The 56,959-nt window shown below is 69.7% G+C and carries 52 protein-coding genes (2 of these 52 cut by a window edge); 39 read left to right on the top strand and 13 right to left on the bottom strand.

Annotation, left to right across the window (positions count from 1 at the left end; all coding sequences use genetic code 11):
• Positions 1-1,748, top strand: the 3' portion of a protein-coding gene (locus DFO65_RS14425) for a 3-hydroxyacyl-CoA dehydrogenase NAD-binding domain-containing protein (protein WP_113905136.1). Its footprint begins 478 nt before the window's first position; 1,748 of the gene's 2,226 nt are visible here — the last part of the coding sequence; its start codon lies off the left edge, out of view; it ends in the stop codon at positions 1,746-1,748.
• Between the two features lie 81 nt (positions 1,749-1,829).
• Here the strand turns inward: DFO65_RS14425 and DFO65_RS14420 are convergent, their stop codons facing one another.
• Positions 1,830-2,477, bottom strand: a complete 648-nt coding sequence (locus DFO65_RS14420) for a TetR/AcrR family transcriptional regulator (protein WP_113905135.1) — start codon at positions 2,475-2,477, stop codon at positions 1,830-1,832.
• A 146-nt stretch (positions 2,478-2,623) separates the two neighbouring features.
• Between DFO65_RS14420 and DFO65_RS14415 the strand changes: the two genes are divergently transcribed.
• The 4 genes from DFO65_RS14415 to DFO65_RS14400 all read left to right on the top strand — a co-directional run bounded on the left by DFO65_RS14415 (position 2,624) and on the right by DFO65_RS14400 (position 9,014).
• On the top strand, positions 2,624-4,234 hold the full coding sequence (locus tag DFO65_RS14415) for a carboxyl transferase domain-containing protein (protein WP_113905134.1): 1,611 nt from the start codon (positions 2,624-2,626) through the stop codon (positions 4,232-4,234).
• 17 nt (positions 4,235-4,251) lie between these two features.
• Positions 4,252-6,273 carry an acetyl/propionyl/methylcrotonyl-CoA carboxylase subunit alpha gene (locus tag DFO65_RS14410; RefSeq protein WP_113905133.1) on the top strand — a complete coding sequence of 674 codons (2,022 nt, stop codon included), beginning with the start codon at positions 4,252-4,254 and terminating at the stop codon, positions 6,271-6,273.
• Complete coding sequence (locus DFO65_RS14405) at positions 6,270-7,442, top strand: acyl-CoA dehydrogenase family protein (protein WP_113905132.1); 1,173 nt, start codon at positions 6,270-6,272, stop codon at positions 7,440-7,442. The genes DFO65_RS14410 and DFO65_RS14405 overlap by 4 nt, the downstream gene beginning before the upstream one ends.
• Positions 7,443-7,532: 90 nt before the next feature.
• Positions 7,533-9,014, top strand: a complete 1,482-nt coding sequence (locus DFO65_RS14400) for a phospholipase D-like domain-containing protein (RefSeq protein ID WP_113905131.1) — start codon at positions 7,533-7,535, stop codon at positions 9,012-9,014.
• Between the two features lie 72 nt (positions 9,015-9,086).
• On the opposite strand, the gene DFO65_RS14395 is transcribed toward DFO65_RS14400, so the two are convergent.
• Positions 9,087-9,908, bottom strand: coding sequence for an HAD-IIA family hydrolase (locus DFO65_RS14395; RefSeq protein ID WP_113905130.1), 822 nt, complete (start codon positions 9,906-9,908; stop codon positions 9,087-9,089).
• A gap of 82 nt (positions 9,909-9,990) precedes the next feature.
• Here DFO65_RS14395 and DFO65_RS14390 point away from each other — a divergent pair, with 82 nt between their 5' ends.
• From DFO65_RS14390 to DFO65_RS14380, 3 genes are read left to right on the top strand one after another with little or no spacing between them, the layout of a single operon-like run.
• Positions 9,991-10,482, top strand: a complete 492-nt coding sequence (locus DFO65_RS14390) for a MaoC family dehydratase (RefSeq protein WP_113905129.1) — start codon at positions 9,991-9,993, stop codon at positions 10,480-10,482.
• Positions 10,483-10,490: 8 nt separating this feature from the next.
• A complete protein-coding gene (locus tag DFO65_RS14385; RefSeq protein WP_113905128.1) occupies positions 10,491-11,294 on the top strand; it encodes an HpcH/HpaI aldolase/citrate lyase family protein in 804 nt (267 codons plus the stop codon).
• A gap of 10 nt (positions 11,295-11,304) precedes the next feature.
• The gene (locus tag DFO65_RS14380; protein WP_113905127.1) at positions 11,305-11,970 is read left to right on the top strand and encodes a peptide deformylase; all 666 of its coding nucleotides are present in this window, start codon (positions 11,305-11,307) and stop codon (positions 11,968-11,970) included.
• Here DFO65_RS14380 and ggt read toward each other — a convergent pair whose 3' ends face one another.
• Entirely contained in the window at positions 11,971-13,788 is a 1,818-nt protein-coding gene (gene ggt / locus DFO65_RS14375) for a gamma-glutamyltransferase (protein WP_245940800.1), read from the bottom strand.
• 162 nt (positions 13,789-13,950) lie between these two features.
• On the opposite strand from ggt, the gene msrA reads away from it, so the two are divergent.
• The 6 genes from msrA (at position 13,951) to DFO65_RS14345 (ending at position 22,932) form a co-directional block, all read left to right on the top strand.
• Positions 13,951-14,481 (top strand): peptide-methionine (S)-S-oxide reductase MsrA, encoded by a 531-nt coding sequence (msrA, locus tag DFO65_RS14370; protein ID WP_113905125.1) that lies wholly within the window; start codon positions 13,951-13,953, stop codon positions 14,479-14,481.
• Positions 14,482-15,285: a nitroreductase family protein gene (locus DFO65_RS14365; RefSeq protein ID WP_113905124.1), complete on the top strand. Its 804-nt coding sequence runs from the start codon at positions 14,482-14,484 to the stop codon at positions 15,283-15,285.
• Positions 15,286-15,302: 17 nt separating this feature from the next.
• Complete coding sequence (locus DFO65_RS14360; RefSeq protein WP_428844230.1) at positions 15,303-16,589, top strand: MFS transporter; 1,287 nt, start codon at positions 15,303-15,305, stop codon at positions 16,587-16,589.
• A 9-nt stretch (positions 16,590-16,598) separates the two neighbouring features.
• Positions 16,599-19,991, top strand: a complete 3,393-nt coding sequence (locus DFO65_RS14355; protein WP_113905123.1) for an efflux RND transporter permease subunit — start codon at positions 16,599-16,601, stop codon at positions 19,989-19,991.
• The gene (locus DFO65_RS14350; RefSeq protein WP_113905122.1) at positions 19,988-20,761 is read left to right on the top strand and encodes a CPBP family intramembrane glutamic endopeptidase; all 774 of its coding nucleotides are present in this window, start codon (positions 19,988-19,990) and stop codon (positions 20,759-20,761) included. The genes DFO65_RS14355 and DFO65_RS14350 overlap by 4 nt, the downstream gene beginning before the upstream one ends.
• A 143-nt stretch (positions 20,762-20,904) precedes the next feature.
• The gene (locus tag DFO65_RS14345) at positions 20,905-22,932 is read left to right on the top strand and encodes a PhoX family protein (RefSeq protein ID WP_113905121.1); all 2,028 of its coding nucleotides are present in this window, start codon (positions 20,905-20,907) and stop codon (positions 22,930-22,932) included.
• 70 nt (positions 22,933-23,002) lie between these two features.
• Here DFO65_RS14345 and DFO65_RS14340 read toward each other — a convergent pair whose 3' ends face one another.
• Both DFO65_RS14340 and DFO65_RS14335 read right to left on the bottom strand, forming a co-directional pair.
• Positions 23,003-23,647, bottom strand: a complete 645-nt coding sequence (locus tag DFO65_RS14340; RefSeq protein WP_113905120.1) for a VOC family protein — start codon at positions 23,645-23,647, stop codon at positions 23,003-23,005.
• A 158-nt stretch (positions 23,648-23,805) separates the two neighbouring features.
• Complete coding sequence (locus DFO65_RS14335; RefSeq protein ID WP_113905119.1) at positions 23,806-24,291, bottom strand: inorganic diphosphatase; 486 nt, start codon at positions 24,289-24,291, stop codon at positions 23,806-23,808.
• Between the two features lie 114 nt (positions 24,292-24,405).
• On the opposite strand from DFO65_RS14335, the gene DFO65_RS14330 reads away from it, so the two are divergent.
• The 3 genes from DFO65_RS14330 to tilS are packed head-to-tail and all read left to right on the top strand — an operon-like array spanning position 24,406 to position 27,921.
• Entirely contained in the window at positions 24,406-25,854 is a 1,449-nt protein-coding gene (locus DFO65_RS14330) for a D-alanyl-D-alanine carboxypeptidase/D-alanyl-D-alanine-endopeptidase (protein WP_113905118.1), read from the top strand.
• Positions 25,851-26,864, top strand: coding sequence for a zinc-dependent metalloprotease (locus DFO65_RS14325; RefSeq protein WP_113905117.1), 1,014 nt, complete (start codon positions 25,851-25,853; stop codon positions 26,862-26,864). Before DFO65_RS14330 ends, DFO65_RS14325 begins: the two co-directional genes overlap by 4 nt.
• Positions 26,851-27,921 carry a tRNA lysidine(34) synthetase TilS gene (tilS, locus tag DFO65_RS14320; RefSeq protein WP_113905116.1) on the top strand — a complete coding sequence of 357 codons (1,071 nt, stop codon included), beginning with the start codon at positions 26,851-26,853 and terminating at the stop codon, positions 27,919-27,921. The genes DFO65_RS14325 and tilS overlap by 14 nt, the downstream gene beginning before the upstream one ends.
• A gap of 23 nt (positions 27,922-27,944) precedes the next feature.
• On the opposite strand, the gene DFO65_RS14315 is transcribed toward tilS, so the two are convergent.
• On the bottom strand, positions 27,945-29,207 hold the full coding sequence (locus DFO65_RS14315) for an amidohydrolase family protein (protein WP_113905151.1): 1,263 nt from the start codon (positions 29,205-29,207) through the stop codon (positions 27,945-27,947).
• Positions 29,208-29,283: 76 nt separating this feature from the next.
• Here DFO65_RS14315 and DFO65_RS14310 point away from each other — a divergent pair, with 76 nt between their 5' ends.
• From DFO65_RS14310 to DFO65_RS14240, 16 genes are all read left to right on the top strand, one after another.
• Positions 29,284-30,504 carry an MFS transporter gene (locus DFO65_RS14310; protein ID WP_245940799.1) on the top strand — a complete coding sequence of 407 codons (1,221 nt, stop codon included), beginning with the start codon at positions 29,284-29,286 and terminating at the stop codon, positions 30,502-30,504.
• A 56-nt stretch (positions 30,505-30,560) separates the two neighbouring features.
• Positions 30,561-31,112 carry a hypoxanthine phosphoribosyltransferase gene (gene hpt, locus DFO65_RS14305; RefSeq protein ID WP_113905114.1) on the top strand — a complete coding sequence of 184 codons (552 nt, stop codon included), beginning with the start codon at positions 30,561-30,563 and terminating at the stop codon, positions 31,110-31,112.
• 117 nt (positions 31,113-31,229) lie between these two features.
• On the top strand, positions 31,230-33,317 hold the full coding sequence (gene ftsH, locus DFO65_RS14300) for an ATP-dependent zinc metalloprotease FtsH (protein ID WP_113905113.1): 2,088 nt from the start codon (positions 31,230-31,232) through the stop codon (positions 33,315-33,317).
• Positions 33,317-33,934: a GTP cyclohydrolase I FolE gene (gene folE / locus DFO65_RS14295; RefSeq protein WP_113905112.1), complete on the top strand. Its 618-nt coding sequence runs from the start codon at positions 33,317-33,319 to the stop codon at positions 33,932-33,934. Before ftsH ends, folE begins: the two co-directional genes overlap by 1 nt.
• Positions 33,935-33,945: 11 nt before the next feature.
• The gene (folP, locus tag DFO65_RS14290) at positions 33,946-34,815 is read left to right on the top strand and encodes a dihydropteroate synthase (RefSeq protein WP_220151301.1); all 870 of its coding nucleotides are present in this window, start codon (positions 33,946-33,948) and stop codon (positions 34,813-34,815) included.
• The gene (gene folK / locus DFO65_RS14285; RefSeq protein ID WP_113905111.1) at positions 34,812-35,741 is read left to right on the top strand and encodes a 2-amino-4-hydroxy-6-hydroxymethyldihydropteridine diphosphokinase; all 930 of its coding nucleotides are present in this window, start codon (positions 34,812-34,814) and stop codon (positions 35,739-35,741) included. The genes folP and folK overlap by 4 nt, the downstream gene beginning before the upstream one ends.
• Before the next feature lie 28 nt (positions 35,742-35,769).
• A complete protein-coding gene (locus DFO65_RS14280) occupies positions 35,770-36,231 on the top strand; it encodes a DUF3180 domain-containing protein (protein ID WP_113905110.1) in 462 nt (153 codons plus the stop codon).
• The gene (locus tag DFO65_RS14275; RefSeq protein WP_113905109.1) at positions 36,228-36,713 is read left to right on the top strand and encodes a PH domain-containing protein; all 486 of its coding nucleotides are present in this window, start codon (positions 36,228-36,230) and stop codon (positions 36,711-36,713) included. Before DFO65_RS14280 ends, DFO65_RS14275 begins: the two co-directional genes overlap by 4 nt.
• Position 36,714: 1 nt before the next feature.
• Positions 36,715-38,457, top strand: coding sequence for a PH domain-containing protein (locus DFO65_RS14270; protein WP_113905108.1), 1,743 nt, complete (start codon positions 36,715-36,717; stop codon positions 38,455-38,457).
• Positions 38,454-39,341, top strand: a complete 888-nt coding sequence (locus tag DFO65_RS14265; protein ID WP_113905107.1) for a Rossmann-like and DUF2520 domain-containing protein — start codon at positions 38,454-38,456, stop codon at positions 39,339-39,341. Before DFO65_RS14270 ends, DFO65_RS14265 begins: the two co-directional genes overlap by 4 nt.
• 54 nt (positions 39,342-39,395) lie before the next feature.
• Positions 39,396-40,949 (top strand): lysine--tRNA ligase, encoded by a 1,554-nt coding sequence (gene lysS / locus DFO65_RS14260; protein WP_113905106.1) that lies wholly within the window; start codon positions 39,396-39,398, stop codon positions 40,947-40,949.
• A gap of 7 nt (positions 40,950-40,956) precedes the next feature.
• Positions 40,957-41,199 carry a hypothetical protein gene (locus DFO65_RS14255; protein ID WP_113905105.1) on the top strand — a complete coding sequence of 81 codons (243 nt, stop codon included), beginning with the start codon at positions 40,957-40,959 and terminating at the stop codon, positions 41,197-41,199.
• Positions 41,177-41,506 (top strand): histone-like nucleoid-structuring protein Lsr2, encoded by a 330-nt coding sequence (locus DFO65_RS14250; RefSeq protein ID WP_342766930.1) that lies wholly within the window; start codon positions 41,177-41,179, stop codon positions 41,504-41,506. Before DFO65_RS14255 ends, DFO65_RS14250 begins: the two co-directional genes overlap by 23 nt.
• Positions 41,507-41,641: 135 nt before the next feature.
• Positions 41,642-42,067, top strand: a complete 426-nt coding sequence (locus DFO65_RS16970; RefSeq protein WP_147233364.1) for a hypothetical protein — start codon at positions 41,642-41,644, stop codon at positions 42,065-42,067.
• 180 nt (positions 42,068-42,247) lie between these two features.
• Positions 42,248-44,800, top strand: coding sequence for an ATP-dependent Clp protease ATP-binding subunit (locus DFO65_RS14245; protein WP_113905103.1), 2,553 nt, complete (start codon positions 42,248-42,250; stop codon positions 44,798-44,800).
• 280 nt (positions 44,801-45,080) lie between these two features.
• The gene (locus tag DFO65_RS14240) at positions 45,081-45,599 is read left to right on the top strand and encodes an amino-acid N-acetyltransferase (RefSeq protein ID WP_428844231.1); all 519 of its coding nucleotides are present in this window, start codon (positions 45,081-45,083) and stop codon (positions 45,597-45,599) included.
• Here the strand turns inward: DFO65_RS14240 and DFO65_RS14235 are convergent.
• Positions 45,586-46,464, bottom strand: coding sequence for an alpha/beta fold hydrolase (locus DFO65_RS14235; RefSeq protein WP_113905101.1), 879 nt, complete (start codon positions 46,462-46,464; stop codon positions 45,586-45,588). The two genes, DFO65_RS14240 and DFO65_RS14235, sit on opposite strands and share 14 nt — an antisense overlap.
• 61 nt (positions 46,465-46,525) lie before the next feature.
• Between DFO65_RS14235 and DFO65_RS17325 the strand changes: the two genes are divergently transcribed.
• Positions 46,526-47,116, top strand: a complete 591-nt coding sequence (locus DFO65_RS17325; protein ID WP_181778736.1) for a CGNR zinc finger domain-containing protein — start codon at positions 46,526-46,528, stop codon at positions 47,114-47,116.
• Here the strand turns inward: DFO65_RS17325 and DFO65_RS14225 are convergent.
• Positions 47,100-48,119 (bottom strand): A/G-specific adenine glycosylase, encoded by a 1,020-nt coding sequence (locus DFO65_RS14225; RefSeq protein ID WP_181778735.1) that lies wholly within the window; start codon positions 48,117-48,119, stop codon positions 47,100-47,102. The genes DFO65_RS17325 and DFO65_RS14225 overlap by 17 nt on opposite strands.
• Positions 48,120-48,155: 36 nt before the next feature.
• Here DFO65_RS14225 and DFO65_RS14220 point away from each other — a divergent pair, with 36 nt between their 5' ends.
• A complete protein-coding gene (locus DFO65_RS14220; RefSeq protein WP_245940798.1) occupies positions 48,156-48,902 on the top strand; it encodes a hypothetical protein in 747 nt (248 codons plus the stop codon).
• A gap of 38 nt (positions 48,903-48,940) precedes the next feature.
• Here the strand turns inward: DFO65_RS14220 and DFO65_RS14215 are convergent, their stop codons facing one another.
• The 5 genes from DFO65_RS14215 to DFO65_RS14195 all read right to left on the bottom strand — a co-directional run bounded on the left by DFO65_RS14215 (position 48,941) and on the right by DFO65_RS14195 (position 54,534).
• Positions 48,941-49,333, bottom strand: coding sequence for a VOC family protein (locus tag DFO65_RS14215; RefSeq protein WP_113905099.1), 393 nt, complete (start codon positions 49,331-49,333; stop codon positions 48,941-48,943).
• 67 nt (positions 49,334-49,400) lie between these two features.
• Positions 49,401-50,744, bottom strand: coding sequence for a DNA repair protein RadA (gene radA / locus DFO65_RS14210; protein ID WP_113905098.1), 1,344 nt, complete (start codon positions 50,742-50,744; stop codon positions 49,401-49,403).
• A 136-nt stretch (positions 50,745-50,880) separates the two neighbouring features.
• Complete coding sequence (map, locus tag DFO65_RS14205; RefSeq protein WP_113905097.1) at positions 50,881-51,648, bottom strand: type I methionyl aminopeptidase; 768 nt, start codon at positions 51,646-51,648, stop codon at positions 50,881-50,883.
• Between the two features lie 83 nt (positions 51,649-51,731).
• Positions 51,732-53,279, bottom strand: a complete 1,548-nt coding sequence (gene amaB, locus DFO65_RS14200; RefSeq protein ID WP_113905096.1) for an L-piperidine-6-carboxylate dehydrogenase — start codon at positions 53,277-53,279, stop codon at positions 51,732-51,734.
• A gap of 85 nt (positions 53,280-53,364) precedes the next feature.
• Complete coding sequence (locus DFO65_RS14195) at positions 53,365-54,534, bottom strand: NAD(P)/FAD-dependent oxidoreductase (RefSeq protein ID WP_245940797.1); 1,170 nt, start codon at positions 54,532-54,534, stop codon at positions 53,365-53,367.
• 134 nt (positions 54,535-54,668) lie between these two features.
• Between DFO65_RS14195 and DFO65_RS14190 the strand changes: the two genes are divergently transcribed.
• From DFO65_RS14190 to DFO65_RS14175, 4 genes are all read left to right on the top strand, one after another.
• Complete coding sequence (locus DFO65_RS14190) at positions 54,669-55,571, top strand: LysR family transcriptional regulator (protein WP_113905095.1); 903 nt, start codon at positions 54,669-54,671, stop codon at positions 55,569-55,571.
• On the top strand, positions 55,568-56,170 hold the full coding sequence (locus DFO65_RS14185; protein ID WP_113905094.1) for a class I SAM-dependent methyltransferase: 603 nt from the start codon (positions 55,568-55,570) through the stop codon (positions 56,168-56,170). Before DFO65_RS14190 ends, DFO65_RS14185 begins: the two co-directional genes overlap by 4 nt.
• Before the next feature lie 46 nt (positions 56,171-56,216).
• Positions 56,217-56,537 carry a putative quinol monooxygenase gene (locus DFO65_RS14180; protein ID WP_113905093.1) on the top strand — a complete coding sequence of 107 codons (321 nt, stop codon included), beginning with the start codon at positions 56,217-56,219 and terminating at the stop codon, positions 56,535-56,537.
• 64 nt (positions 56,538-56,601) lie between these two features.
• On the top strand, positions 56,602-56,959 hold the 5' portion of the coding sequence (locus DFO65_RS14175; RefSeq protein ID WP_113905092.1) for a hypothetical protein. Its footprint extends 188 nt past the window's final position; the window shows 358 of its 546 coding nt (coding positions 1-358); the start codon lies at positions 56,602-56,604; the stop codon falls past the right edge of the window.

The following is a 56,959-nucleotide window of genomic DNA, read 5'->3' as shown; positions in this document are numbered from 1 at the left end:
TCTCCCTCGGACTGCTGCCCGGGGGCGGAGGCATCGCCCGGACCGTGCGGATGATCGGCCTTCAGGACGCCCTGCAGAAGGCGATCCTGCCCGCGACGAAGTTCCGAGCCGCCGAGGCGCGCGAGCTGGGCCTCATCGACGAGCTCGCACCCCTGAGCGAACTCGAGGACCGGGCCAGGATCTGGATTCGGGACAACCCCGACGCAGTGCAGCCCTGGGACGCCCCCGGATTCCGGATCCCCGGCGGCTCACCGTCGTCTCCGGCACTGGCCTCCATGCTCCCGGCGCTGCCCGCACTCCTGCGCCGCCAGCTCAAGGGCGCACCGATGCCCGCCCCGCGGGCGGCCCTGGCCGCCGCCGTCGAGGGCGCCGGGGTCGACATCGACACCGCGCTGAGCATCGAGACCCGCTACTTCGTCCACCTCACCCACACCGCCGTGGCGAAGAACATGATCAAGGCGTTCTTCTTCGACCTCGGGCACATCGACTCCGGCGGCTCCCGGCCCGCGGACCATGAGCCCCGGCAGGTGACGAGGCTCGGGGTGCTCGGGGCGGGAATGATGGGCGCGGCGATCGCCTACACGGCGGCCAAGGCCGGCATCGAGGTCGTCCTCAAGGACGTCGACCTCGCGACGGCCGAACGCGGCAGGGACTACGCACGCAAGCGGGAGGAGTCGGCGCTCGCCAAGGGCCGGACCACCTCGGCGACGAGCGAGGCCGTCCTCGGCAGGATCACCCCGACGGACAAGGCCGCGGACTTCGCCGGAGTCGACTTCGTCGTCGAGGCGGTCGTCGAGTCCGTGCCCGTCAAGCAGCAGGTGTTCGCCGAGATCGAGGACATCGTCGCCCCCGATGCGATCCTCGGGTCGAACACCTCGACGCTGCCGATCACCGAACTCGCGACCGGGACCGCGCGTGCCGCCGACTTCATCGGCGTGCACTTCTTCTCACCCGCGGACAAGATGCCGCTCGTCGAGATCATCCGTGGTGAGGAGACCTCGGACGAGACCCTGGCGCGGACCTTCGACTTCGTCCGGCAGATCAGGAAGACCCCGATCGTCGTGGGCGACTCCCGCGGATTCTTCACCTCGCGTGTCATCGGGACGTTCATCGCCGAGGCGGTCGCCGCGGTGGGCGAGGGCGTGGAGCCGGCGAGCGTCGAGCAGGCGGCCCTCCAGGCCGGATACCCGGCCGGAGCCCTGCAGCTGCTCGACGAACTCACCCTGACCCTGTCCCAGAGGATCCGGAAGGAGACGAGGACGTCGACCGAGGCCGCCGGGGGCACGTGGGACGAGCACCCCTCGGAGGCCGTCATCGACTGGATGATCGAGCAGGGGAGGACCGGTCGCAGGGACGGCGCCGGATTCTACGACTACGACGAGACCGGCAGGCGCGGACGCCTGTGGCCCGGACTGCGGGAGAGGTACGGTGCGGACTCCGCCCGTCCCATGGCCCGGCAGGAGTTCGTCGACCTGCAGGAGCGGATGCTCTTCGCCGAGGCGCTCGAGACGATCAGGTGCCTCGACGAGGGCGTGCTCACCTCGGTGCCGGATGCGAACATCGGCTCGATCTACGGGATCGGGTTCCCCGCCTGGACGGGAGGCGTCCTCCAGTACGTCAACCAGTACGAGGGCGGTCTGAGCGGCTTCGTCGGCCGTGCGAATGAACTCGCCGCCGCCTACGGGGACCGGTTCGCCCCGCCGGAATCGCTCATCGAGCGGGCCAGGACCGGCGCGACTTTCGACTAGGGCTCACCCGGGGTGCAGTGATCCGGCGAGAGGGCAATCCACGGAGTGCTCCCTCGCTGGATCACTGCACTCTCGGCGGCCTCAGTTTCCCGCCGAGGTGGGTGAACCCGACTCGAGAGCTGCGCGCGCCGCAGCGCGCAGCTCTCGGCTGACGTTCTCGCGGGCCAGCCCCCGGGCCAGGTACGGGGTCGAGTTCATCATCCCGAAGACCGCGTGGACGCGGATCGTCGCGCTCTCGACCTCCCAGTCCGGGTGCCGATCCGCGACGACCGCTGCCCAGTCGCTGACGTAGGCGCGCTGCAGGCGCCGGATCGTCCGGCGCGAGGCCTCGGGCAGGGCCGCGAAGTCACGGTCCTGGATCCGGATGAGCTCGGGCTCGCTCATCGCGAAGTCGACGTGGAAGTCGATGAGCCGGGCGAGCACCTCGGCGGGGGGCGCCGCGGTGCTCGCCGGGCCCGTGGTCGCGGGGGCGTCGTCGCGCCCGGCGATCACCGCCCGGCCCCCGTCGTGGAGGTACCGGGAGATGCCGACGAGGAGCTCCTCGAGGACCGCCTCCTTCGAGGCGAAGTGCCGGTAGACGGCAGGGGTGGAGATCCCCACCCCCGTCGCCAGGTCCTCGAGGCGCACGCCGTGGAAGCCGTGACGGGCGAAGAGGGTCTTCGCGACCGTCAGCAGCTGCTCACGCCGGGCTGCCTTGGCCGCGGCCCGGGGAGTCGTCCCAGTTCCCATGTCGTCGCCTTCATCAGTGCCCGAGGGCATCGGTCTGTGCGCGTTGTCACAATCGCTCTCGGGCAGTATCATAGCAGTTGAGTTAATTCCGTTTAACTGAACTATCGGAGGTCGGGCCGAATGGGCACAGCAGGCAGGAAGCGCCGATGAGGGTAGTGGGCACAGCGCCGGGACCGGCTGGTGAGGAGAACGCCCGCGCGCACGCCGAACTCATCGCCGAGCTCCGCGAGCGCATCGAGGCGACCGCGCGGGGCGGATCCGAGAAGGCGCGACAACGGCACCTCGACCGCGGCAAGCTCCTGCCGCGCGATCGGGTCGAACGCCTCCTCGACCCGGGCACCCCGTTCCTCGAGCTGTCCCCGCTGGCCGCGAACGGGATGTACGACGACGCCAGCCCGGGCGCCGGGATCATCACCAGCATCGGCCGGGTCAGCGGACGCGAATGCGTCATCGTCGCCAACGACGCGACTGTCAAGGGCGGCACCTACTACCCGGTCACGGTGAAGAAGCACCTGCGCGCCCAGGAGGTCGCGAAGGACAACCACCTGCCCTGCATCTACCTCGTCGACTCCGGCGGCGCCAACCTGCCCAATCAGGACGAGGTGTTCCCCGACCGTGAGCACTTCGGGCGCATCTTCTACAACCAGGCCACCCTCTCGGCCGCGGGCATCCCGCAGCTGGCCGCGGTGCTCGGATCCTGCACCGCCGGCGGCGCCTACGTCCCCGCGATGGCCGATGAGTCGATCATCGTGTCCGAGCAGGGCACGATCTTCCTCGGCGGTCCGCCCCTGGTCAAGGCCGCCACCGGCGAGGAGGTCAGCGCCGAGGACCTCGGGGGAGGAGCGCTTCACTCCCGGACCTCCGGAGTCACCGACCACCTCGCCGCCAGCGACTCCCACGCCCTGGAGATCATGCGCGACATCGTCTCCACCCTCGGCCCCAGGCCGGCACCGAACTGGGACGTCGCCGAGCCCCGCGAACCCCTGCACGCCACCTCCGAGCTCACATCGGTGGTGCCCGTCGACTCCCGGACGCCCTACGACGTCCGCGAGGTCATCGCCCGCCTCGTCGACGGCTCGCTCTTCCATGAGTTCAAGGCCGAGTACGGGACGACGCTGGTCACCGGGTTCGCCCACCTCGACGGCCACCCGGTGGGGATCGTCGCGAACAACGGCATCCTGTTCGGCGAATCCGCCGTCAAGGGAGCCCACTTCATCGAGCTCTGCGACCAGCGCAGCACACCGCTGATCTTCCTCCAGAACATCTCCGGCTTCATGGTCGGGCGCGACTACGAGGCCGGCGGAATCGCCAAGCACGGCGCGAAGATGGTCAACGCCGTCGCCTGCGCCCGCGTACCGAAGTTCACCGTCGTCATCGGCGGCTCGTTCGGGGCCGGCAACTACTCGATGTGCGGTCGCGCCTACAGCCCTCGGTTCCTGTGGATGTGGCCCAATGCCCGCATCTCCGTCATGGGCGGGGAGCAGGCCGCCAGCGTGCTCTCGACGGTCAGGCGCGACCAGATCGAGGGCCGCGGAGAGACCTGGAGCGCCGAGGACGAGGATGCGTTCAAGCAGCCCATCCGCGACCAGTACGAAGCCCAGGGAAACCCCTACCACTCGACAGCCCGGCTGTGGGACGACGGGATCATCGAACCCGCCGACACCCGCCAGGTCCTGTCTCTGGCCCTCGACCTCGCCCGCTTCGCCCCGATGGAACGCCCGTTGGCGGCCGGCGGCTACGGCGTCTTCAGGATGTGAGTCGACACATGAGCAGAATGTTCCGCACAGTCCTCATCGCCAACCGCGGAGAGATCGCGCTGAGGGTCATCCGCACCTGCCGGCGCCTGGGCATCAGGACCGTCGCCGTCCACTCCGACGCCGACGCCGGTGCCGCCCACGTCAACCTCGCCGACACCGCGGTGCGACTGGGACCGGCCGCCGCGGCCGAGTCCTACCTGAGCATCGAACGGGTCATCGCCGCCGCCCGCGCCACCGGCGCCGAGGCCATCCACCCCGGATACGGGTTCCTGTCCGAGAACGCCGAGTTCGCGGCCGCGTGCGAGGCCGCCGGCATCGTCTTCCTCGGCCCCGGGGCGGACGCGATCCGGACCATGGGCGACAAGATCACGGCCAAGCAGGCCGTGTCCGCCCGCGGGGTGCCGCTGGTGCCGGGCACCACCGACGCGGCGATGACGAACGACGATCTCATCGCGGCCGCCGATGGGATCGGGTTCCCCGTCCTCATCAAGCCCTCGGCCGGAGGCGGCGGCAAGGGCATGCATGCCGTCCACGATCCGGCCGCGCTGCCCGCCGCCCTCGAGGCCGCCCGACGCGAGGCCGCCGGTTCGTTCGGCGACGACACGCTGTTCCTCGAACGCCTCGTCGCCACCCCCCGGCACATCGAGGTGCAGATCGTCGCCGACTCGCACGGAAACGTCATCCACCTCGGCGAACGCGAATGCTCCCTGCAGCGGCGCCATCAGAAGGTCATCGAGGAGGCCCCCTCGGCGCTGCTCGACGAGGCGACCCGCGCGCGGATCGGCGAAGCCGCCTGCGAGACCGCGAGGTCCGTGGGCTACCGCGGCGCGGGCACCGTCGAGTTCATCGTCGGCGCCGAGCATCCGGATGAGTTCTTCTTCATGGAGATGAACACCCGCCTGCAGGTCGAGCACCCCGTCACCGAGGAGGTCACCGGGATCGACCTCGTCGAGCTCCAGCTGCGGATCGGGGCGGGGGAGGAGCTGCCGCTGACCCAGGACGACATCACGCTGACCGGTCATGCGATCGAGGCGCGCATCTACGCCGAGGACCCCTCCCGCGGGTTCCTGCCCACCGGCGGGCGGGCGCTCGACGTCGTGTTCCCGGACGGGGAGGGCATCCGCCTCGACGCCGGACTCGCCCCCGGGCAGACGATCGCCTCCGACTACGACCCGATGATCGCCAAGCTCATCGTCCGCGCCGACGACCGCGCCACCGCGATCGCCCGCCTCGACGCGGCGCTCGCCGCCTCCGCGGTGCCGGGGATCGTGACGAACATCGACTTCCTGCGCACCCTGCTCTCCCTCGACGCGGTGGTCGCCGGGGCCCTCGACACCTCGCTCATCGACGCGATGGACGCCGACCTGCTCGCCCATGCCCCGACCGAGATCGACCGGCAGTTCGCCGCCGCGTCCGTGATCGCCACCGGCGGACGCGCGGGAACCGAGATCACCGGGCCCGTGCGCACGACCGACCTCGCCCCGACCGCCTCGGCGTGGACACGGGCGAATACGTGGCGGACCTCACGACCGGACTTCCGGCCCCTCGTCGCGCTGGCCGCCGGGACGGAGAGCGCCGACGTCGAGGTCAGGGCCGACGACGTCCGCGTCGACGAGACCGGGCGCTGGCACCTGAGCGTCGACGGCATCCGACACACCGCCCGGGTGTTCTCCGACGCCGGAGCCCGGAGCATCTGGATCTGCGGGGAGCGCGGCATCCACGTCTTCACCCGGCCCATCGCCGACACCGCTCTGCACCCCGGCGAGAGCGGCTCCCAGGTTCTCGCCCCGATGCCCGGGGCCGTGGTGCGGGTGCTCGCCGCGCCGGGCGCGCACGTCGAGCAGGGCGATCCCCTCCTCATCGTCGAGGCGATGAAGATGGAGCACGTGCTCACGGCCCCGGCCTCCGGCACCGTCGGCCTCGCGGTGACCGAAGGGGCGCAGGTCGCCGTCGACGAGGTGCTCGCCACCGTCGTCGACGACACAGGGGAACAGCCCGCAGCCACAGAGACCGAGACCACGATGGAGGCACGAGCATGACAGCTTTCGTTCCGGGCATGCTGCCCGACGAGTACGAGGACCTGCGACGGTCGGTCGCGAAGTTCGCCGACGAGGAGGTCGCGCCCGTCAGCGCCGAACTCGACGCCAAGCACGAGTTCCCCTACGCCCTCGTGGCGAAGATGGGGAGGATGGGACTGTTCGGCCTGCCCTTCGACGAGGAGTACGGCGGGATGGGCGGGGACTACTTCGCGCTGACCCTCGCCATCGAGGAGATCGGGCGGGTCAACCAGTCCCTGGCGATCACCCTCGAGGCCGGTGTCTCGCTCGGAGCGATGCCGATCCACCGGTTCGGCACCGAGGAGCAGAAGCGCGAATGGCTGCCCCGACTCACCGACGGCTCCGGACTGGCGGCCTTCGGGCTGACCGAGCCAGAAGCCGGATCCGACGCCGGCGGCACGAAGACGCGGGCCACCCTGGCCGACGGCACGTGGACGATCAACGGCGGCAAGTGCTTCATCACCAACTCCGGCACCGACATCACCCGCCTCGTCACGGCCACCGCGGTGACAGGCACCAGGACCTCGAAGAGCGGGCGCGAGGTCCCCGAGATCTCGACGATCATGATCCCGGCGGGCACCCCCGGCTTCACGGTGGAGCCCGCGTACGACAAGGTCGGCTGGAACTCCTCCGACACCCACCCGCTGACCTTCGAGAACGTGCAGGTGCCCGAGGGCAACCTCCTCGGCGAACGCGGCCGCGGCTACGCGAACTTCCTCCGCATCCTCGACGAGGGCCGCATCGCCGTGGCCGCGCTGTCCGTGGGCGCCGCCCAGGGGTGCGTCGACGAATCCGTGAGGTACGCCAAGGAGCGTCGGGCCTTCGGGCACGCGATCGCGGACTTCCAGGCGATCTCGTTCAAGATCGCCCGCATGGAGGCCCGGACGGTCGCCGCCCGCGCCGCCTACTACCTCGCCGCCTCGCGGATGATCGCGGGCCTGCCGTTCAAGAAGGAGGCCGCGATCGCGAAGACGATCGCCGGGGAGGCCGCGATGGACAACGCCCGCGACGCCACCCAGATCCACGGCGGCTACGGCTTCATGAACGAGTACCTCGTCGCCCGCCACTACCGCGATTCGAAGATCCTCGAGGTCGGTGAGGGCACCACCGAGGTCCAGCTCATGCTCATCGCCCGCGAACTCGGCCTCTAGGCCCCGCGTCCGCGCCGTTCGGCCCGCGGACCGTTCGGCCCGCGGTCCGTTCGGTCCGCGGGCTGCCGGACCCCTTAGACTCCTGATGGTATGAACCTCATCGACCTCAGCGGCCTGCCCACCTATCTCACGGTGACGTGGCTCGTCATCGAGTACGCGCTGAAGATCATCGCCATCGGGGTCGTGCCCGAGGGCAGACGGCCCTCGTCGTCGTCGGCGTGGCTGCTCCTCATCCTCTTCCTGCCGATCGTCGGGATCCCGCTGTTCCTCATGCTCGGCAGCCCCTATGTCAACGGCCGTCGGCAGCGGATCCAGGCCGAGGCCAACGAGCTCATGCACGAGGGCGCCGACGAGCTGCCCGACGCCCCACCCGGCCTGGACGTGCCCCGCGACTTCACCTCGATCGTCCACCTCGGTCGCGAGCTCACCGCGCTGCCCATGGTGGCCGGCATCAACCATGGCCTGATCTCCGACTACGATGCGAGCATCCGGCGCATGGCCGAGCTCGTCGACGAGGCCGAGGACTATGTCTCGGTCGAGATCTACATCATGGCCTGGGACGACACGACCGATGTGTTCTTCCGGGCACTCGAGCGGGCGAGCGGGAGAGGAGTCGCGGTGCGGGTCATGTTCGACCACATCGGTTCCCGCAAGTACCCGGGCTTCCACCGGCTCGGCAAGCGGCTCAGCGCCGCGGGGATCGAATGGCAGCTCATGCTCCCCTTCATCCCCTGGCGGGGCAAGGCCCGCCGGATCGACCTGCGCAACCACCGCAAGCTCCTCGTCGTCGACGGGAGGAAGGCGATGATGGGCTCGCAGAACCTCATCGACTCGACCTACCTCAAGCGGAAGAACATCAAGGCCGGCAGGCACTGGCACGACATCATGGTCGAGCTCAGCGGACCGATCGTCGCGACCGTCGAGGCCGTCTTCGCCACCGACTGGTACTCCGAATGCGGAGAGCGCCTCGACATCCGGCCCTACGACGGCGGGGAGATCGGCACCGAGATCGGCGGGCCGGTCAACGGCATGCAGCTCGTCCCGTCCGGCCCCGGATTCACCACCGAACCGAACCTCAAGGTGTTCACCTCGCTCATGTACCTCGCGCAGGAGCGCCTGGCGATCGTCAGCCCCTACTTCGTCCCCGACGAATCCCTGCTCGCGGCCGTGACCACCACCGCCCGACGCGGCGTGGCCGTCGAACTCTACGTCAGCGAGGAGGCCGACCAGTACATGGTCGACCGCGCCCAATCGTCCTACTACCGCACCCTGCTCGAGTCGGGGGTGCGGATCTTCCAGTTCCCCAAGCCGCAGGTTCTCCACACGAAGTGCTTCGTCGTCGACGACAGGTACGCCGTGATGGGGTCGTCGAACATGGACATGCGCTCCTTCGGCCTCAACTACGAGATCAGCCTGCTCACGGCCGGCGGCGACCTCGTCTCCGGGATCACCGGGGTGATCGCCGGGTACGCCCGGGTCAGCCACGAGCTCAGCCTCGAGGAATGGGAGCGGCGGCCGTGGCCGAGACGGTACATGGAGTCCGTCATGAGGCTCACCTCGGCGCTCCAGTGATCCCTTCCGCCGAGGCGCTCGCGTGACGGTGACGTGCCGGCGCGACCGCCCCGCCGAGGCGGTGAGCCGACCTCAGGCGGACCCGGTGACGTCGGCGCCGAGCTCCTCACGGTCGCCGGGCGGGACCTCGAGGAGCTCGTGGACCCCGGAGATGACCTCGTCGGGGCGGAACGGGAACCCCGCGACGTCCTCGGCCGAGGAGATGCCGGTGAGCACGAGGATCGTGTGCATGCCCGCCTCCATGCCGGCGATGATGTCGGTGTCCATCCGATCGCCGATCATCGCGGTCGACGAGGAATGCGCCCCGATCCGGTTGAGCGCGGAGCGGAACATCATCGGATTCGGCTTGCCCACGACGTAGGGCTCGCGGCCGGTCGCCTTGGTGATGAGGGCCGCGATCGCTCCCGTCGCCGGCAGGATGCCCGTCGGGCTGGGACCGGTGGCGTCGGGGTTGGTGACGATGAAGCGGGAGCCCGCCTGGATGAGGCGGATGGCCTTCGTGATCGCCTCGAACGAGTACGTGTGGGTCTCACCGACGACGACGAAGTCCGGCTGGTGCTCGGTCATGACGAATCCGGCCTCGTGGATGGCGGTGGTCAGCCCCACCTCGCCGACGACGAACGCCGTCCCGTGCTCGACCTGATGGCGGAGGAAGTCGGCGGTGGCCATGGCAGAGGTCCAGATGTGGCTCTCGGGGACGTCGAGTCCGCTGGCGCGCAGCCGGGCGGAGAGGTCCCTGGCCGTGTAGATCGAGTTGTTCGTCAGGACGAGGAACGGGGTGTCGCGGCGCCGCCACTGCTCGAGGAGCTCCTGGGCACCGGGCAGGGCGAAGTTCTCCTTGACCAGGACTCCGTCCATGTCGGTGAGCCAGCAGTCGATCGATTCGCGGTTCATGTCCCTCCTCGCATCGGGGTGCTCCTGCTCCCAGCCTAGTCGTCCGGACGCTAAGCTCGAATCACCGACAGTGAGGAGGATCATGAGCGAGAACAAGGTCATCGAGCAGCGCGGACTGTGGCTCGACGAGATGGAGGTCGGGGCGGTCTACCGTCACGCCCCCGGCCGGACGATCACCGAGGCCGACAACACGTGGTTCACGGCGGTGACGATGAACACCCAGGCCCTCCACCTCGACGCGGCATTCGCGGAGACCGAGCCCTTCGGCCAGCGCCTCGTCAATTCGATGTTCACCCTGGCCACCCTCATCGGGCTGTCCGTCTCCCAGCTCACCCAGGGCACCATCGTCGGCAACCTCGGCTTCTCCGAGGTGTCGTTTCCCGCCCCGCTCTTCCACGGCGACACCCTGTACGCGGAGACGACGATCGTCGACACGCGCGAATCGAGGTCCCGTCCCGGACAGGGCATCGCGACCTTCGAGCACCGCGGCTACAACCAGCACGGCACCCTCGTGGCCAGGGCCGTGCGGCAGACGATGATGTTCAAGTCCGACCACGCCTCCGAGAAGAAGTGAGACCCCCGATGACCCTCGAGTTCCGACCCGCCTGGCTCTTCGTCCCCGGCGATCGCCCCGACCGCTTCACGAAGGCCGCGGAACGCTCCGACATCGTCATCCTCGACCTCGAGGATGCCGTCAACGACGCCGACAAGGCCGCCGCCCGGGAGGCGATCGTCGACTTCCCCCTCGACCCGACCCGCACCGTCGTGCGTGTCAACGCCCGCGACTCCGCCCACCTCGGCGAGGACCTGAGGATGCTCGCGGCGACCGACTACACCGCGGTCATGGTGCCCAAGGCCGAGCGAGCCGGCGACCTCACGGTGTTCGGCGACCGGCAGGTCATCGCGCTCATCGAGACCGCGCTCGGGGCGTTGGGCGCCGCCGAGATCGCGGCCGCACCGAACACCTTCGCGCTCATGTGGGGCTCCGAGGACCTCATCGCCGACCTCGGTGGGGGATCCTCGCGCAGGTCGGACGGCACGTGGCGCGACGTCGTCCGGCACGTGCGCAGCATGACCCTGCTCGCCGCCCGCGCCCACGGCCGGCACGCCCTCGACTCGATCTGGGCCGACATCGACGACCTCGACGGACTGCGGGCAGAGGCCGAGGACGCCGTCGAGTCCGGCTTCAGCGGCAAGGTCTCGATCCACCCCTACCACGTGCCCGTCGTCCGCGAGGCCTTCCGCCCCAGCCCCGAACAGCTCGACTGGGCCACCGGCGTGCTCGAGGCCGCCCGGACCGAGAAGGGCGCGTTCGCCTACCGGGGCAGCATGATCGACGCGCCGCTGCTCAAGCACGCCGAACTCATCGTCGCCCGCGCGCAGTGAGCTCAGATCGATGAACGAAGCCGACGCCGTCATCGTCGAGCAGATCCGGACCGTGCTCGCCGCGGCCGCGGAGAACGACGGAATCGCGCCCATCGTCGAGGCCGGCGATCCCGTGCTGCGCACCGCGACCCGACCCTTCGACGGTCAGGTCGATGACTCGACCGTGGCTGAGCTCGCCGAGGTGATGCACGCGACCATGACCGCCGCTCCCGGGGTGGGACTGGCCGCACCCCAGATCGGCATCGGGCTGTCGCTGTTCGTCGCCGAGGACCCCGCCCGCCTCGACCCCGAGATCGCCGCGGTGCGCGAGCGGACCCCGTTGCCGTTTCGCGTCGTCCTCAACGCCGCGTACGAGCCCGCGACGGGTGAGGAGGTCGCGTTCTACGAAGGCTGCCTCTCGATCCCCGGTTACCAGGCCGTCGTGTCCCGACCGCGCCGGATCCACCTGCGCGGGCACACCCTCGACGGAACCCCCATCGCCGAGGAGGTGTCCGGATGGTCGGCCCGCATCGTCGCGCACGAGACCGATCACCTCGCGGGAATCCTCTACCTCGACCGCGCCGAGATGCGATCGCTGGCGACCAACGCCGCAGTCGCCCGGTTCTGGAACCAGCCATCGACGAGGACCGCGGCGGCGCAGCTCGGGTTCACCCTGCCGAGCTCGATGCTCCTGTGATCAGCGCTCGGGGGTGAGCACCAGCGCCGAGCCCCCACCTCGGCGCCGCGGTTCGGCGGCCGCGGTCATCGTCCCGTCCGGGTTGATCTCGATCGCGGCGACCGCGCCGATCTCGGCGTTCGGAGTGAACGAATCACCCGAGGGGACCAGTGTGTGCCCCAGCGCCTCGAGCTCGTCGGCGTAGGCGTCGATGTACTCGGGCTCGGCGGTGACGGCCGCCGTGTTGCGTTGGGACGCGCGGGGAGCGGCGATGGCCTCCGGGAGGCTCATGCCGAGGTCGACCCGGTTGAGCAGCGTCTGCAGCGTCGTCGTGATGATCGTCGATCCGCCCGGCGAGCCCAGGGCCAGCATCGGCTCCCCGTCCCTGAGCACGATCGTCGGCGCCATCGACGACCGCGGCCGCTTGCCCGGTTCGACCCGATTGGGGTCGGCGGGGTCGTCCGCGTCCGTCGTGAAGTCGGTGAGCTCGTTGTTGAGGAGGAACCCGCGGCCGGGGACCGTGATGCCCGATCCGCCGGTCTGCTCGATCGTCAGGGTGTAGGAGACGACGTTGCCCCACTTGTCCGCCGTGGTCAGGTGCGTCGTCGAGACGTTCTCGGTGTCCTCCCTCTCCTCCCATTCACTCGTCGACGAGGGGCACCGACCGTCGTAGTCGGAGACTTCGCCCGGGTCGAGGGGCTTGCTCGCCGCGGCACCCGGATCGAGCAGGCAGGCCCGCTCGGCCCCGAACACCGGATCGGTGAGCGCCGCGATGGGCACGTCGACGAAGGCGGGATCGCCCACGTACCTGCCGCGATCGGCATAGGCGAGGGCGCTGGCCTCGAGGTAGTGATGCTGGGCATCGGCGGCCGACATGCGCGAGAGCGTGAACTCGTCGAGGATGTTCAGGGCCTCCCCGACCGTGGTCCCGCCGCTGCTCGAGGGCGCCATTCCGTAGACGTCGAGCCCGCGGTAGCTGACCTTCGTCGGCTCCTGCTCGAGGACCTCGTAGGCGGCCAGGTCCTCCATCGTCATCTCGCCGGGCGGAACCGGCAGGTCGGTGTCCGCGGACACCGGTGGCGCCTGGACGGTCTCGGAGATCTCCTCGGCGAGCTCTCCGGAGTAGAACTCCTCGACACCGTCCTCGGCCAGCGTCCGATAGGTGTCGGCGAGGTCGTGGTTCTTCATGGTGTCGCCGACCCGCGGGGCGTCGCCGCCGGGCAGGAAGAGCTGGGCGGAGGAGTCGAAGGCCGCGAAGCGCTCCTTGTTGTCCAGGGTCTGCTCCCGGAACGTCTCGTCGACGACGAAGCCGCGCTTGGCGGTCGTGATCGCCGGCTGCAGCGCCTTCCGCAGGCTCAACGTCCCCCACTCGTCGAGGGCCCGCTGCCACGTCGCGGGCGTGCCGGGGACACCCACAGCCACCCCGCTGGTGACGAGCTCGGGGGAGAAGGGGTAGCGCTCGCCGGTGGCGGGATCGATGAAGTCCTGCTGGGTCAGGGCAAGCGGCGCCGTCTCCCGGCCGTCGAGCGTGCTCACCTCACCGGACTTCGCGTCGTAGTACACGAAGTACCCGCCGCCGCCGATGCCCGCACTAAAGGGCTCGGTCACCCCGAGGGTGGCGGCCGCCGCGACCGCGGCGTCGACGGCGTTGCCTCCCCTGCGCAGCACCGATAGCGCCGCCGCCGAGGCGTCCGGGTCGACGGTGCTCACCGCGCCGCCGGAGCCGGTGGCGGTCGCCTGCTTGCCGCCCGGGCGCCCGTCCGCCGCGGCGGGCGCGAGGCCGAATGCGGACAGGGTCAGCGCCACGCACGCGGCCAGTGCTGCCGATCGTCTCCTCATGGTCGTTCTCCTCATCGAGCTCGTCGCGCCGACGACCGTCGGAACGGGACTGGGGACGCCACCAGACTATGACGCGGATCACGCGAAATCGCGGAGCCCCGACCCCGCGAGTCGGCGGGAACACGTCGGGAATAAGTCGGGCCGGGCGTGGTTGTACCCGGTATGAGTGAACTTCGCACCCTGACCCTGGGGGCCGGCTGCTTCTGGTGCCTCGACGCGGTCTACCAGCGGACGACGGGAGTCACCTCGGTGATCTCCGGCTACACCGGCGGGCACACGCCGAACCCCACGTATCGCGAGGTCTGCTCGGGGACGACCGGCCACGCCGAGGCGCTCCGGGTCACCTTCGACCCGGGGATCGTGCCCACCGAGGTCATCCTCGGCCTCTTCTTCACCGGCCACGATCCCACGAGCCTCAACGCCCAGGGCTACGACGTCGGCACCCAGTACCGGTCGGCGATGTTCTACTCCGATGAGGAGGAGAGGGCGGAGTTCGCCCGCGCCATCGACGACGCGCAGAGGCATTTCGACCGGCCGATCGTCACGACCCTCGAGCCGCTCGGCGTCTTCCACGACGCCGAGGACGTCCACCAGGACTTCTACACGAACTACCGCGACAACGGCTACTGCCGCGTCATCATCGACCCCAAACTGTCCCGGGCGCGCAGGGACTTCGCCGAGTGGGTGAGCTGAATGGGGAAGAAGAAGGCCTGCGCGAAGAAGGACCCGAAGAACAAGGGCGCGAAGCACGATTCGCAGAAGCGCGAGCGCGCCCGCGCCCTCTTCCTCGGCGGAGAGACCGGGCCGTGGGCGAAGAAGCTCGCCGAGGCCCATGACGCCGAGGCATCCGACAGCGCCCACGCGCCCCGCGGGGCGGACCGCGCACCGGCCGTGAGCCCGGGACCCGACTACTCGGCGCCCACGTCGATCGACATCGTCGCCGATCCGGTCCTCCACGCGCTCTCGACCCGGCGGTCGATCTCGAAGGTCGGACCCGAGACCCCCAACGACGCGGACCTGCGCGAGATCATCCGCGCGATCTCCTCGGTCGCCGACCACAAGGGACTGCGGCCCTGGCGCTTCCTCATCATCCGCGGCGACGATCGGCTGCGCCTCGGCGAGGCCCTCGACCAGGCGGCCGGGGAGCGGCGCAGGCCCGGCGAGGTCAACGAGAAGCCGCTGCGGGCCGAGCTCCTCCTCGCCCTCGTCTCCTCCCCGCGCCCCAACCCGAAGGTCCCCGAGTGGGAACAGCACGCCACCGCCGCCGGTGCCGGGCACCTCCTCGAACTCGCCCTGTGGCAGGCCGGCTGGGGCGTGATGTGGCGCTCGGGCACCCTGGCCAACGCCCCCGAGGTCCGCCGTCTCCATCGCCTCGGCAAGGACGAGCTGCTCATGGGCTGGTTCTACATCGGCTCCGTCCCCGAGTCGTACCGGGACCGACTCTCCCGCAGCACCCGGCCGCTGCCCGACCCCGAGCAGTTCCTCGACACCCTCTGAAGGATCCCCGCACCCCAGTGAAGAACCACGACGAGACCGCAGACGAGCCGACCCCCTCCGAGGAGGACCGCAGCACCCCCGCGGACGCGACGACGAAGCTGCCCCGGGAGATCCATGTCCTCGTGGCCGCCGCGTTCATCGTCGCCATCGGCTACGGGATCATCGCCCCGGTGCTGCCGCAGTTCGCGGCGAGCTTCGACTTCGGCGTCACCGCGGCGACGATCGTCGTCTCGTCGTTCGCCTTCTTCCGCTTCGTCTTCTCCCCGACCTCCGGGCGCCTCGTCGACGCCTTCGGCGAACGTCGCATCTACATCGCGGGCCTGCTCATCGTCGCCGCCTCCACCGCGGCCGTCGCCTTCGCCCAGGACTACTGGCAGCTGCTCGTCTTCCGCGGCCTCGGAGGGATCGGGTCGACGATGTTCAGCGTCTCGGCGATGGCGCTCATCATCCGGCTCGCTCCCGTCGACGCCCGCGCCAAGGCCTCGAGCACCTATGCGACCGCGTTCCTCGTCGGCAACATCGCCGGACCCGTCCTCGGCGGGGCCATGGCCGGCTGGGGCATGCGCGTGCCGTTCGTCATCTACGCGATCGGTCTCGTCCTCGCCGCCCTCGTCGTCCGCGTCTTCCTCGCCTCCACCGCCGCAGAGGGATCCGCGACGAAGTCGGGCCGCGCCCGCGTCGACGCCCTCGGGGACGCTCCCGTGCAGGAGGTGATGACCTTCCGGCAGGCCTGGTCCGACTCCGCCTACCGGGCCGCGCTGCTCTCGGCATTCGTCCAGGGGTGGTCGGCGATGGGCATCCGGGTGGCCATCTACCCCCTGTTCGCGATCCAGGCGCTGCGCGCCGACACCGCGGTCGCGGGGCTGGCGCTGACGATGTTCGCGATCGGCAACGCCTCGGCCGTCGCGGTCGTCGGCCGCTTCGCCGACGCCCACGGCCGCAAGCCCTTCATCCAGTGGGGGCTGCTCATCCTCGGCGTGACCACCGCGGCGCTGGGCTTCACCGACTCGATCTGGCTGTTCTTCGTCCTCTCCGTCGTCGCCGGCATCGGGTCCGGGCTGGCCAACCCCGCCCAGCAGGCGGCCGTCGCCGATGTCATCGGCCGGGACCGGAAGGGCGGGCGCGTGCTCGCGAAGTACCAGATGGCCCTCGACGGCGGCGCCATCCTCGGACCCATCATCGCCGGTGCAATTGTCGACCGCTTCGACTACTCGTGGGCGTTCGTGCTCACCGGACTCCTCGGCATCATGGCCGCCGCCTACTGGATCACCGGCCGCGAGACCCGACCGCAGACGAAGCGATAAAGTCGGCATGTGAGCTTCCTGACCCGACTGAGCCTGCAGAACCGAGCGCTCATCGCCCTCATCTCCGTCGTCGCCGTGATCTTCGGGGTCATCGGCGCAGGCGCGCTCAAGCAGGAGCTGTTCCCCTCACTCGAGAACCCCGAGGCGACGATCAGCGCGAACTACGAGGGGGCGACGCCGCAGGCCGTCGAACGCGAGGTCACGATCCCGCTCGAAGGAGCGATCGGCGCCCTGCCCGAGGTCGAGGACATCTCCTCGGTGTCCTCGGCCGGCAGCTCCTCGATCACCGTGAGCACGAAGTACGGGGAGAACTCCGACGACGTCGTCCGCGCCATCCAGAGGGCGATCGCCGAGGTCGAGACCACCCTGCCCGAGGGCGTCGAGCCCTCCGTGTTCACCGCCGGGACGGACGACATCCCGGTCCTCGCGCTGTCAGTGACCTCCGACGCCGACCCCGCGCGGCTCGCCTCCGACCTCGAGGACATCGTCACGCCGGAACTGACGAAGGTCGAGGGCGTCTCCCAGGTCTCGATCGCCGGAACCCGGGGCAGCCAGGTCGAGATCCGCATCCGCCGCGGCGACCTCGAGGACCGGGGCGCGAGCCTCGACGAGATCGCCGGGATCCTCCAGGCCAACGGCGTCCCCGCCTCGGCGGGGGACCTGCGCACCGACGACGGAGCCGCGCCGGTCGAGGTCGGTGAGCGCCTCCGCTCGGTCGAGTCGATCGAGGACCTCGTCGTCACCGGCACCGACGGCCCGATCCGGCTCGCCGAGGTCGCCGACGTCCGCCTCGCCGACGAACCCGCCACGTCGATGTCACGCACGAACGGTCGCCCCTCACTGTCGATCTCGATCATGAAGGAGTCCGACGCCAACACCGTCGACGTCTCCCATGCGGTGGCCGAGGAGCTGCCCGACCTCGAACGGGTGATGGGTGGGAACACCGAATTCGTCCCCGCCTTCGACCAGGCCCCGTTCATCGAGCAGTCGATCCACGACCTCCTCGAGGAGGGGCTGCTCGGCCTGGCCTTCGCGGTCCTCGTCATCCTCGTCTTCCTCCTGTCCGTGCGCGCGACGCTCATCACCGCGATCTCGATCCCGCTGTCCCTGCTCATCGCGCTCATCGGACTGTGGATGGGCGGGGAGACGCTCAACATGCTCACCCTCGGGGCGCTGACGATCTCCGTCGGCCGAGTCGTCGACGACTCGATCGTCGTCATCGAGGCGATCAGGAGACGGCACGCGGCAGGCGGGGAGAAGTCCCGGAACATCCTCGCCGCCGTCGCCGAGGTCGCCGGGGCGATCACCGCCTCGACCCTGACCACGGTGGCCGTGTTCCTGCCCCTGGCCTTCGTGTCCGGGCAGACGGGGGAGATGTTCCGGCCCTTCGCGCTCACCGCCACGATCGCCCTGCTCTCGAGCCTGTTCGTCGCCCTGACGATCGTCCCCGTCCTCGCCCACTGGTTCCTGCGCCGACGCGAATCGCGGGTGCGGCTGACGACGGAGGAGCGCGCCGAGGTGCGCCGGGCCAGGACCCGGATGCTCGCGGCGTGGCGAGCCGAGGCGAAGGCCGCGAAGGCGGCGGCGAAGCGGCACAGCATCCTCGACTCCGCGCGCCACGACGCCCCGGGGCCGGCACCCGAGCCCGCCCGCACCGCCGCCGAGGTCGACGAGCTCGCCGCGCTCAACTCCCCGGTGACCCGACTGCAGAGGAGCTACCTCCCGGTCATCGCCGCCTCGACGAAGCACCCGGTCCTCACGGTTCTCGTCGCGCTCGCCGTCCTCGCCGGGACCTCGCTGATGATCCCGCAGCTGAAGACCGAGCTGTTCGGAGACACCGGCCAGGACAGCCTCCAGGTGTCGCAGACCTTCGCCCCGGGAACCGACCTCGCCGAGGCCGACGTCCAGGCCGGGAAGGTCGAGGAGATCCTCGCCGCCGACGAGCGGATCGAGTCCTACCAGGTGTCCGTGGGGGAGTCGAGCTTCGGCTTCAGCACCGGCGGCGGCATCACCGGCAGCCACATCGTCACCGTCGCCGACGGCAGTCAGGCTCAGGCCGTCTCCGCAGATCTGCAGGAGAGGTTCGACGAGCTCGAGGGAGCCGGACAGGTCGAGGTCGTCAGCGGCAGCTCGGCACCGGGATCGCAGACCATCGACGTCACGCTCACGGCCACCGACCCCCAGCTGCTCGAGGACTCCACCGCGCAGGTCGTCGAGCGGCTCGAGCAGGTCGAGACCATCCAGACGGTGACCAGCGACGTCGCCGCCGTCCAGCCCGTCATCGAGGTCCGCGTCGACCATGAGGCCGCCGCCGAGGAGAACCTCACCGAAGCCGCGATCGGCCGGCACGTCCAGCGGGCGATCGACGGGGAGCACATCGGCGAGGTCGTCATCGACGACATCTCCCACTCCGTCCTCCTCTTCGACCGCAGCGCCGACACCGCCGAGAGCCTGCGCGACCTGCGGATCCCCGGCAGGCCCGAGACCCCCGCCCCGACCGCGGACGCCCCGACCGGGCCGGGAGCCGGCGGTGCGGCGGTCGACGGGACCCCGGCGATCGGCGACGACACCGGGGCGGCGCCGGGCACCCGGCCGCGGACCATCGCGCTGTCCGAGGTCGCCGAGGTCAGGGAGGTGATGACCGCGCCGACCATCCGCCACACGAACAGCCAGCGCTCGACCACGGTGTCGGTGACGCCCGCCTCCGACGACCTCGGTGCCGTCTCCGCCGCCGTCGAGTCCGCCGTGGGCGAGGTCGACCTGCCCGCCGAGGTCTCCGTCGCCACCGGCGGCGCCACCGCCGAGCAGGAGGACGCCTTCTCCCAGCTCGGACTGGCGATGCTCGCGGCGATCCTCATCGTCTTCGTCATCATGGTCGCGACCTTCAAGTCCCTGGCGCAGCCGCTCATCCTCCTCGTCTCGATCCCGTTCGCGGCGACCGGATCGCTCGCCGCCCTCCTGCTCACCGACACGCCGCTGGGGCTGACGTCGATGATCGGCCTGCTCATGCTCATCGGCATCGTGGTGACGAACGCGATCGTGCTCATCGACCTCATCAACCACTTCCGCGCCCGCGGAGCCCCGTTGCGTGCCGCCGTCGTCCACGGGGCCCGGCTGCGCTACCGTCCGATCCTCATGACCGCGGCCGCGACGATCTTCGCCCTCGTCCCCATGGCCCTGGGGATGACCGGCGGCGGGGTCTTCATCTCGAAGCCGCTGGCCGTCGTCGTCATCGGCGGCCTCGTCAGCTCGACCCTGCTCACCCTGATCCTCGTCCCCGTCCTCTACCTGCTCCTCGAGACGGCGAAGGAGCGCCGGGCCGAGAGACGTCGGGTCGCCGACATGGCCCGCGGCGAGGTCCTCGATGCCGCCGAGGCGCGCGCGGAGGACGCGAGCCCATGACCGACGGGACTCTCACCCGCTCCCAGCGCTCCCGGCTGTGGTTCGAGCTCGGCCTCGTCGCAGCCCTGTCGCTGGGACAGTCGGCGGTCTACGCCCTCGTGCGCCTGGCCGACATCGTCTCCCGGGGCCCGATCGGCGACGCCGAGGCGAAGCTCAACACCAGCCAGTCGCCGCGACCCGCCTTCGACCTCGTCTACCAGCTGCTCGGGATCGGGTTCGCCCTCGTCCCGGTCGTCCTCGCCCTCTACCTGCTCAGCCGCGATGACGACGAGACCGGACTGACCGCCCGCCTCGGCGTCGACGGCGACGGCGCCCGCCACCTGCGCGACCTCGGACAGGGGGCCGTGCTCTTCGGGGTCATCGGCGCAGGCACCCTGCTCGTCTACGCCGGCGGCAGGGCGCTCGGGATCACCGCCGAGGTGCAGCCGGCCAACCTCGGCGACCACTGGTGGACGGTCCCGGTGCTGCTGCTCGCCGCCGCGAAGAACGGCCTCCTCGAAGAGGTGCTCATCTTCGGCTTCGGGGCCACGAGACTGCGCAGCCTCGGCTGGGGGCCGTGGGCCATCATCGCCTCCCTCGCGCTCTTCCGCGCCAGCTACCACCTCTACCAGGGCATCGGCCCGTTCCTCGGCAACGTCGCGATGGGCATCGTCTTCGGCTGGTGGTTCCTGCGCCGGGGCAGACTGGCCCCGCTGGTCTGGGCGCACTTCCTCATCGACGCCGTGGGCTTCCTGGCCCCGGGGATCCTCGACCTCGTCGACCCCGGCTGACCTGGTTCACCGCGCGTTCATCTGCCGGTGGGGAGCGGTTGACCTGGCAGTGACACCCTCGCACAGGTGTGCCCGGCGCCCCGGGGGACCGAACGATCCCTGCGGGCGGGCGGGATGAGCGAATCGAGACGAGGAGAGAACCGATGGCACCCCTGCGCGAACTTCTGCCCATGGCCGGTCATGTGCGCGGCAAGCGAAGCCCTGTCACCTGCGCGCTGAAATGCGACAACGCCTGCACCAAGGCGATCTGCAACACCTCCGGCAACGGCTACTTCCGCGACATCGTGGGAGCACAGCTGAGCCGGCGCTCCCTCCTCGGCGCCTCCGCCGCGGGCGCCCTGGCGATCGCCGTGACCACCGCGCCCAGTCCGACCGCCCGGGCCGCGGCCGCCGCGACCGGCACCCTCGACTTCACCGCCATCGACCCGGTCCACTACGAAGTCGACGAGTTCGTCGTCCCCTCGGGGTACTCCTGGCACCCGGTCGTGCGCTGGGGCGACCCGCTGTTCCCCGACTCCCCGAAGTTCGACCCCGAGAACCAGACCGTCGACGCGCAGCGGAGGCAGTTCGGGTACAACAACGACTTCCTCCAGATCCAACTCGACGAGACCGGCGACGAGAACCGGGCGGTCCTGTTCGCCAACCACGAGTACACCAATGACGCCATCATGTTCCCCGAGGACATGGACGAGGCGACGAAGCGGGCGATCAGCCGGGACGCGCACGGCCTGACCGTCGCCGAGCTCGTCCGCGCGGACAGGTCGAGCCCGTGGCGGGTCGACGTCAACGGCCGCCGCAACCGCCGATTCCTCATCGACACCGAATACGCCTTCACCGGTCCCGCCGCCGGATCCGACCTGCTCCGCACCAAGGAGTACCCGCAGGGCGACAGGGCGCAGGGCACGCTGGGCAACTGCTCGGGCGGACTGACCCCGTGGGGGACGCTGGTCTCCGGCGAGGAGAACTTCAACTCCTACTTCACGGCGGCCGGCACCTCGGCGGCGGAGAAGCGCTACGGGCTGACCAGCGAACCCTCCGCCTACGGCTGGGAGGAGGACCTGCCGCGCTTCGACACGACCAACCCCGGGTTCGGCAACGAGGCCAACCGGTTCGGCTGGATCGTCGAGGTCGATCCCTGGGACCCGGAGTCGACCCCGCTCAAGCACACGAGCCTCGGCCGGTTCAAGCACGAGGGCGCGAACATCACGATCTCCACGTCCGGCCATGCCGTGGCCTACATGGGCGACGACGAGAAGTTCGACTACCTCTACAAGTTCGTGTCCAAGGGCAAGTACCGGGAGGGCGATCGCGCCCACAACATGACCCTGCTGTCCGAGGGCGACCTGTACGTCGCGAAGTTCACCGGCAACTCGCCGGCCGCCGAGATCGACGGCAGCGGAGGGGTCCCCGCGGACGGCGCGTTCGACGGCAGCGGGCAGTGGCTGCCGCTGGTCAAGAACGGCAGGTCGCGGGTCGCGGGGATGTCCGTCGCCGAGGTGCTCGTCAACGCCCGCCTCGCCGCCGACAAGCTGGGCCCGACGAAGATGGACAGGTGCGAGGACGTCGAGCCCAACCCCGTCAACGGCCGGGTCTACGTCGCCTGCACGAACAATTCCGACCGCGGGAAGTCCGGCAGGGCCGGGGCCGACGAAGCCAATCCGCGCACCGAGAACCGCGACGGGCACGTCATCGAGATCAGCGAGCGCGGGAACAACCACGCGGGCACGACCTTCGACTGGAACCTGCTGCTCGTGTGCGGCGATCCCCGGCAGGGGGACGCCACCTACTTCTCCGGCTTCCCCGCCGATCAGGTCTCGCCGATCTCCTGCCCGGACAACGTCACCTTCGACTCGGCCGGCAACCTGTGGATCTCCACCGACGGCGCTCCCGACGGCATCGGCTACTGCGACGGGCTGTTCAGGGTCACCCTCGAGGGCCGGTCACGGGGCCGCGTCGAGCAGTTCCTCTCGGTCCCGCGCGACGCCGAGGTGTGCGGCCCGGTCATCCACGACGCCGACTCCTCGGCGTTCGTCGCCGTCCAGCACCCGGGCGAGGACGGGACCTGGACCGAGCAGAACTCGCGCTTCCCCGACTACGTCGACGCCACCGACGTAGAGAAGGGCGTCGCCGCGCTGCCGCGCCCGACGGTCGTCCAGGTGCTCAGGGACTGACGCCGCCGTGACGGAGAAGAGGCGAGAACGGGAGGATCCCGCTCTCGCCTCTTTCCCGAGGTGCTGTCGCTCAGATGACGACGAGCCCGTTCTTCTCCGTCCGGAACGCCACGGACATGATGCCCGGCGTGCCGTGGGGAGCCGACCAGTCGATGCTGATCTCGGGCAGGGGCTTGGGGTCCTGGGTGCCCAGCCAGTCGCGCAGGCGGTCGCGATCGCCCGCGATCTGCAGGGTGTCGATCGCGACGCCGGCGTTCGTCCTGTATGCCGAGGGATGCTCGGACGAGTCCGCCGACCACTTGATGAAGAACGGCAGCTGCGGATCGGCGAGGAGGCCCTTGACGCCGATCTGCAGCCAGCGCAGCTCACGGCCGGACTCCGGGGTCCGGTTCCCGTCGACGGCCTTGCGCTGCAGACGCTGCTCGACCTCGCCGAGGTCGTCGACGGACACGCACCAGCCCATCCAGCCGCCGCCGAGCTCGGAGCGGGCGCGGACGGCCTGGCCGAAGGGGGTGGACAGGGCGGCCGGGTGCTCGAGGGCCTCGACGACCTCGAGGTAGTGACCGCGGGCAAGGGGGAAGATCAGGTTTCTCGTGCCGAACCGAGGATGGACGCCGCCGTCATAGGGCGTGACGCCCAGCTTGTCCGCAATCCTCTCGGCCGTCGCGACGTACCCATCGGGTTCACTGGCGAAGGACACATGATCGAGTTTCATGTCTCGAGAATCGCATAACCAAGCTCACACTTCTTATTAGGCTGACCTAATTCGCGAGGAAAGGGATGTGGCAACGAGTGTTGTCGTCGGCCGGGGCCGGACGCGCGACCGCCCGGATGCGGGCATCCGGGCGGTCGGGCAGTGCGGGGAGATCGGGCTCAGTGGGCGTCCTTGAAGCGCGCGATGGACGCCTCGACCTCGGCCTCGGCCTCCGCGCGGCCGACCCACTTGGAGCCCTTGACGTACTTGCCGGGCTCGAGGTCCTTGTAGCGGGTGAAGAAGTGCTCGATGGAGTCGAGGGTGAACTTGTCGACGTCGGACACGTCCTGGATCGACTCCCACCGGGGGTCGCCGGCGGGCACGGCGAGCACCTTGTCGTCGCCGCCGGCCTCGTCCTCCATCTGGAACATCCCGACCGGCCGGACATCGACGAGGACCCCGGGGAACAGCGGCTCGGGAAGCAGCACGAGGACGTCGAGGGGATCGCCGTCGTTGCCGAGGGTGTCCTCGATGAACCCGTAGTCGGCCGGGTACTGCATCGAGGTGTAGAGGTACCGGTCGAGCTTGACCCGACCCGTCTCGTGGTCGACCTCGTACTTGTTGCGCTGGCCGCGCGGGATCTCGATCGTGGCCAAGAGTTCCATGCTGCTCCTTCAATCGGGGTGCGTGAGAGGACTTTCGGATTGCGTCACTAGAATAGAGCCTACAAGTCCCAGCGACGACCACCGGCAGAGCCACCACAGAACGGGAGCCCGAGAGTGAACGAGAAGCGGTCGCCGAAGAAGCTCGTCCTGGGCGCGGTGGCCGGCGCCCTCGGCCTCGGCCTCGTCGGCTACGCCGCCGCGGACGCCCTCGACGCGACCGGCGACCTCCCCAGCTTCCTCACCCTCGAGGCGCCCATCGAGGTCCAGACGGTGCCCGAACCCCGGGCCCGGGCCGCCGAGGTGCCCGAACCCGCCTCGGCGCTCGACGAATCCGCGCCCCGGCCGACCGCACTCGTCGCCACGGTCGAGGACATCCTCTCCTCCTCCGAGGCCGGTGACCTCGGCATCGAGATCAGGGACGCCCTGAGCAACGAGGTGCTCTACGCCAGGGGAGAGGACAGGGGACGCACCCCCGCCTCGGTGACGAAGGTCCTCACCGGGGCCGCGGCGCTCCTGGAGATCGGCGGTGAGGAGCGGCTGAGCACCTCCACCGAGTTCGACCCCGCCACCGCGACCCTCACGCTCAGGGCCGGAGGTGACCCCCTCCTCGGCGCGGGCGAGTCGCGGCCGAGCGCCGTCAACGGCCGGGCGGGACTGCGCACGCTCGCGGTCGAGACCGCGCAGCGCCTGCAGGAGCAGGGCATCGGGGAGGTCGCGCTGCGCCTCGACACCTCCCGCTACAGCGGACCCGACTTCCACTCCGGCTGGTCGCGCGAGGACATCGGCAAGGGGATCATCACCCCCATCCAGCCGCTGATGATCGACACCGGGTACCTCGGCACGGGGGAGTGGCGTCCGCGCAGCGAGCATCCGGCCGAGGACGCGTTCGCCGTGTTCTCCAAGGAGCTCGGGGCCGCCGGGATCACCGTCACCGACGACCCGACCATCCCCGCCGCCACGGCGGGGACCATCGCGAGCCCGACGGCCGCGCCCGCCCTGGAGGGAACAGTTGCCGCAGTCGAGTCCGCGACGATCTCGGAGCTCGTCGAATACGCTCTCGTCCACAGCGACAACGTCGTCGCCGAGGTGCTCGGGCGGGAGGTCGCGATCGCCTCGGGGCAGCCGGGAACCGCGGAGGCGGCCCCGGCCGCGGTGCTCGCGGCCCTCGAGGAGTCGGCGGACCTCGGGCAGACCCACCTCGAGGACACATCGGGGCTGACGTACGCGAACCGGATCTCCCCGCACGACCTCACCGGCGTCCTGCAGGCCTCCGTCGTCGCCGAGGACTCCCTGTCAGGGCTCCTCGGCCACATGCCGGTGGGCGGGCTGACCGGGACCCTGTCGACCCGGTTCACCGACGACGAGTTCGCCGCCGGACTCGTGCACGCGAAGACCGGGACGCTGTCCACGGTGACCTCCCTGGCCGGCGGGGTCCTCGACCGCGACGGCCGGTACCTGGTATTCACCCTCCAGGTCGACGAAGTGAAGAAGGGCGAGACATTGGACGCACGGAAGACCATCGACGACATCGTCACGGCGCTCGCGAACTGCGGCTGCCGATGATCATCGACGAGAGGATCGCGGCGCGCGCCGCGAAGGAGCTCGTCCCCGCCGCGCGCGTCCCCGACCGCGACGAGCTCAGGGAGCTCGTCACCGGGCTCAAGGACAATGCGCTCACCGCCCAGGACCTCGTCGTCGACTCGTTCCTCCTCGAGCCCGGGCACGCCGACGACGTGCGGGGCCGGCTGGCCGCCGGCTCCGTGCTCGTCCTCGACCAGCTCGGGTGGATCAGGGCCAACGCGCAGTCGCTCAACGGACTCGTCGACGTCACGGCCCTGCCCTCACCGCCGGGGCCCGCGACGAGGGCGGCCGCCGCGCTCGAGCTCGCGTCCGTCATGTCCCTGCTCTCGACCCGGGTCCTCGGCCAGTTCGACCCCTTCGCCGAGGAGACCGGGCGGCTGATGTTCATCGCCCCCGCCGTGCTCGCCGCCGAGGAGGCGATGGACGTCGACCGCCGCGACTTCCGGATGTGGGTCGCACTCCACGAAGCCACCCATCAGGTGCAGTTCGCCGCCGCGCCCTGGCTGCGCGACCACATGCGCGAACTCCTCTCCCGGCTCGTGTCCGCGCCGCTGCGCTCGCCGAGCTTCTCCTCCCTGGCCGAGGTGTTCGCGACCGCGGCGCGGATCGTCAGGGGCGAGGCGAGCATGCTCGACTTCGTCACCGACGAGGACATGCGCTCGGCCCTCGCTGAGGCCTCCGCGGTGCTCAGCCTGCTCGAGGGGCACGCCGACGTCGTCATGGACGAGGTCGGCCGCGACGCCATCGGCAGCGTCGGCACTCTGCGCCGGCGCTTCGAGGCCCGCCGCGACGCGGGACAGGGCTTCCTCTCGAACCTCCTCGGCATGAAGCTCAAACTCGCCCAGTACCGCGACGGCGCGAGGTTCGTCCGCGCAGTCCGCCGAGAGGTCGGGCAGACCGGCTTCTCCGCCATCTACGCAGCTCCCGCGCACCTGCCGACGAGCGCGGAGATCCAGACCCCGCGGCTGTGGCTGGACCGTGTCCACGGGTGAGGGCGCTCGCCGACCGACCCTCGACCCCGCCAGCGCGGCGATCCGCACGGCGGTGCGCGAGGCGCTGACCGCGCACCCGGACGGGGCGGCGTGCCGGGCGTCGCGGGCGGCGCGGGCGGCGAGCCGATCTGCGCCGCAGGTGATCGTCGCGGTCTCCGGGGGAGCGGACTCGATGGCGCTGCTGTCGGCCTGCGCCTTCCTCCACCGCCGGGGCGAGCTGAGGGCCCGTGCCGTGTGCGTCGACCACGGACTCCAACCCGGGTCCGCCGAGGTGGCCGAGCGCGTCCGCGCCACCGCCTCCGAGTGGGGCGTGGACACCGAAGTCGTGGCGGTCGAGGTGACCGGCGGTCTCGAGGGGCTCGAGGCCGCCGCCCGGACCGCGCGCTACCGCGTGCTCGAGGACGCGCGGCGCCGCAGCGGGGCGAGCTGGGTGCTCACCGCCCACACGAGGAACGACCAGGCCGAGACCGTCCTCCTCGGGCTCCTGCGCGGATCCGGGACGCGGTCGCTGGCGGGCATGGCCCCGACCACGGGCCGCATCCTGCGCCCGCTGCTCGGGCTCGACCGCGCCCTCACGGAGGCCTCGTGCCGGGCCCAGGGCATCGCGGTGTGGGACGACCCGATGAACGCCGACGCCGCATTCGCACGCGTGCGGGCCCGGACCCTGCTCGCCCGCCTCGAGGCCGAGCTCGGTCAGCCGATCACCGCGAACCTCGCCCGCACCGCGGACCTGTGCCGGGCCGACGCCGACTGCCTCGACGAGTGGGCCGAATCAGTGCTCGAGCAGCTGACGGGCCGCGCCGAGACGCGTCCGGACGAGATGGGTCTCGCCGGACTGGGCGTCCTCGACGACGCCATCCTCAGCAGGGTGCTGCGGTCCTGGCTCCTGTCCCTCGGAGTCCCGGCCCAGAACCTCGGCGCCGAGAGGATCGCCGATCTGTGCCGACTGGTCCGGACCCGAGTGGGACGGGGGCCGACGCGGCTCTCCCTGCCCGGAGACACCGAGGTCGTCGTCGGCCGCGACCGCCTGAGGTTCCGCACGGTCGACGTGCCCTGACGCCGGGTCAGTGCACTCCCGCCTCAGCGGATTCCGCCGAGGAGCTCACCGCCCGAGGCGACGAGCACCCCGCCGCGGTAGACGTCGCGGTCGGCGGGAGCGTCCATGATCGCCGAGGTGACCGTGTCGGAGTCGACGAGGAGGAAGTCCGCTCGCGCGCCGGTCCCGAGACCGAACTCCGAGTCGGCGGTCAGCGGGGTCCCGTCGGGCCGGGCCCCGGCCATCACCTGCGCACCCCCGCGCGAGGCGATGTCGAGGCAGGCCTCGATGTCCTCGTCACGGCGGAAGCCGTTCGTGAACGCCAGCTGCCACGTCCGCCGGAGCAGGTCCCCGTCGCCGTAGGGGCTCCAGTAGTCGCGCTGGCCGTCCTCGCCGAGGCCCACGGCCACCCGGTGCTCGGCGAGGAGGCGCTGCGGCAGGCACCCCTTGGACGGGGCGACGGTCGTGCACGAGATGCCCGCCTCGGCGATGAGCTCGACGAGGCGGCGGACCTCGGGCTCGGGGTTCGTGTGCAGGGCGAAGGCATGCGAGATCGTCACCCGGCCGGCCAGTCCCAGCGTCCGGGTCCGGTGGGCGATCTCCTCGATCGACCACGCCCCGGCGCTCCCGCCCTCGTGGAGGTGGATGTCGGCGCCCTTTCCATGCTTCTCGGCCAGGGAGAACACGATGTCGAGGTGCCTGACCGGGTCGCGGTCGTACTGCAGCGGATCGAGCCCGCCGATGAGGTCGGCCCCCTCGCTCAGAGCGGTGTCGAGAAGCTCGCGGACCCCGCTCTCCCGGACGATCCCCGCCTGCGGGAAGGCGACGATCTGGGAGTCGAGGACGTCGGCATGGGCGGCGAGCGCCTCCCGCACGCCCTCGAACCGCTCGAGGCGGCAGTCGCCGTCGATCTGGGTGTGCGAGCGGATCCGCACCCCTCCCGAGGCGACGATGGCGGCGATCGCGAAGGAGGCCTGGTCGCGCACGCTGCGCTCGCCGTGCCGCCAGTTCACGCGGTCATTCATGATGTATCCGTGGAGGGTGCCGTCCGCGGTGTGCGGGCGGAACGTCTGGCCCATCCGGTTCGAGTCGAGATGCGCGTGCACATCGCCGAGCCCCGGCAGCAGCAGGCGCCCGCGACCGTCGATCCGCGTGTCGTCAGCCGCGCGCTCGGCGTCCCGGTCGGTGCTCGGACCGCGGTCGGCGCTCGGGGTGATCGCGGCGATCCGCCCGTCGGCGATCTCGACGTCGACGCAGGGGTCGTCGTGGTGGCGGGAGAACAGTCGCACATCGGTGAGCATCGGCATCCTCCCAGGGTAGCGCCTCGGCGGGACAGGGCCGGTGGCGGCGGGCCCGGCCGGATCTGACAGGATGAGGGTCATGATGTCGCAGCCCCCTCATGAACTGAAGACCGGGCGTGGACTCGACGCACTCGCCCTCCTGTGCCTCGTCCTCATCGCCGCCTCCCTGCGGCCCGCGGCGACCTCGCTCGGCCCCGTGCTCGCCGAGGTGCAGTCGGAGTTCGCCCTCCACGAATGGCAGGTCGGGCTGCTCACCGCGCTGCCCGGAGTCTGCTTCGCGGCCTTCGGGCTCGTCGCCATCCCCCTGCTGCGCCGGCTCGGCCTCTTCACGACCCTCGCCCTGTCCTGCGTCCTCATCGGGGCCGGGATCCTCGTGCGCGCCCTCGTCGGCGACTGGACCGGGTTCGCGCTGCTCACGGTGCTCGCGCTCATCGGGATGGCGGTGGGCAACGTCGTCCTGCCCGTCTACGTCAAGGCGCGCTTCCCCGAGCGCGGGCAGCTGGGGTCGACGGTCTTCACGGTGTCCCTGGGGCTCGGGGCGATGTTCCCGTCCCTGTTCACCGCGCCGCTGGCGCAGGACTTCTCCACGTGGCGCGTCGGCCTCGGCGCCTGGGCGCTCATCCCGGTGGCGGGACTCGTCGTCTGGATCGTCCTGCGCGCGGCGCACTCGGTCCCCGTCGTCGGCGCCTCGGCCACCTCGGCGCCGGAGTCGCAGGCCCCCCGCCGGCACATCTTCACCTCCTCCAAGGCACGCTTCATGGCGATGTTCTTCGGGCTGCAGTCGGTCAACGCCTACGTCCAGTTCGGGTGGCTGCCGCAGATCTACCGCGACGCCGGCCTCGACCCGGTGCTCGCGGGAGTGATGATGACGATCGTCACCTTCGGCGGCATCCCCGGCGGCTTCATCGCCCCGCAGATCATCGCCCGCGGCATCCTGCCCAGGACGATCGTCGCGAGCTTCGCCGTCGCCGGGGTCCTCGGCTACCTCGGCCTGCTCGCGATGCCCGCGACCCTTCCGGCCCTGTGGGCGGCCCTGCTATCCTACGCCGGATTCGCCTTCCCCGCCGCCCTGGCGCTCATCACCGCCCGCACCCGGGCGGTGTCCGTGACCGCCCGCACCTCGGCGTTCGTCCAGCCGATCGGCTACGTCCTCGCCGCAGTCTGCCCGCTCGTCGTCGGCGGCCTCCTCGGACTCAGCGGCGGATGGACGGTGCCGCTGCTGTTCATGATCGGCGTCTGCGTCCTCATGGGCATCACCGGGGTCATCGCCGCGGCACCCGGCAGCGTCGACGACGAGCTCTGAGATAATGTAGGAGCGCCGCTTCCGGCACTCGCCCCAGCAAGGAGAATCGAGCAGACGTGGACATCAACGACCTCGGCAACGACATCGAGAAGGTACTTGTCTCCGAAGAGCAGATCGCCGCACGGCTCGTCGAGCTGGCCGCCGCCATCGACGAGGACTACCGGGACAAGGACATCCTGCTCGTCGGCGTCCTCAAGGGCGCCGTCATGGTCATGGCCGACCTCGCCCGCGCCCTGCACTCCCCGGTGAAGATGGACTGGATGGCCGTGTCCTCCTACGGCTCGGGGACGAAGTCGTCGGGCGTCGTGCGCATCCTCAAGGACCTCGACACCGACCTCTCCGACAAGCACGTGCTCATCGTCGAGGACATCATCGACTCCGGGCTGACCCTGTCGTGGCTCGTGCAGAACCTCCGCAGCCGCGGGGCGGCGACGGTCGAGATCTGCACGATGCTGCGCAAGCCCGAAGCGGTCAAGGTCGACATCGACGTCAAGTACGTCGGCTTCGACGTGCCCAACGAGTTCGTCATCGGCTACGGCCTCGACTACGCGGAGAGGTACCGCAACGTGCCGTTCGTCGCGACGCTGGCCCAGCACGTCTACACCTGAGGGTCGCCTGTCAGCGCATTCTGCCGTTCCCAGCGGCAGGGACTAGGCTGTGGGGGATGCTCTCGGGCAGCCGCGGCAGCCTGAGCAGTCAGCCCACATCACTTCCAGAGAGGACCTATGGCCGAGTCGAACAAGCGTCGCCCATTTCTGACCAAGGCGACGAAGGGCCCCTTGATCTGGATCGTCATGGCACTCCTCGTGGTGTCCGTCGGAGCCCTGCTCTTCAGCCGGGTCGGATTCAGCCAGATCGACACCGAGCAGGGTCTGCGGCTGCTCGAGGACAACAAGGTCGAACAGGCGAAGATCGTCGACCGCGATCAGCGCGTCGACCTCACGCTCAAGGACGACCTCGAGATCGAGGGCACCGACTTCGGCAAGAAGGTCCAGTTCTTCTACGTCGAGCAGCGCGGCGATCAGGTGATCGAAGCCGTCGCCGACGCCGAGCCGAGCAAGGGATTCACCGACGAGGTGCCGCAGCAGAGCTGGCTGATGTCGCTGCTGGGCACCCTCATCCCGTTCATCATCATCTTCGTCGTGTTCTGGTTCCTCATCTCGCAGATGAGCGGCGGGAAGATGATGAACTTCGGCAAGTCGAAGGCCAAGCTCGTCAACAAGGAGAACCCCGACGTCACGTTCGCCGACGTCGCCGGCGTCGACGAGGCGCTCGAGGAGCTCGAGGAGATCAAGGAGTTCCTCGCCGAACCCGAGAAGTTCAAGGCCGTCGGCGCCAAGATCCCCAAGGGCGTCCTCCTCTACGGGCAGCCCGGCACCGGCAAGACCCTGCTCGCCAAGGCCGTCGCCGGTGAGGCCGGCGTCCCCTTCTACTCGATCTCCGGATCGGACTTCGTCGAGATGTACGTCGGCGTCGGCGCCTCCCGCGTCCGCGACCTCTTCGAGCAGGCGAAGTCGAACGCCCCCTGCATCATCTTCATCGACGAGATCGACGCCGTGGGCAGGCAGCGCGGCGCCGGGATGGGCGGCGGGCACGACGAGCGCGAGCAGACTCTCAACCAGCTGCTCGTCGAGATGGACGGTTTCGACGTCAAGACGAACGTCATCCTCATCGCCGCGACCAACCGTCCCGACGTCCTCGACCCCGCGCTCCTGCGGCCCGGCCGGTTCGACCGGCAGATCCCCGTCGAGGCCCCCGACATGAAGGGTCGCAAGCACATCCTCGAGGTCCACGCGAAGGGCAAGCCCCTGGCCGACGAGGTCGACCTCGGGCAGGTCGCGAAGCGGACGCCCGGCTTCTCCGGGGCCGACCTCGCCAACGTCCTCAACGAGGCGGCCCTGCTCACGGCGCGCGAGGGCGCCAAGGTCATCGACAACCGGATCCTCGACGAGGCGATCGACCGGGTCATCGCCGGCCCGCAGAAGCGCACTCGCCTGATGAACGACAAGGAGCGCCTCGTCACCGCCTATCACGAGGGCGGGCACGCCCTCGTGGCGGCCGCGATGAATCAGACCGACCCGGTGACCAAGGTGACGATCCTGCCGCGCGGACGGGCGCTGGGCTACACCATGGTCATGCCCGATGAGGACAAGTACTCGACGACCCGCAACGAGCTCCTCGACCAGTTGGCCTACGCCATGGGCGGCCGGGTCGCCGAGGAGGTCGTCTTCCACGATCCCACCACCGGGGCGAGCAACGACATCGAGAAGGCGACGAAAATCGCCCGCAAGATGGTCACCCAGTACGGGATGAGCGAGAAGCTCGGCATGGTGAAGATCGGCGACGACAACTCCGAGCCGTTCGCCGGTCGCGGCATGGGCGGAGGCGACGACCACGGGGACTCGACGCTCTCGGCGATCGACCGGGAGGTCCGGGAGATCATCGACGCCGCCCACGCCGACGCCTACTGGGCGCTCACGCACAACCGCGACGTCCTCGACGACCTCGCCTACCAGCTCCTCGAACGCGAGACGCTCGACCAGGCGCAGCTCGCCGAGATCTTCGCCCCGGTCGTCAAGCGCCCGCAGCGCGACGTGTGGCTGGCCAACGACGAGCGGCCCGTCTCGGAGCGCGGACCCATCGACCCGCCGGTGCGGCTGAATGCCGAGAATGGATCCGAGGCCGGGATCTCGGTGGCGCCGGGAGACGACACGCTGCGACCCGCGGACACCGCGGGACCACCGGCAGGCAGCACCGACGACCAGGGACCGTCCGGCACTCCGGACCCAGACGACAAGGGGAACGCGCACTGATGCCCGAACTCGACGACCTGTCCGCCGCTCTGGACAGCGCCGGACTGCCCGGAGCCGCAGTCGACCAGGAGAGGATCGCAGCCGCGGTGCGCGAGATCCTCATCGCCGTCGGCGAGGACCCCGACCGGGACGGGCTGGTCGAGACCCCGGCCCGGGTCGCCAGGGCCTATGCGGAGATCTTCGCGGGCCTCCACCGCGACCCCTCCGAGGTCCTCGGGGTGACCTTCGACATCGCCCACGAGGAGATGGTGCTCGTCCGCGACATCGACCTCTACTCGACGTGCGAGCACCACCTGGTGCCGTTCCACGGGGTCGCCCACATCGGCTACATCCCGAACAAGCAGGGCAGGGTCACAGGACTGTCGAAGCTCGCCCGGCTCGTCGAGATCTTCGCCCGCCGGCCGCAGGTGCAGGAGCGCCTGACCGCGCAGATCGCCGATGCCCTCGTCGAGCACCTCGAACCGCAGGGAGTCATCGTCGTCGTCGAGGCCGAACACCTGTGCATGACGATGCGCGGAGTCCGCAAGCCCGGGGCCTCGACGATCACCTCGGCGGTGCGCGGACAGCTGCGCGAACCGGCGTCCCGGGCCGAAGCCATGAGCCTCATCCTGCGCTGAGGCCGATCGCGATGTCCGAGACGACCGCACCGACGCAGATCATGGGCGTCCTCAACGTCACCCCCGATTCCTTCTCCGACGGCGGCCGCTTCTTCGACCCCGCGAAGGCTCTCGCGCACGGTCTCGAGATGCTCGAGGCCGGCGCGGACATCCTCGACGTCGGCGGCGAGTCCACCCGGCCGGGCGCGGTCAGGGTCGACGAGGACGAGGAGCTGCGCCGGGTCGTCCCGGTGGTCCGGGAGCTGTCCGCCACCGGCGCCGTGATCAGCGTCGACACGATGCGCGCCCGCGTCGCGGAGGCATCGCTGGCCGCCGGCGCGCACATCATCAACGACGTCTCGGCCGGACTGTCCGATCCGTCCATGCTCGGGGTCGCGGCCGCCGCCGACGTCCCGATCGTCCTCATGCACTGGCGCGGCCACCTCGAGCGCGCCGATGCGACGTTCCACTACGACGATGTCGTCGCCGAGGTGCTCGCCGAGCTGCGTGAGCGCATCCGCGACGCCGGCCGGGCCGGGGTCCGGCCGGAGAACATCATCGTCGACCCGGGACTGGGATTCTCGAAGAACGCCGAGCACAACTGGCAGATCCTGTCCGCCCTCGACGAGTTCGCCCCGCTGGGCCACCGGCTCCTCGTCGCCGCCAGCCGGAAGCGCTTCATCTCCAGCCTGCTCTCGCCCGAGGATCCGACGCTCGCGCTCGAAACCGAGAAGGACCAGGCCACGGCTGTCATCTCCGCCCTCGCCGCTCGTGCCGGCGCGTGGGCCGTGCGCGTCCACGAACCGCGGTCCTCGGCGATCGCCTGCCGGGTCGTCGCCGCCATCGCCGCCCACGCCCGCCGCGGGGAGGCCCATACCCCGGCACCGGAGGGAAGACCATGAGCACACCCGGGCGTCCCGGCGAACCGGACCGCATCGCACTGCGGGGACTGACCGTGCGCGGCAACCACGGGGTCTTCGAGTTCGAGAAGCGCGAGGGCCAGGACTTCGTCATCGACGTCGTCCTGAACACCTCGGTGGCACGGGCCGCCGCCAGCGACGACGTCGCGGACACGATCCACTACGGGCACCTCGCCGAGGACGTCGCGGCGATCGTCGAGGACAACACCTTCGACCTCATCGAGACCCTCGCCGAGCGGATCGCCGAGCACTGCCTGAGCCTGTGCGAGAGCGTCGAGGTCGTCGTCCACAAACCCAGCGCGCCGATCCAGCGCGCCTTCGACGACGTCAGCGTCACCGTCGCGCGCAGCCGCTCCGCGGCGGCCCCGCACAGGAGCACCGGAGGGGAGGCGTCCTCCGGGAGCGCCGAGGCGGTGCTCAGCCTCGGGGCCAACCTGGGCGACCCCCGTGCCACCCTCGACGAGGCCGTCGCGGCCCTCGACCGGCACCCGCGGATCACCGTGCTGCGCCGGTCCTCGCTCTACCTCACGGCACCATGGGGCGGGGTCGAGCAGAACGACTTCCACAACCTCGCCGTCATCGTCGAGACCAGCCTCGAGGCGAAGGAGCTCCTCGCCGTGGGTCAGGGCATCGAGGTCGCCTGCGGGCGGACCCGCGAGCTGCGGTGGGGACCGCGCACCCTCGACATCGACCTCATCCGCTTCTCCACCGGCGGCGAGGAGCTCGTCAGCGACTCCGCGACGCTGACCCTGCCGCATCCGCGGGCGCACGAGCGGGCCTTCGTCCTCGCGCCCTGGGCCGAGCTCGACCCCGACGCCCAGGTGCTCACCCCGGCCGGGCGCACCCCGATCAGCACGCTGCTGGAGACCCTCGCCGAGCAGAAGACCTCCCGCGTCGCACCGGCGTGAGCCGACGACTTCTGACAGACTGGGGGACATGCAGCGCACTTCGACGAGCACTCTTCTCCTCTGGGCGGGAGTCGGCGTCGTCCTCGCCCCCGTCATCGATGTGGTGCTCGAGAGCCAGGGGCTGAGCCTGCCGGGTCTGCCGTGGTTCGCGATCCTCGGGATGCTCGTCCTGTCCGCGGTCCTGCTCGTGCTCGGATACCCGATCAAGCGGTGGAACGACGGGGACCGGACGAAGGAGATCGACCCGCTGCAGGCCGCCCGGGTGGCCGTGATGGCCAAGGCCAGCGCGATGACCGGAGCGGGACTGAGCGGCTGGTACCTCGGCAACGCCGCCTACTACTTCCTCTCCGCGCCCGGGATCCGCAACGATCTGGCGGCAGGTATGCTGTTGGCAATGGTCGCGGCGGCCACCCTGATGATCGTGGGCCTGATCGTCGAGAGCTTCTGCGCCCTGCCTCCCCACGATCCCCCAGGAGCCGAACCCGCATGAGCACCACCCCGGAGCATCCCCTCGCATTCGTCCGGGTCAGCCCGAAGTACGGTCTCAAGGAGATCGTCGGGATGCTGATCCTCGCCGTTCCCGGGATCGTCGCGGCCCTCGTCTGCGCGCTCATCTTCGACCAGCTGCCCTGGCTACACCTGATCTGGATCGGCATCGCCGTCCTCGCCCTCGTCACCGGCATCATCACCCTGCGCCAGGCCAGGGCCATCGGCTACGCCGAACGCGAGGACGACCTGCTCGTGCGGCGCGGGATCATGTTCCACCGCACCACCGTCGTCCCCTACGGCCGTCTGCAGTTCGTCGACGTCGACTCCGGACCCGTCGACCGGCTCTTCGGCCTGGCCACGGTCAAGCTGCACACCGCCTCGGCGAGCACCGACGCCACCATCCCCGGACTGCCGCGGGCCGAGGCCGAGCGGCTGCGCGACTCCCTGGCGGGATTGGGCCGGGCGAACCTGGCGGGGCTCTGAGATGTCGGACGAGAACCAGCGCCCGGCGGATCCCGCCGCACCCGAGGTCTGGCATCGGGTGCATCCGCTCACCCCGATCCTCGACAGCCTCGGCGTGCTCGTGGCCATCGTCATCGGCGCCGCCTATGCGGCGCAGAACCTCGTCCAGAACGCCCTCGAGGGACTGGCCACGGGGGAGGGCGTCGACCTGTCCTTCGCCGGGTGGCTGCGGAGCCATCCCCTCGTCGTCCTCGCCGGCGTCGGCGGGATCGTCCTCGTCCTCCTCGTCGGCGGACTGATCAGCTGGCTGGCCTGGAAGGTGATGGGCTACCGGCTCGAGGCCGACGCGCTCTACGCCCGCTCGGGCCTCTTCGTCAAGAAGCAGCGCAAGGCGCGCCTCGACCGGGTCCAGTCGATCGATCTGCGGCAGAAGCTGCTGCCGCGGGTGTTCGGCCTCGCCGAGCTCGTCTTCGACGTCGCCGGAGGCAGCGACTCCAATGTCTCGCTCAAGTACCTGAGCCGGCGCAGGGCCGAAGTGCTGCGCGACGAGCTGCTCGCCGCGGTCCGGGCCGTCAAGGAGGACCGGAGCACCGCCCCGGCCGGCTCCTCGACGGCCGTCGGTCCGGGCGCCGGATCGGTCACCGATGGGCCGGACGACGGTCCCGACACCGCGGTCGAGACCCCGGGCGTCGACACCTCGGTGCCGGAGCGCCGCGGCGACAGCGTCGGGGTGCGCGTGACGAAGAGGCTCAGCGCGATCGCCGGGGGAGCGGTCGGCGAGGTCGAGGACAGCCTCAACGAGATGCTCGCGCCCTACCAGGTCTCGACCCGGCTCGGCGATGAGGGCGAGATCATCCGCGTGCCCGTCCACCGCGTCGTCCTCGCCTCCCTGCTCAAGACCGAGACTCTCATCACCGTCCTCATCTTCCTCGGGATGTTCGTCGCCGTCGGGGTCCTCCTCGTCCTCGGCCTCACCGAGGTCGCGATCCCGCTGCTCTTCGGCGTGATCCCCGGGCTCTTCGCGGCGGCCGCGACCGTGCGGAAGGACTTCGCCAACGCCAACTTCGCCGTGCGGATGACCGACAGCGGTCTCGCCGTCAGCCACGGACTGTTCTCCGTCTCCCGCAAGGTCATCCCGCTCGACCGGGTCCAGGCCGTCTGCCTCCACCAGCCCTTCCTGTGGCGGTTCACCGGCTGGTGGAGGGCCGAGTACAACATCGCCAGCGGCTCGGACTCCGCGGACACGAACCTGCTGCTGCCCGTCGGCGACATCGACCAGGCGCTGCTGATGATCGGGCTCGCCCTGCCCGACCCGCAGGTCGCCGACGGCATCGACGCCCGCAGCCTCATCCTCTCCGCCATGTACGACCGCCGGTCCACCGAACCCGACGCCGAGGCGGCCGAGGCGAGATTCTCCCGCCAGCCGCGCTCCAGCCGTCTCATCGATCCCCTCGTGTACCGGCGCCGCGCGTACACACTGACCCCGGCCCTGCTCATCCTCCGCCTGGGAGCCCTCGAACGGCGCGTCGACTTCGTCCCGCACGAGCGGGTCCAGTCGATGCAGTACCGGCAGGGGCCGCTGATGCGCGCCCTCGGCCTGGGCTCCGTGGCGGTGCACTCGACGGCGGGCCCGATCCGCCCCCAGGTCACCCACCAGAGCGAGGAGCACGCCCTGCGCTTCTTCCACGAGCACGCCCAGCGCACCCGGCTGGCCCGCCAGCGCTTCGACGCCGAGGCCCGAGTGGGCACGGAGGACCGACGATGACGACGGACGCCCCTCGACTGGGGATCGGGATCATCGGCTGCGGAAAGGTGGGAGCCGTCATCGGAGCCGCCTGGAGGCAGGCCGGGCACGCGATCATCGGCGTCAGCGCCACCTCCGCGGTGAGCCGCGACCGCGCCGAGGACATGTTGCCGGGGGTGCCGGTGCTGGCCCCCGACGACATCGCCGAACGCGCCGAGCTGCTCCTGCTCGCGGTCCCGGACGACGAGATCGGGTCCCTCGTCTCGGGTCTCGCCGCTCTCGGCCGGATCCACACCGGGCAGATCCTCATCCACTGCGCCGGACGGTACGGCACGGACGTCCTCGAGGCGGGCACCCGCCTCGGCGCCCTGCCCATCGCCCTCCATCCCTCCCTGTCCTTCACGGGCACCGCCGTCGACCTGCCCCGGCTGCGCCGGTCGACGGTCGCGGTCACGTCCCCGGCCCCGATCCGGCCGGTGGGGGAGGCGCTCGTCGTGGAGATGGGCGCGGAGCCGATCGAGGTCGCCGAGGCGGACCGTCCGCTCTACCACGCCGCGATCACCCACGCCTCGAACCACACGATCACGATCATCAGCGAAGCCATGGACATGCTCGCCGAGGCGGGGATCGAGGATCCGTCTCGGGTGCTGTCGGCACTCGTCGACGCGAGCGTGTCGAACACCCTGCAGAACGGATCGAAGGCGCTCACCGGCCCGGTCAGCCGTGGAGACGTCGGCACCGTCGAGGCGCACCTGGCCGCACTCGGCGAGTACAGCCTCAGCGTCTCGAATCCCGCCGCCCGGGACAGCTATCGGGCACTGGCGCGATCGACCGCCGCGAAGGCGCTGGGCCTGGGCCGCATCACCGAGGCGCAGGCCCAGGAGATCCTCAGCCGCCTCGACTGAGCGCGGCAGGGGCGGATTCCTCCTGCGGGCGGCGACCACGGTAGCCTAGAACCCATGGCAGAAACTGAGTCGAACGCGCCCGAGGAACCATCGACGGACCACAACGATCCGGAGCAGATCCGCATCCGCAAGGAGAAGCGGCAGAGGCTGCTCGACTCCGGTGCCGAGGCCTATCCCGTCGGCGTCGATCGCACTCACACCCTCGCCGAGGTCCACGCCGCTCATGACGATCTCGAGGCCGGGGACGAGACCGACGGCGTCGTCGGCGTCGTCGGTCGCGTCGTGTTCGTGCGCACCACCGGCAAGCTCTGCTTCGTCACCCTCCAGTCCGGCGACGGCACCCGCCTGCAGGGCATGCTGTCCCTGCGGGAGGTCGGGCAGGAGCGCCTGAGCGACTTCAAGACCGACGTCGACCTCGGCGACTTCATCTTCGTCCACGGCCGGGTGATCAAATCCAAGCGCGGTGAGCTGTCCGTGCTCGCCGACTCGTGGTCCATGGCGAGCAAGGCGCTGCGCCCACTGCCGGGACTGCACACGGAGCTGGCCGAGGACACCCGTGTGCGTCAGCGCTACCTCGACCTCATCACCCGCGAGGAGGCGCGGCGGACGATGCGGACCCGGGCCGCCGTCGTCAGCTCCCTGCGCCGGACCTTCGCTGACCAGGACTTCATCGAGATCGAGACTCCCATGCTGCAGGTCATGCACGGCGGGGCCTCGGCGCGTCCGTTCAAGACGCACATGAACGCCTACGACATCGACATGTACCTGCGCATCGCCCCCGAGCTGTTCCTCAAGCGGGCGATCGTCGGCGGCATCGAGAACGTCTTCGAGATCAACCGCAACTTCCGCAACGAGGGGGCGGACTCGACGCACTCTCCCGAGTTCGCGATGCTCGAGGCCTACCAGTCCTACGGCGACTACCATTCCATCGCGGATCTGACGAAGACGCTCGTGCAGAACGCCGCCCAGGACGCGACCGGCTCCCTCGTCGTCACCCTCGACGACGGGACCGAGTACGACTTCGGCGGGGACTGGGCAGTCGTGAGCATGTACGAGACGCTGAGCGAGGAGTCCGGCGTCGAGGTCACGCCGGAGACCGGGCTCGACGTCCTCGATCGGATCGCCGCCGACAACGGCGTCGATCTCACCGGGGTCTTCCGGTCGCACGGCAAGTACGTCGAAGAGCTGTGGGAGCACTTCTACTCCGACAGGCTGTGGGCACCGACCTTCGTCACCGACTTCCCGGTCGACACCTCACCGCTCGTGCGTGAGCATCGGAGCAAGAAGGGCGTCGTCGAGAAATGGGATCTCTACGTGCGCGGTTTCGAACTGGCCACGGGGTACTCGGAGCTCGTCGATCCCGTGATCCAGAGGCAGCGGTTCGAGGCCCAGGCCGCCGACGCGGCCCGCGGCGACGACGAGGCGATGGGCCTCGACGAGGAATTCCTCACCGCGATGGAGCACGGAATGCCGCCGACGGGAGGCATGGGAATGGGACTCGATCGTCTGCTCATGGCCCTGACCGGATTGGGCATTCGCGAAACCATTCTCTTCCCATTCACGAAACCGATCGCTTCCGCGAAGGCGGAAATACCTCAGGAGGGATGAGCTCATTATGGATCTCATCAAGGCTCTTCTGCCCTCGATCTGCGTCGCATTGCTCTTCTGGTACGTCATGCGGAACATTCTCCGGGCGGATCGCACCGAGCGCGAGCAGATCGAGAAGTTCTATTCGGAACATGAAGTGCGGGAAACACCCGATAATGACGAGGCAAATGTTAGGATGACTGCGGCAGATAATTCTGATTATGGAAAGAGTGGTCATGGCACGGGAGATGCGACTCGTCCTCACGGATGATCTCGACGGTTCTGAAGCATCGGAAACAGTTCGCTTCAGCATCGATCAGGGCACATATGAGCTCGAACTGTCGAGCGAGAACGCAGAGAAGCTGCGGGAGACATTCGCCCCCTATATTGCAAAAGCCCGCCGTGTCGCCAACCCCGGTGGCCGCAGCCGCCGTTCGGGATCGGGCTCCGGCGGTTCCGGACCGAAGCGGGACACCGCCAAGATCCGCGAATGGGCACAGGAGAACGGATACCAGCTCGGAGATCGCGGACGCATTCCGCAGGAGATCGTGCAGGCGTACGAGGCAGCCAACAGCTGACCTCGTCCGAGAAGCCCTCGAGGGGCCGGTGACTCAGTCACCGGCCCCTCGAGCATGCACGGACCATTTCCGTCGTCGCCCGAGCCGCGGCCCGGTGCATGATTCGGCGCGACGGTGGAATGGTGCGATGGTGGAATGGTGCGGCGAAATGATCGCCGCGGCAATTGCCGCCGGGGTTTCGCGCATGTCGACCGCTCATTCCCAGCGGTGATTCCGGATTGCTTCCGCTCCGATGAATGGCCGTTCGACGATGCGGTCGAGAATGCCCGCTCGACGAAACGGTCGAGAATGACCGGTCGACGATTCGGCGAAAGGGGTCGACGCGATGCGGTCCCGGCCCATTTCGGATCATTCGCGATCGCCGGCGCACAATCCGCCACGTCGTTTTCGACCGCGCTGTCGTATTCGGCTGCCCTGCCGTATTCGACCGCCGGGCAATCCGGCGGCGAATTGCGCGATCCGGCGATCCCGGGTCGGGATATCGCCGTGGTCCCATTCGACGATCATCCCCGGTCGACGATTCCCGAAGACCGCATTCGCCGGACAAGTCGACTTCTGTGACCGAAAGCAGCGGGCGGTCGCACCCCGAGGGCTCTTTTCTCGGCCCGAGGGAAGCCGCGTGACCTGTCTGCAACCTGATTTCGCCCACAGCCAAACGGTTTCGGCTGAGGGCGAAACGCGCAATACATCCGGGGGTTCTCTCGTTACGCTCTAGAGAATACAAGACCGAGGAGGATGAATATGTTCGAGCGGTTCACCGACCGAGCACGCCGAGTGGTGGTGCTGGCGCAGGAAGAAGCCAAGCTACTCAAGCATAACTACATCGGAACCGAGCACATCCTGCTCGGCCTGATCCATGAGGGTGAGGGCCTGGCAGCCAAGGCACTCGAGGGCATGGACATCTCCCTGGAGCAGGTCCGCGATCAGGTGCAGGAGATCATCGGACAGGGACAGCAGGCCCCGAGCGGCCACATCCCGTTCACTCCGCGCGCCAAGAAGGTCCTCGAGCTCAGCCTCCGCGAGGCCCTGCAGCTCGGGCACAGCTACATCGGCACCGAGCACATCCTGCTCGGGCTCATCCGCGAGGGTGAGGGTGTGGCCGCCCAGGTCCTCGTCAAGCTCGGAGCCGATCTCGGTCGGGTCCGCCAAGAGGTCATCAAGCTGCTGTCGGGCTACCAGGGCAAGGAGCCCGTCGCCGCCGGCGGGCGCGAAGAGGGCACTCCGTCCGGTTCGCTGGTCCTCGACCAGTTCGGTCGCAACCTCACCGCTGCGGCGCGCGAGGGCAAGCTCGACCCGGTCATCGGTCGCCACGAGCAGATGCAGCGGGTCATGCAGATCCTGTCGCGCCGGACGAAGAACAACCCGGTCCTCATCGGCGAACCCGGCGTCGGCAAGACCGCCGTCGTCGAGGGGCTCGCGCAGTCCATCGTCAACGGCGAGGTGCCGGAGATCCTCAAGGACAAGCAGCTCTACACCCTCGACCTCGGTTCGCTCGTCGCCGGCTCCCGGTACCGCGGTGACTTCGAGGAACGCCTGAAGAAGGTGCTCAAGGAGATCCGCACCCGCGGCGACATCATCCTGTTCATCGACGAGATCCACACCCTCGTCGGAGCCGGAGCCGCCGAGGGCGCGATCGACGCGGCCTCGATCCTCAAGCCGATGCTCGCCCGCGGTGAGCTGCAGACCATCGGTGCGACGACTCTCGAGGAGTACCGCAAGCACATCGAGAAGGATGCGGCTCTCGAGCGTCGCTTCCAGCCGATCCAGGTGCCCGAGCCCTCGCTCGCGCACTCGATCGAGATCCTCAAGGGCCTGCGCGACAAGTACGAGGCCCACCACAAGGTGACGATCACCGAGGGTGCGCTCTCGGCCGCGGTCAACATGTCCGACCGCTACGTCAACGACCGCTACCTGCCGGACAAGGCGATCGACCTCATCGACGAGGCGGGTGCGAAGCTGCGCATCTCGCGTCTGTCGGTGCCGCAGGAGATCCGTGACCTCGAGGAGGAGATCCTCAAGGCGCGCCACCGCAAGGAAGCCGCCATCGACGCGCAGGACTTCGAGCTCGCCGCCTCCGAGCGCGACGCGGAGATGAAGCTCGTCAAGGACAAGGAGGAGAAGACCGAGGCCTGGCGGAAGGGCGGCAAGGAGACCTCATCGGTCGTCGACGCCGACCTCATCGCCGAGGTGCTCGCCTCCGCGACGGGGATCCCGATCTTCAAGCTCACGGAGGAGGAGTCCTCGCGCCTGCTGCGGATGGAGGACGAGCTGCACAAGCGCATCATCGGGCAGAACGACGCGGTCAAGTCGATCTCCCGCGCGATCCGACGCACCCGTGCCGGACTCAAGGACCCCAAGCGTCCTTCGGGCTCGTTCATCTTCGCCGGTCCCACCGGCGTGGGAAAGACCGAGCTCGCCAAGGCGCTCGCGGAGTTCCTCTTCGGCGACGAGGATTCGCTCATCAGCCTCGACATGTCGGAGTACTCGGAGAAGCACACCGTCTCGCGGCTGTTCGGCTCGCCCCCCGGCTATGTCGGCTACGAAGAGGGCGGCCAGCTGACCGAGAAGGTCCGCCGGAAGCCGTTCTCGGTGGTCCTCTTCGACGAGGTGGAGAAGGCGCACTCGGACATCTTCAACTCGCTGCTGCAGATCCTCGAGGACGGTCGCCTGACGGACTCGCAGGGTCGTGAGGTGGACTTCAAGAACACCATCATCATCATGACCACGAACCTCGGCACGCGCGACATCTCGAGCGGGCTGCAGCTGGGCTTCCAGGTCGAGGGCGACACGAAGACGTCCTACGACCGGATGAAGCAGCGGGTCAACGAAGAGCTCAAGCAGCACTTCCGTCCCGAGTTCCTCAACCGCGTCGACGACACGATCGTGTTCCCGCAGCTGAACAAGGAGGAGATCGTCGAGATCGTCGATCTGTTCCTCGCCCGCCTCGACCAGAGGCTCGCGGATCAGGGCATGCACATCGCGCTCACCGATGCGGCCAAGAACCTGCTCGCCGATCGCGGCTACGACCCGGTCCTCGGCGCCCGACCGCTGCGCCGGACAATCCAGCTCGAGATCGAGGACCAGCTGTCGGAGAAGATCCTGTTCAAGGAGATCGGCCGCGGTCAGACCATCAAGGTCGACGTCGAGGGCGAAGGACGTGACGCGAAGTTCACCTTCGAGGGCGTCGAGACCGAGGAGCGGGCGATCGAGGATTCGTCCGAATCCGGCGGTGAGCTCGCCGGGGCGGGCTCGGGCCCGTCCGGCGGCACCGGTCCGGGGGCCTCGGCCTCCTGACCGACGCCGCGGCCGGCGACCCGCCGGCCGCGGCGTGAACGAGTGGCACCCGTCGGCGACGACATGAACGGTGGTCACAGACCGGAGGGCACTGGGCATCCCCGCCCGGACACCTTCGGCTCTGTGGCCGCCGTTGTCGTCTGCCCGGAGACCGAGCTGTCGCCGTGGGGGCTCGCCGGATGCGCGGCGGGGACCGGTGCGATGATTGAATGAGGCCATGACGACTCCCGCGCACTTCGACCACGACGACCTCTCGCAGCACCACCATCACAGCCACGGTCTGCCCAGCGGACTGCGCCTGCGACGCGCGCGCACCAGCGACGTCAAGTCGATCGAGGCGCTGGTCGCGCCCCTGGCCGAGCAGCGGATCCTCCTGGCCAAGGACACCGTCACCTACTACGAGTCGCTGCAGGAGTTCTGGCTGGTCGTCGACCCGCAGCCCGACGGCACCGAGGTGCTCGCCGGCTGCGCGGCCCTGCACGTCATCTGGGCCGACCTCGCCGAGGCGCGCACCGTCGCGACCTCCCCGGACTACCGGGGGAGAGGGGTGGGGAAGGCGCTGATCAGGCAGCTCCTCGCCGACGCACAGGCGATCGGCGTCGACCGCGTGTTCTGCCTGACGTTCGAGACCGGGTTCTTCCGGTCCCTGGGGTTCGAGGAGATCAAGGGCATCCCCGTGTCTCCGGAGGTCTACGTCGAACTCCTCCACTCCGCCGACGAAGGCGTGGCCGAGTTCCTCGACCTCGCCCGCGTCAAGCCCAACACCTTGGGCAACACCCGGATGATCAAGTACCTGTGACCTGAGCCGACCCGGTTACGGACCAGAAGTCGTGCAGTTCGGCGAGGAGAACCTGCGGCGCCTCCTCCGGGATGAAGTGGCCGCAGTCGGCGATCGCACGGCCCCGGACGTCGTTGGCGTACTTCTCCCAGACCCCCGCGATGTCGGTGTTCGCGGCCAACCCGTCTGCTCCCCACAGGGCGAGGACCGGAGCATCGATCGTGGATCCGGCCCGGTGGTCGACGTCGTCATCGGCGACGTCCTCGTGGGTCGCCCGGTAGTCGTCGAATCCGGCGCGCATCGCGCCAGGCTGTTCGAACGCGCGCACATAGGACCCGATGTGGGGTTCGACGAGATCTCGGCGGAGCGTCCAGCGCTCGAAGAAGTAGCGCAGGTACGGCTCGACGTTCCCCGCGGTCAGCTGCTCCGGCAGGTCCTTCTGCATATGGAGGAGCCAGTGGAAGAAGCCCTCGGCGGTGCGCATCCTCCCGTTCGTGAACATCGCGTGCGTCGGTGCCACATCGAGAACGGTGAGAGTGTCCACCCGCTCGGGAGAGTCGAGCGCGAGCCGGTGGGCGACCCGGGCTCCGCGATCATGGCCGACGATATGCGCCGAGGTGATCCCCAGCGCGTCCATGATCCCGACGACGTCACGGGCCATGGTGCGCTTGTCGTAGCCGCCTACCGGCTTGTCACTGAGCCCGTACCCGCGCAGATCAGGGGCGACGACCCGCAGCTCGGTTCCGAGGCCGGCGGCGACGGTGCGCCAGCACGACGAGTTCTGCGGCCAGCCATGCAGGAGGATCACGGCTGGGACGTGGTCGGGTGCCTCGTTGAGCCGGCAGTGGAAGGACAGGGTGTCGACGGTGACGAATGCTGATCTCATGTGTTCAGCTAACCACATGAACCGGTTAGACGGAAATGAGGGGGAGGGCTATCGTGGGGATGTGAACGATTGGCTCTGGTACGGGGGAGAGGTCTGCCTCGATTTCGTCAACACCCTGCGCGACAGGTACGGGCCGGCTCGCGAGACGCTCGTGGAGCCGGTCGACCTGTCGCGATGGATCGACGCCGCTGGGCTCGGAACCACTGAGGTGCCCGGTCAGCGCGAACTCGACTCTGCGCTTCGGCTGAGAGCGGCGATCTCCCGTCTTCTCGAAGCTGCGGACGAGACCACAGACGACGACCTCGACCTCATCAACGGGGTGATCGGGGCCGGCGTGACCGCGCCTCGGCTGGAGCGAGGACCACAGGGAGCGCCCGTGGTCGTGAGGCCGGTCGTCACCGTGGACTCGGCGCTGTCCCTCATCGCGCTCAATGCCCTGGACGTCCTCGAACGGGGCCGACCGCAGCGGATCAGGACCTGCGCCCATGATCGCTGCGGCCTCGTGTTCTACGACTCCTCACGTGCGGGCAGTCGGCGGTGGTGCTCGATGGACCGCTGCGGCAACAGGGCCAAGGCGGCCAGGCACGCGGCCCGGACTGCGGGGGACGCGGGCGACGATGCGCCGGCCGGGACCGTCACCGCGGGAGGCTGAGCCTGTCCTCGTGGCGCTCGGCGAGACCGTCGGCGATGAGGTCGGAGACCAGCCGCGACACCCTGTGCGCGTCGGCGGAGAGATCACGCATCCTGCGCAGCGACGCCGCCGTCACCGGTCCCAGTTCGTCGAGCAGTCGGAGGTCCACCTCGGCGGTGGGGGCGAGGAACAGGTCCACCGGCACCGAGGTGGGCGATGCGTCGTCCGTGTGGGCGGCTCTGAGCACGTCCATGATGGCGCCGCGCAGCTGCCGGTCCGTGCCCGCCCACTTCTGCGCCGTGGGCTTCGTCGCCGAGGCGGGTCGACCGGCCCGGTTCCACGCGCAGAGATCACTGAGCGGGCAGTCGGCGCAGCGGGGACCGCGGGCGGTGCACACGAGGGCCCCGAACTCCATCACTCCCGCGTTCCACTCCCGATGCCGCTCGAGGGGGACGAACCCCTGGGCCCATTGGGTCTCCCGGCGGCTCGGGGCGGGCGTCGGACGGTCCCGTCCGGCGAAGAGCCGGATGAGGACACGGCGCACGTTCGTGTCGAGGACGGTGGTGCGTTCGCCATGGGCGAAGGATGCGACAGCGGCCGCCGTGTAGGCGCCGATGCCCGGCAGCGTTTCGAGCTCGGTCGCCGTCATCGGCACCCGGCCGCCGTGCTCGGCGACGATGACGCGGGCCGCCTCCTGCAGGCGCAGCGCCCGCCGGGGGTAGCCGAGGCGATCCCAACGGCGCAGCACCTCGGCGGTGGGAGCCTGGGCGAGGTCGGCGGGGGTGGGCCAGCGCGCCATCCACTCGCGCCAGCGCGGTTCGACGCGGGCGACCGGGGTCTGCTGGGACATGATCTCGCTGACGAGGATCGCCCAGGCGCTAGTGTCCGGCTCGCGCCACGGCAGGGGGCGGGCGGCTGCGGCGAACCAGTCGATGATCGTCGAGCGCACGCGGTCGACCGCGGCCTCGGCCACTCGGGGGAGCGCGCCCGGTCCCGGGTTTTCGGGGGTCGTGCGGTGTGTCATTTGGATGCGCAATCGCTTCGCCATAGGCTCAAAGCGATGACTCCTTCCAATCGTGGTTCCCAGCCGGGGCGGCCCCAGTCTAGCGGGAAGCTGCCCGCGCACGTGTACCGTCGCCGACGGATCACGCTGGCCGTGCTCAGCCTCGTCGTTCTCGGGCTGCTGGTGCTCGGCGTGGTCGGGATCGTCAACGCGATCACGGGCGGGCGGGAAGGGCCGGCGACCGAGCCGGTCGCCACGCAGACGCCCACCCCCACCGCTCCGGTTCCCGACGAGACTGCGGCGAGCGGGCGCTGCCCCGACAAGGCCGTCGCGGTGAGCGCGAAGACGGACAAGAAGAGCTACGCGGAGGGTGCGGAGCCGAAGTTCGAGCTCGTCATCGCCAACCAGCACGACGTCACATGCCTCATCGAGGTCGGGACGAAGAACCAGGAGTTCGTCGTCGAGAAGGACGGCGAGGTCGTCTGGTCGTCGACGTACTGCGCGGTCGACGATGACGAGAACGCCGAGATGTCCACGGAGTTCGCCCCGCAGACGGAGAAGACCGCCCAGTTCAAGTGGAATCGGATCGCCGTCGACAAGAACTGCAATCGGACGAACAAGGAGTTCGAGGCCGGCGCGTACGAGCTCATCGTCAAGCTCGGCGAGAAGGAGAGCGAACCGGTGCCCTTCGAACTCGAGAAGGACGAGGCGACCAAGGCCAAGGAGAAGAAAGAGGCCGAGGAGAAGAAGGAAGCCGAGGAGACGGAGAAGGCGGAGGAGACGGAGAGCCCCGCCGAGAACTGAGGAGGCTCGCGGCACCCGCCCTGACTCGTCAGGACCCGTCAGGCCCCGCGGTAGGAGCCGACGCCCCAGGAGTTGCCGTCGTGGTCGCGGAAATCGAAGGCGCGACCCCCATGCGGCTGGGTGGCCACCGGATTGACGATCGCATGGCCCATGTCGCGGATCTCCCGGTAGAGCCGATCGACCTCCCGCTCGGAGTCGACCACGACGTAGACGGAGCTGCCCCCGACGCTGTCGAGAGCCGAACCGTCGTGCCGGACCGAACCGAACATGATGCCCCCGGTCTCACCGAGCGCGTACTCGGCATGGACGACGGTGCGCGGTTCGTCCTCGTCCCTGACCGTCAGCCGCTCGGTGAAACCGAGAGTGACCAGCAGGGCGGCGGTGGCCTCGGCGTCCGTCGTGCGAAACGCTGGGAAGACTGTCGTGGTCATGCCTCAAGAATGCGCCCTGCACGAGATTCCGGCAACCGTCTGCAGACGATCATCCGGCCGGCAGCGGTCATTCGAGCAGCCAGCTGACGGCCTCGGCGACCAGCTCGCATTCCTTGACCTCCATGTCGCCCGGGGTGGAGACGTTGCGCAGGGCGCCCTTGGCGACGACGGCCCTCCGAATGCCCAGCCGGGCCGCCTCGTTGAGCCGCTGACCCAGGTTGGGCACGTTGCGGATCTCCCCGGAGAGGCTGATCTCCCCGATCGCCACGAACCGGTCCGTCAGCGCCTTCGTCATGGCCGCCGAGGCGAGCGAGAGGCAGATCGCCAGATCGCTCGCCGGTTCGGCGAGTTTCGCCCCGCCCACGGTGGCGGTGAAGACATCGCACTTGGACAGGTCGATCGCCTTGATGTGCTGACTGAGCACCGCGAGCATCATCGCGACCCGCGAGGAGTCGACGCCGGAGACCGAGCGCCGCGACTGACCGGCCGCGGACGGCGTGATGAGTGACTGGACCTCGACGAGCAGCGGACGCTTGCCCTCCTGGGTCACCGTCAGGCACGTGCCGGGCGGATTGCCGCTGCTGCGGGAGAGGAACAGGCCGGAGGGGTCCTCGAGGCTCTGGATCCCGTTCTCGGTCATGTCGAAGCAGCCGACCTCATCGGTGGGTCCGAAGCGGTTCTTCACGGAGCGGAGCATGCGCAGCCGCGAGTGCCGTTCCCCTTCGAACGTGCAGACGACATCGACGAGGTGCTCGAGCAGCCGGGGTCCGGCGATCGACCCGTCCTTCGTGATGTGGCCGACCAGGACAGTGGGCAGGTTCCTCGCCTTCGCCTCCCTGATGAGGGCTGCGGCGACCTCCCTGACCTGGGTGACGCCCCCGGGCACCCCGTCGACCTCGGAGGAGGCCAGGGTCTGGATCGAGTCGACGACGAGCAGGGCGGGCTCCTCGGCCTCGATCATGCCCAGTGTCGCCCCGAGGTCGGTCTCCGCCGCGAGCAGCAGGGTGTCCTCGATGGCGTTGATCCGCTCGGCGCGCAGCCGCACCTGTCCCGCGGACTCCTCCCCGGTGACGTAGAGGACCTTCGCGTTGAAGCGCGCGATCCGGGAGGCCACGTCGAGGAGCAGCGTCGACTTCCCGACCCCGGGCTCCCCGGAGAGCAGCACGACGGCGCCGGGCACGATCCCGCCGCCGAGGACCCGGTCGAACTCGGAGACATAGGTCGGCTTCGCCTGGGCGAGAGTGGCGTCGACCGCGGTGATCGGCTTCGCTCCGTTCGACTTCTTGACCTTCGTCTTGATCCGAGCGGATCCCGCACCCTTCTCCTCGAGGGTGCCCCAGGCCTGGCACTCCGGACAGCGGCCCAGCCACTTGACGCATGTGTATCCGCATTCGGTGCAGGTGAAAGACATGGCCTCATCCTTGCACGGACCACGGACACGAGCCGGACCACGGGCACGAGCCGGACCACGGGCACGAGCCGGACCACGGGCACGAGCCGGACCACGGGCACGAGCCGTGCCGCGGACACGAGCCGTGCGCCGGTGGTCAGTCCTCGACGGTGAGGACGCGGGGACCGTCCTCGGTGACGGCGATCGTGTTCTCCGAATGCGCACCGTTCGAGCCGTCGGCCAGGCGCAGAGTCCAGCCGTCCTTGTCGACCTTGAGCTTCTTCGAGGTCAGCGACCACCAGGGCTCGATCGCCAGGGTCAGGCCGGGCTTGAGCACCATGCCGCGTCCGCCCTTGCCGCGATTGGGGACATGCGGATCCTCGTGCATCGTGTGCCCGAGGCCGTGCCCGCCGAAATCGAGGTTGACCGGGATGCGCAGGGAGTCCGCGACGTCCCCGATCGCCTGGGAGATGTCGCCGAGGCGGTTGCCCGGCTGTGCCGCGCTGATCCCGGCCTCGAGACCGGTCCAGGTGGAGTCGATGAGGCGCTGGTCCTCCTCGCTGCCCTCGCCGACGACCACCGACCTCGCCGCGTCGGCGACCCAGCCGTCGATCGAGACCGCGAAGTCGAGGGTGAGCAGGTCGCCGTTCCTCATCACGTAGTCGTGGGGCTTGCCGTGGAGGACCCCGTCGTTGACGGACAGGCAGATGACGTTGCGGAAGGGGCCCGAGCCGAAGGACGGGGCGTAGTCCCAGTAGCAGGAGACCGCGCCCGCGTCCTCGATGAGCTTCCGGGCCCGGTTCTCCAGGTGGAGCAGATTCATCCCGGGCTCGGCCGTCGCGCACAGCTCGGCGAGCGTCTTCGCGACGAACCGTCCGGTCACCGCCATCTTGTCGATCTCGGCGGGGGTCTTCAGCTCAATCACTTCGGTGGGCTCCTTCAGTCGGCGGGTCGAACCACCTGCAACTCTAGTCGCTCCCATCCCGCCGGGTCGGCGCGACCCAGCCCCTAGAGGAACTCCACCCCCTGGGCCAGCGGCAGCTCGCCCGAGTAGTTGATGGTGTTCGTCGCCTGTCGCATGTAGGCCTTCCAGGAGTCCGATCCCGATTCGCGTCCGCCCCCGGTCTCCTTCTCCCCGCCGAAGGCGCCGCCGATCTCGGCCCCCGAGGTGCCGATGTTGACGTTGGCGATGCCGCAGTCGGAGCGGGAGAGGAACCGCTCGGACTCGGCGAGGTCGGAGGTGAAGATCGCCGAGGACAGTCCCTGAGGCACCCCGTTGTGGATCTCGAGCGCCTCGTCGAGGTCGGAGTAGGTGACGACGTAGAGGATCGGGGCGAAGGTCTCCGATTCCATCACCGCCGTCTGGGAGGGCATCCGCACCACCGCCGGTTCGACGTAGTAGGCGTCAGGACGCTCGTCGGCGAGCACCCGCCCGCCGCCGCAGAGCACCTCGCCTCCCTCGGCCTGCGCCTGTTCCAGCGCGTCCTGCATCGCCCGGTAGGAGCCCTCGTTGATGAGCGGGCCGACGAGGACGCCGTCGGTGGTCGGCGAGCCGATGCTCAGGGTGGAGTAGGCGGAGACGATCCGGTCGACGAGATCGTCGGCGATGGATTCGTGGACGATGAGGCGGCGCAGCGTCGTGCAGCGCTGACCGGCGGTTCCGGCGGCGGCGAAGACGACGCCGCGCAGGGCGAGGTCGATGTCGGCGCTCGGGGCGACGATCGCGGCGTTGTTGCCGCCGAGCTCGAGGAGCACCCGCCCGAACCTCTCGGCCACGATCGGTCCCACCTCGCGGCCCATCCGCACCGAGCCGGTCGCCGAGACCAGCGCCACCCGACGGTCGCGGACCAGCGCATCGCCGATGTCCCTGCCGCCGACGAGGACGGGGACGAGATCCTCCGGCGCACCCACCTCGGCGGCGGCCCGGGCGAGCAGGGACTGTGCCCCGAGGGCGGCGAGGACGGCGTTCTCGGAGGGCTTCCACACGACGGAGTCGCCGGCGACGAGGGCGAGTGCGGTGTTCCACGAGTACACGGCGACGGGGAAGTTGAACGCGGAGATGACGCCGACGACGCCGAGGGGATGCCAGGTCTCCATGAGCCGATGCCCGGGCCGCTCGCTCGGCATCGTCTTGCCCCACAGCTGCCGCGACTGACCGAGGGCGAACTCGCAGATGTCGATCATCTCCTGCACCTCGCCGGCGGCCTCCGAGGGGGTCTTGCCGGCCTCGACGGTGACGATCTTCGCGAGGTCCTCCTTGTGCTCGGTGAGCAACTGTCCCCACCGGCTGACGAGCTGACCGCGCACCGGTGCCGGCACATCGCGCCAGGAGTCGAAGGCCTGCCGGGCCCGGCCGATCTTCTCCGCCGCGGTCTCGGGAGTGTCGGCCGCGATCCGGCCGAGCACCTGTCCGGTGATGGGGGAGCGGGCGGTCAGGGAACCGGCGGGCTCGGCGCCGAGCACCGCGGTGTCGACACCGCAGGCGGACAGCCCCTCGGTGAGCAGGGAGGAGATCGACTCATCGGTGGGCAGGGCGGTGTGGGTGGTGGCAGTCATTGCTGTCCTTTCTTCGGTGGGGGAGTTCGGTGGGCGGTGCGGCCCGGACGATGCGGTCCCGGCGAGTGCGGCCGGGTCGCTGGGGTCAGACGATGTTGAGCTCCGTGCGCAGTCCCGAGGTGGCGAAGCGCTGCTTGTCCAGGCCGGAGACGTCGACGAAGGGCTCGCGCCCGGCGACGATGTCGGCGACGACCTCGCCGACGGCCGGTCCCATGAGGAAGCCGTGGCCGGAGAACCCGCAGGCGTAGACGAAGCCCTCGAGCTCCTCGGCGGCGCCGATGAGCGCGTTGTGGTCCGGCGTCATCTCATACAGCCCGGCCCAGCCGTGCTTGACCTGGACGTCGGCCAGCGCGGGCGCGCGGCGGTCGATGAGCTCGGAGAGGTATCCCAGCCAGTCCGGGTCGCGGCGCTCGGAGAAGGTCCAGGAGTCGGTCTCGTCCGGGCAGCCGAAGAGCAGGCCGGGACCCTCGGGATGGACGTAGAAGCTGGTCGAGAAGTCGATCGTGAACGGCATCCCGGTGGTGTCGAAGTCGACCGGTTCGCTGACCATGATCTCCCGGCGCAGTGGTCGCACCGGCAGTTCGACGCCCGCCATGTCACCGATGAGCCCGGACCAGGCCCCCGCCGCGCACACGACCTGGGAGCAGGCGATGGTGCCGCGGGTGGTGACGACCGAGTCGATCGCGCGGGCTCCGGGCGGGCCGCTCGTCGCGATGCCGGTGACCTCGCAGGACTTGAGCACCCTCACCCCGAGCTCGCGAGCGGCGCGGATGTAGCCGGAGACCACCGCCTCGGGAGTGCAGTGCCCGTCCCCGGGGTTGAACGCGGCGGCGACGAGGCCGTCGGTGCTGATGTGGGGTGACAGCGCCTTCGCCTCGGCTGTGGTGAGCATCCGCGAATCGAGGCCCATCCGCTGCTGGAGGGCGACGTTGGCGGCGAAGGCGTCGGCGGACTCGTCGCTGTCGAGGAGGAACAGGTAGCCGTTGGTCACGAGGTCGATGTCGGTGCCGAAGTCCCGCTCGAAGGTCCGCAGCACCTCGAGGCTGCGCACGGCGAGGGAGATGTTGACCTCATCGGAGAACTGGCAGCGGACCCCGCCGGCGGCCTTCGACGTCGACCCGGCCCCGGGGATGTCGCGTTCGACGAGAACGACATCCCGCGTTCCCCGCCGGGCCAGATGGTACGCGATGGCCGCGCCCATGACGCCGGCGCCGATGATGACCACCTCGGCGCGGGCCGGAATCGGATTCTGCACGTCTCACCTCACTGTCGGCAGCGCTCGCGCGCAGCGTCGCGCTCACAGCCATTGTGGGCGCGGCCACGTTTTAGGGCAAGGGCCAGTCCGTGAAAGTTGTGTTCAGGAAAACTGAAAACAGGTAGTCTCGCCCCATGGCATGGACGCTTGCGCAGCTGCGCACCTTCGCCGCGGTCGCCGACCGCGGGTCGATGACGCGCGCGGCCGAGCAGCTCGGCTACAGCGTCGGGGCGGTGTCCCAGCACATCTCCGCCCTGCGCCACGTCGTCGGAGCGGACCTGTTCGTCCGCCGGGGCCGGGGCATGGTGCTCTCCGAGGCGGGCCGCACCCTGCTTCCGCGCGTGCGCAGCATCCTCGCCGCCGAGAGGCAGGCCGAGCAGGCGATGCTCGGCCGCGACTTCCGCAGCGAGGCGATCGTCACCCTCGGCGTGTTCGGCTCCGCGTCGATCGTCGCGCTCCCGCGCATCGTCGCGGCGCTCGCCGAGCGGCATCCGCACATCGACGTCCGCGCCCGGGAGATCGACGTCGAGACGATGGCCGCGGCCGTCGTCGACGGGGCGATCGACCTGGGGATCGGCGTCGACTACCCGAGCGTCCGGCTGCCGCCGATGCGAGGAGTGCGGTGGACGACGGCGGCGGTCGAGGACTTCGGTGTCGTCACCCCCGCAGGCCGCGCCCGTCCCGATCCCGCGGAGCTCGCCGATGCGGACTGGATCCTGCCCCCGGCCGACGAGCTCTTCGGCCGGGCGCTGCGGTTGGCCACCGCCGCGATCGGGATTGCGGCGAAGGAGACGCACATCGTCACCGACACGGCCGTCGCGCTCGCGCTCGCCGGCACCGGCCTCGGGCTGACCCTCGCCACGCCCATCATGATGTCCCTGGCCGGTCCCGGGGTCGAGCTCCATCCCCTCGCCGAGGTGGGCGGCCGGGAGATCATCGTGCTCACCGCCCCGGACCCTGAGGAATCGGTCGCGGCCGTCGCCGAGGTGGTGGCCGAGGTCTTTGCGGGAGATTCTCTGCCTAGAATGTGCCCATGAGCTTCGACCACAAGTGGAACCGCCTGCGAGAGTCCAACCCCGAGCACTCGGCGAACTACGCCCAGCGGTGGCGCAAGCTCGTCGACGCCGGGCACGACATCGGAGGCGAGGCCCGCTTCGTCAACGCGATGGCCCCGCGCCGGGCGCGGATCCTCGACGCCGGCTGCGGGACCGGCAGGGTGGGCGGTCTGCTCATCGAGGCCGGGCACACCGTGTACGGGGTCGACCTCGACGAGTTCCTCATCTCCGTCGCCGAGGAGGACTTCCCGAGCGGCCAATGGCACACCGGCGACCTCGCCGACTTCGACTTCGCCGCCGCCGGGATCACCGACATCGACGTCGCCGTCTGCGCCGGGAACGTCCTCGCCTTCCTCGACCCGTCCTCCCGACGCCAGACGCTGGCGAACATCAAGTCGACCCTGAAGTCGGGCGGACGGTTCGTCGCCGGGTTCGGAGCCGGGCGCGGATACGACTTCGCCGACTTCTCAGCCGACGTGAGGTCGACGGGAATGCTCGTCGACCTCCAGCTCTCATCCTGGGAGCTCCACCCCTTCGAACCCGACAGCGACTTCCTCGTGCTCATCGCCGAGAGGATCTGAGAGAATCGGTGGGCACACCGAACCGATTCTCAAGTGAGGGAAGTCAATGATCTTCATCGTGGTCAAGTACGACGTCAAGCCCGAGAGCGTGGACAACTTCCCCGAGGCCGTGCGGGAGTTCACCGAGGCGACTCGCGCGGAACCGGGCAACCTGTGGTTCGAATGGTCGAAGAGCCTGGAGAACCCCAATGAGTACGTCCTCGTCGAGGCATTCACCGACGAGGGCGCCGAACCGCATGTGACCAGCGATCATTTCCAGGCCGGGCTCGAGGCCATGCGCCCCCACCTGAACTCGACCCCGCAGATCATCTCGCGCAAGATCGACGGCGAGGGCTGGGACCGGATGGGCGAGCTCCAGATCGACTGATCGTCGCTGACACCTGCCTTCGCCGCCGCTGCCCCACCTGCGGTCGAGCGCCTAGACTTCCGGTATGGCTGCGAAAGAGATGAACGCCGAGGCGATCGCGAACGCGCTCGGCGAACCCTGGGCCGATGTCCGGGCCCGCCTCGAGGCCGCGGGAGGGGCGTCGGCGAGTCACAAGGAACTCGCCGACGCCCTCTACCCGCAGTACGAGGGCAGGGTGAACAACCACGGCTGGTGGGTGCAGGGTGCCGTCGTCGCCTACGAGCAGGAGATCGGCCGTCGAGTGCCCGGGCAGAGAGCCGACGGCACCTTCGAGGTCGCGGTCTCGCGCACCGTGCCCCTCGGCCGTGACGAGGCCATCAAGCGGTTCGGCGCGCTCATCGAGGATCCGGCCCGCGACGGGGTCCCCCTCAGCGGCGACCCGA

The organism is Brevibacterium sanguinis (assembly GCF_003315415.1).
GTDB classification, from domain to species: domain Bacteria; phylum Actinomycetota; class Actinomycetes; order Actinomycetales; family Brevibacteriaceae; genus Brevibacterium; species Brevibacterium celere_A.
Note: the sequence above shows the minus strand (reverse complement) of the source record. Positions and strands in the feature narration are given on the sequence as shown.

Coding starts and splice junctions, on each gene's coding strand:
- DFO65_RS14250 (WP_342766930.1), top strand. CDS start 41,177: ATGCGACTCGTCCTCACGGATGATCTCGACGGTTCTGAAGCATCGGAA.
- DFO65_RS14405 (WP_113905132.1), top strand. CDS start 6,270: ATGACAGCTTTCGTTCCGGGCATGCTGCCCGACGAGTACGAGGACCTG.
- DFO65_RS14220 (WP_245940798.1), top strand. CDS start 48,156: ATGACTCCTTCCAATCGTGGTTCCCAGCCGGGGCGGCCCCAGTCTAGC.
- DFO65_RS14390 (WP_113905129.1), top strand. CDS start 9,991: ATGAGCGAGAACAAGGTCATCGAGCAGCGCGGACTGTGGCTCGACGAG.
- DFO65_RS14180 (WP_113905093.1), top strand. CDS start 56,217: ATGATCTTCATCGTGGTCAAGTACGACGTCAAGCCCGAGAGCGTGGAC.
- folE (WP_113905112.1), top strand. CDS start 33,317: ATGCCCGAACTCGACGACCTGTCCGCCGCTCTGGACAGCGCCGGACTG.
- DFO65_RS14380 (WP_113905127.1), top strand. CDS start 11,305: ATGAACGAAGCCGACGCCGTCATCGTCGAGCAGATCCGGACCGTGCTC.
- DFO65_RS14400 (WP_113905131.1), top strand. CDS start 7,533: ATGAACCTCATCGACCTCAGCGGCCTGCCCACCTATCTCACGGTGACG.
- DFO65_RS14410 (WP_113905133.1), top strand. CDS start 4,252: ATGTTCCGCACAGTCCTCATCGCCAACCGCGGAGAGATCGCGCTGAGG.
- DFO65_RS14235 (WP_113905101.1), bottom strand. CDS start 46,464: ATGAGATCAGCATTCGTCACCGTCGACACCCTGTCCTTCCACTGCCGG.
- radA (WP_113905098.1), bottom strand. CDS start 50,744: ATGTCTTTCACCTGCACCGAATGCGGATACACATGCGTCAAGTGGCTG.
- folP (WP_220151301.1), top strand. CDS start 33,946: ATGTCCGAGACGACCGCACCGACGCAGATCATGGGCGTCCTCAACGTC.
- DFO65_RS14275 (WP_113905109.1), top strand. CDS start 36,228: ATGAGCACCACCCCGGAGCATCCCCTCGCATTCGTCCGGGTCAGCCCG.
- DFO65_RS14215 (WP_113905099.1), bottom strand. CDS start 49,333: ATGACCACGACAGTCTTCCCAGCGTTTCGCACGACGGACGCCGAGGCC.
- folK (WP_113905111.1), top strand. CDS start 34,812: ATGAGCACACCCGGGCGTCCCGGCGAACCGGACCGCATCGCACTGCGG.
- ftsH (WP_113905113.1), top strand. CDS start 31,230: ATGGCCGAGTCGAACAAGCGTCGCCCATTTCTGACCAAGGCGACGAAG.
- DFO65_RS14340 (WP_113905120.1), bottom strand. CDS start 23,647: ATGAAACTCGATCATGTGTCCTTCGCCAGTGAACCCGATGGGTACGTC.
- DFO65_RS14280 (WP_113905110.1), top strand. CDS start 35,770: ATGCAGCGCACTTCGACGAGCACTCTTCTCCTCTGGGCGGGAGTCGGC.
- DFO65_RS14185 (WP_113905094.1), top strand. CDS start 55,568: ATGAGCTTCGACCACAAGTGGAACCGCCTGCGAGAGTCCAACCCCGAG.
- DFO65_RS14335 (WP_113905119.1), bottom strand. CDS start 24,291: ATGGAACTCTTGGCCACGATCGAGATCCCGCGCGGCCAGCGCAACAAG.
- DFO65_RS14350 (WP_113905122.1), top strand. CDS start 19,988: ATGACCGACGGGACTCTCACCCGCTCCCAGCGCTCCCGGCTGTGGTTC.
- DFO65_RS14395 (WP_113905130.1), bottom strand. CDS start 9,908: ATGAACCGCGAATCGATCGACTGCTGGCTCACCGACATGGACGGAGTC.
- DFO65_RS14270 (WP_113905108.1), top strand. CDS start 36,715: ATGTCGGACGAGAACCAGCGCCCGGCGGATCCCGCCGCACCCGAGGTC.
- DFO65_RS14265 (WP_113905107.1), top strand. CDS start 38,454: ATGACGACGGACGCCCCTCGACTGGGGATCGGGATCATCGGCTGCGGA.
- DFO65_RS14315 (WP_113905151.1), bottom strand. CDS start 29,207: ATGCCGATGCTCACCGATGTGCGACTGTTCTCCCGCCACCACGACGAC.
- DFO65_RS14225 (WP_181778735.1), bottom strand. CDS start 48,119: ATGACACACCGCACGACCCCCGAAAACCCGGGACCGGGCGCGCTCCCC.
- ggt (WP_245940800.1), bottom strand. CDS start 13,788: ATGAGGAGACGATCGGCAGCACTGGCCGCGTGCGTGGCGCTGACCCTG.
- msrA (WP_113905125.1), top strand. CDS start 13,951: ATGAGTGAACTTCGCACCCTGACCCTGGGGGCCGGCTGCTTCTGGTGC.
- DFO65_RS14420 (WP_113905135.1), bottom strand. CDS start 2,477: ATGGGAACTGGGACGACTCCCCGGGCCGCGGCCAAGGCAGCCCGGCGT.
- DFO65_RS14415 (WP_113905134.1), top strand. CDS start 2,624: ATGAGGGTAGTGGGCACAGCGCCGGGACCGGCTGGTGAGGAGAACGCC.
- DFO65_RS14325 (WP_113905117.1), top strand. CDS start 25,851: ATGATCATCGACGAGAGGATCGCGGCGCGCGCCGCGAAGGAGCTCGTC.
- lysS (WP_113905106.1), top strand. CDS start 39,396: ATGGCAGAAACTGAGTCGAACGCGCCCGAGGAACCATCGACGGACCAC.
- DFO65_RS16970 (WP_147233364.1), top strand. CDS start 41,642: ATGGTGCGGCGAAATGATCGCCGCGGCAATTGCCGCCGGGGTTTCGCG.
- DFO65_RS14345 (WP_113905121.1), top strand. CDS start 20,905: ATGGCACCCCTGCGCGAACTTCTGCCCATGGCCGGTCATGTGCGCGGC.
- DFO65_RS14190 (WP_113905095.1), top strand. CDS start 54,669: ATGGCATGGACGCTTGCGCAGCTGCGCACCTTCGCCGCGGTCGCCGAC.
- DFO65_RS14245 (WP_113905103.1), top strand. CDS start 42,248: ATGTTCGAGCGGTTCACCGACCGAGCACGCCGAGTGGTGGTGCTGGCG.
- DFO65_RS14365 (WP_113905124.1), top strand. CDS start 14,482: ATGGGGAAGAAGAAGGCCTGCGCGAAGAAGGACCCGAAGAACAAGGGC.
- amaB (WP_113905096.1), bottom strand. CDS start 53,279: ATGACTGCCACCACCCACACCGCCCTGCCCACCGATGAGTCGATCTCC.
- DFO65_RS14310 (WP_245940799.1), top strand. CDS start 29,284: ATGTCGCAGCCCCCTCATGAACTGAAGACCGGGCGTGGACTCGACGCA.
- DFO65_RS14255 (WP_113905105.1), top strand. CDS start 40,957: ATGGATCTCATCAAGGCTCTTCTGCCCTCGATCTGCGTCGCATTGCTC.
- DFO65_RS14385 (WP_113905128.1), top strand. CDS start 10,491: ATGACCCTCGAGTTCCGACCCGCCTGGCTCTTCGTCCCCGGCGATCGC.